We start from the raw sequence: 57,671 nt of genomic DNA, 5'->3' as shown, positions 1-57,671 counted from the left end.
GACCACTTTCACCACCAAAACCACCGCATACCAAAAATGCCACGCGGCATGAATCCCTCTTAAACGCCTTGTTATGTTTAAGACTCAAAGGGTTAAGTTTTGCGATACCAAGAGCTTAACTCGACTTATCTTTGAAAACCAAAGTTAGAAGCTAAAAAGCTGAATTAACTCATAAATTTGATTGTACTTATATTGAGATTTTAGCGAGAGAAACCGAAATCTGGTGCTCAAACGTTGAAACTAACATCGCTTCATTCGACTCACAAACGCACTGAATTTCAATGAGGCAACTCTTTGAATTTTTAGCGTCCACGAATTGGAGTCCAGAAAACAGTGCCCAATGAGGTTAACTTGCCGACAAGACCAAAATTAGAAAGCCGAGAATGCAAAGAAGAGATGCAACCAACTGATTTTACGCGATTAAACATAACGCCGCGTTAAGGGGTGAATGCCGCATAAACGAACCTTCCGCAGACCACTTTCACCACCAAAACCAACCGCATACCAAAAATGCCACGCGGCATGAATCCCTCTTAAACGCCTTGTTATGTTTAAGACACAAAGGGTTAAGTTTTACGAAACCAATAGCTTAACTCGACTTAACTTTGCAAACCAAAACTAGAAGCTAAAAAACTGAATTAACTCATAAATTTGATTGTACTGATATTGAGTTTTAGCGTGAGAAACCGAAAAACTGGTGCTCAAACTTTGAAACTAAGATCGCTTCATTCGACTCAAAAACGCACTGAACTTTAATGAGGCAACTCTCTGAATTTTTAGCGCCCACGAATTGGAGTCCAGAAAACAGCGAACACTGAAGTTAACCTGCCGACAAGACCAAAATTAGAAAGCCGAGAGTACAAAGAAAAGATGCAACCAACTGATTTTACGTGACTAAACATAACGCTGCGTTAAGGGGTGAATGCCGCCTAAACCAGCTTTCCGCAGAACACTTTCACCACCAAAACTCACCGCAAACTAAAAATGCCACGCGGCATGAATCCCGCTTAAACGCCTTGTTATGCTTAAGCTTCAATGGGTTACGTTTGACCAGAACCAAGATTAACTCGACTTTGATTCACAAACAAAAGCCAAAACGTAGAAAACCGAAATGAATCATAGTTTTGATAATCAGGCTCGGATTTTTGGCAAATCTAGTTTGAAGTTTGAAAACCTAGAAATGGATTTCTGATTGAGCCAACCGCCCTAACCTCGCGCTTGCCCGAAAATTGAATGAGGCAATTCTCTGAATTTCCAGCACCAAAGAATAAGAGTCCGAAAAACAGCGCTCAAAAAAGCCGACTTGCCGACAAACACAAAACTGAAAAGCCTAGGGAACAAAGAAAAGCATAAACCACTGATTTTAGGTGATTAAGCATAACGCCGCGTTAAGGGGTGCAGGCACGCACTACAAAAGCTACCGCACAGCGACTTAATCACTGAACCCAACGCAAACTGAAAATGCCACGCGTGCCAAATCCCACTTAAACGCTTTGTTATGCTTAAGCTTCAATGGGTTACGTTTTTCTGGAAACAAGATTAACTCGACTTTGAATCACAAACAAAAACCAAAACGTAGAAAACCGAAATGAATCATAGTTTTGATAATCAGGCTCGGATTTTGGCAAAACTGGCTTGGAGTTTAAAAACCAAAAATGGATTTCTGATTGAGCCAGCCGTACTAACCTCGCGCTTGCCCGAAAATAGAATGAGGCAACACTCAGAATTTTCAGCGCCAAAGAATTGATGTCCGAAAAACAGCGCTCAAAACAGCCAACTTGCCGACAAACACCAAACTGAAAAGCTGAGGGAGCAAAAAACCATAAACCACTGATTTTACGTGATTAAGCATAACGCTGCGTTAAGGGGTGAATGCCGCATAAACCAAGCTGCCGCAGACCACTTTCACCACCAAAACTCACTACAAACCAAAAATGCCACGCGGCATGAATCCCGCTTAAACGCCTTGTTATGTTTAAGACACAAAGGGTTGAGTTTGCGATACCAAGAGCTTAACTCGACTTACCTTTGCAAACCAAAACCAGACGCTAAAAAGCTGAATTAACTCATAAATTTAGTTTTAATGACTTTGGGTTTTAGCGTGAGAAACAGAAAACTTGAGCTCAAACTTAAAACTAAGGCAGCTTCATTCGACTCACAAGCGCACTGAATTTCAATGAGGCAATTCTCTGAATTTTTCGCGCCCACGAATTGGAGTCCAGAAAACAGCGAACACTGAAGTTAACTTGCTGACAAGACCAAAATTAGAAAGCTGAGAAAGCAAAGAAAAGATGCAACCAACTGATTTTACGTGACTAAACATAACGCCGCGTTAAGGGGTGAGTGCCGCATAAACCAAATTTCTGCAGACCATTTTCACCACCAAAACTCACTGCAAACCAAAAATGCCACGCGGCATGAATCCCACTTAAACGCCTTGTTATGCTTAAGATTCAATAGCTTACGATTTACTAAAAACAAGATTAACTCGACTTAGATTTACACGCAAAGCCAAAACGTAGAAAACCGAAATGAATCATGGTTTTGAGAATCAGACTTGGAATTTTGGCAAAATCCAATTTGAAGTTTGAAACCTAGAAATGGATTTCTGATTGAGCCAACCGCCCTAACCTCGCGCTGGCCCAAAAATTGATTGAGGCAACTCTCTGAATTTCTAGCGCCAAAGAATAAGTGTCCGAAAAACAGCGCTAAAAACAGCCAACTTGCCGACAAACACAAAACTAATCAGCTAAGGGAACAAAGAAAAACCATAACCAACTGATTTTACGTGATTAAGCATAACGCTGCGTTAAGGGGTGAGTGCCGCACAAACCAACCTTCCGCATACCACTTTCATCACCAAAACCAACCGCAAACCAAAAATGCCACGCGGCATGAATCCCTCTTAAACGCCTTGTTATGGCTTGGACTTAAGGTGTTCTTTACTTGCCTGATTTAATCATTTCTATGATTTTGTTGGCTTTTTCGAAGTGATCTAGCTGGTGAGTTTGAATCCACCAAGTAGCTGCTTCCATTAACAACATTGGATCGTCGTTTTTATTAGCGAAAAATGCATAAAATGAAACACCAACATTCTCACCCTTTTGTGCGATTTTCTTAGCACAAACATCTAGCACTTTACAGCGTAAGGATTCACGCATTCATTATGCCCTCTTTGATTAAAGTAAAAACAATACTTTACACAACGAATAGAACACAAACAATAAACACTGTTCATCCAACCAGTGTAACTTTTGAAAGAAGCCATAACGCCCGGTTAAGGGGCAGACAACGCCACTACCAAGCTTCCGCATAACATCATAACCACAAAAACCAACGCATAATAAAAATGCCACGCGTTGGCTGTCCCTCTTGAACCGTTTGTTAAGTTTATTTCCAAAGCGCACTCATTTCATCTTTTAGATCAGCTTGCATTTGGATCCGATAGTTAGACAATTTGGATGAAACTGAATTATAAAATACTGGAAATGCTTTCTCTTGATTCAAATAACAGCAATAAAGTTGTTGCTCAAGCTCATCTAGATGTTTTTTAATTTCTGTAAACATCAATGATTCTGGAAGTGGATATCCAAACGATGACTGATAGTTATCTAAGTTGAACGTGTACTCTTTAATCGCTTCATTAAGTTCATGAATGTGATTGCATTCATATTCTTTCTTGTTGTTCAAATATTGTTCACAAGGATTGAAACTATCTAGTAAATCGCCTACGTCATTGCGTTTTTGGTCATATACCCTCAATAGTTTTGTATTAAACGCACTTATTAATACATCGAGTCGCATTCTTAAGGTTTCAATTTGTTCGACCCGCTTGGAGTGCTTTAATTGAGATTTCCATACATTTAATGCCCGATATGCAATTAATGCCATAGCAAAATTGGAAACTGAGGACAATATGTCTGTCCATTTAATATCACCTTCGCTTGGAAGGTTTATCCCAATCAGGAGCCCAAACGAGATTAAAACTATGGCTGAAACATATACGACTGTAAAATCTGATTTTCCGATCAATTATTGAACTCCATTATAAACTTAACGCCCAATTAAGGGGTGAACAACGCTACCACCCACACCTAAAGCATTGTGCCATAAACACTAAATTTGAAGTAGAAGCAAAAATGCCAAGCGTTGTGAATCCCTCTTAAATTGCTTGTTATGTGTTTACTTCAACGCTCGCCATTTTTCTATAGCTTCAAGGGATAGAGTTGAAAACTGTTTAGTCACATCTCGACCTTTAAAAGCTGACTGGCTCCCTTGAGCGATAGGTGCCGAATAATGGATATCGTGAGAAAGCAGGTTTAGATACTCCCTACCTTCGGATTGATATAGGTTTAATTCAGCCTCGTTGAGTTTAATCATATATGTGTAGCCCAAAAAGCTATGATTACAGTTAGCATCTAAGTAGAGCACATCTTCATGTTCAAACAAGAACCACCGCTGCTCTTCAGTATCAATAACTCTCATTGCTTTCTCCTGTACACATAACGCCGCGTTAAGGGGCGCAGGCACGCAATACAAAAGCTACCGCATAGTGCCGTAACCACTAAACCCAACGCAAACTGAAAATGCCACGCGTGCCAAGTCCCTCTTTAACGCTTTGTTATGCTTAAGCTTCAATGGCTTACGTTTTACCCAAGCCAAGATTAACTCGACTTTGGTTCACAAACAAAAACCAAAACGTAGAAAACAGAAATGACTCATAATTTTGAAAATCAGACTTTGAACTTTGGCAGTCAAAACTCAAAAACCTAAGATCAAATTTCCGATTGAGCCAACCGCCCTAACCTCGCGCTTGCCCGAAAATTGACTGAGGCAACTCTTAGAATTTTTAGCGCCAAAGAATAAGTGTCCGGAAAACAGCGCCAAACGAAGTCGACTTGCCGAGCAACACAAAACTCACAAGCCAAGGGAACAAAGAACAATCATAACCCACTGATTTTGCGTGATTAAGCATAACGCCCAATTAAGGGGTGAACAACGCCTTCCCCCATACCTAAAGCATTGTGCCATAAACACTAAAACTGAAGTAGAAGCAAAAGTGCCAAGCGTTGTGAATCCCTCTTAAATTGCTTGTTATAAGCAAAATTCACGTTCACATGCCATCAAAATCCCATTAGTTGAAAAGCTCCATGTTTTGTCTTTACTAACGTGCAATAAGCCTTCCGTATAGAAGTAATAATAGGCAAACAAAACAGGAATATGATGATGCTTATCTGTGAAGCAATTTGGCTCACGTTCCAGTGATTCTACGACTTGTTCTTCTGTAGCCTCAAAGACATATTTCATAATTTCTTCTATTTGCCATAAACGCAATGCGCTATCAGGCGGATTAATAGAGAAATTTGTATTACTAATTTCGCCACTTTCAATCCGTCTACACAGGTCTGGATCAATTGCCTTCAAGCTATCTTGAACTTTATATTGGGCTGTGAGTGTTTCGATAACACCATCATAATCATTTTCACTCTCAACACCGATTATATCTCTAAGAGTCACTACCTTTAGTGACTCATTTACAATATCAAGAGCCAACTTGTATTCTTTTAAATGTGTTTCCGTTGAGTTCTTATTCCCAACTTCGGCTTTCAACGATGATAAGTATGCTATCAATACATTCGCTGAATTTTTATTCAGTGAATAATTAGAACTACCTACGAAGTCAATAAGCCTAAAGCTAAGATCTTTTGAACGCTGTAGGCTAGTATCTGCCTTCTTTTCCTTCCGTTGCTCTTGAAAAAGGAAAACAGCCCAAATAAACACACCAATTGTAGCGCCTTTCGATGCGACATCTACAAATAGAGTAAAGCCACCATTTAAGTCATTAAAGACCACAGAAGCTCCTGAAAAAACGACCAAAATCCCTTGAAAGAGAAGAATTGATAGAAGTGTGATGATAACTGTCTTCATACTGTCCTTTTGCTTATAACGCCGCGTTAAGGGGTGAGTGCCGCATAAACCAAGTTTCCGCACACCACTTTCACCACCAAAACTCACTGCAAACCAAAAATGCCATGCGGCATGAATCCCTCTTAAACGCTTTGTTATGCAAATGTTCTAACGGCAAAACGTATCTATATACAAAGCCTCAACCTTGTCTCTCGCCCACTGTGTGCGACGCAAAAACTTGAGAGAAGATTTGATTGATGGATTGCTGTAAAAACAGTTAATTTGAATTTCTCTGTCTAACCCTTCCCAACCATAGTGCTCTTGTAAGCGAACAAGGATTTTCTCTAACGTTAATCCATGTAAAGGGTTGTTTGGCTGATCTTGGCTCATTGCTTTGGTCCTAATAATACCGCTTAGTTTGGACGCAGTTTACCAGAATGCTTTGGCCAGTTAGCCATTTTATTTACATCCAAAGCCTAAGACATAAGCACTGAGAAATGGGCTGATTTGAATATTTGCATAACGCCGCGTTAAGGGGTGAATGCCGCATAAACCAACTTTCCGCAGACCACTTTCACCACCAAAACTCACTGCAAACCAAAAATGCCATGCGGCATGAATCCCGCTTAAACGCCTTGTTATGCTTAAGCTTCAATGGCTTACGTTTTACTAAAAACAAGATTAACTCGACTTTGATTTACAAACAAAAACCAAAACGTAGGAAACCGAAATGAATCATAGTTTTGATATTCAGGTTCGGAATTTTGGCTAATCCAGTTTGAAGTTTGAAAACCTAGAAATGGATTTCTGATTGAGCCAACCACCCTAACCTCGCGCTTCTCCGAAAATCGATTGAGGCAACACTCAGAGTTTTCAGCACCAAAGAATAAGCGTCCGAAAAACAGCGCTCAAAAAAAGCCAACTTGCCGACAAACACCGAACTGAAAAGCCGAGGGAACAAAGAAAAAACCATAACCAACTGAGGTGAGTAGGCCACCGGAACCACCCCAGCAGCCTCTCGCAGAACCGTACGTGAACCTCTCAGCTCATACGGCTCCCATCAAGTAAAACTTCTTGCTGAACCAAATTTCCAGTGAGGAAACAATCTAGGGCATTGAGCCGATAGCTTATCAAAGAACGCTACGGTTCGACTTTTGTGACATTTTAGCGATTTGAATTTCCTTCTCGCCCAACGTACTAAAGTCTTGTTGAAGTGTCTGAATACCGAGTCTAATTCGCTTCGCCTGAACTTTCCGTAGTAGTTTATCCAACCATTCAGCATTGGACTTAACCATCTGCTTAATTGCTCTAAGCTGTACTGCGTTTCCTGGCGAACTCTTAGCTCTCTGATTTGCCTTCGCATGACTTTCTTTGCTGCCATACTGACCGCAGGCAGGAATCGATTATAGAGTTGACCTGTACGTTTACACTTATTTGTTCTGGCCCTGAAGGTATACCCTAGAAAATCAAATTGTTTATGCTCTATATGCTTACCTGACCCTCGTCTAATATCATCTTTGCAGTAAACAATCTTCGTCTTAATTGGGTGCATCTCCAGTCCGCACTCCTTGAAGCGCTTCGCTAGCTCATCCCTCAACTTCTCCGCTTTCGGCTTTGTCCTTGCATGGACAAGTCCATCATCTGCGTATCGACACCATGGGTTGTCTGGATAATTCTTCTCCAGCCATTTATCAAAAACATAGTGAAGAAATAGGTTGGCAAGCACTGGGCTTACCACGCCACCTTGTGGCGTTCCTAACTCTCTTTCTGTTTGCGTCCCATCTGCTTTCTGTAACGGAGCAACTAACCACCTTTCGATGTACAGTGTTATCCATTGATAATCCCGGCTCTGACTCTCTTCAGCGAGCTGAACATGTTTCTTTACCGCTTTCATCAACAAGTCATGACGAATATTGTCAAAGAGACCTTTGATATCAAACTCTAGTACCCAATCATACTGCCAACATCGTCTTCTAGTGACTTCTATCGCATCATGAGCAGATTTACCCACTCGATAGCCGTAAGAGTCATCTAGGAAGTGATGCTCGAGCATGATTTCAAGCTTGTCTCTTACCACAGTTTGCGCCACTCGGTCGCTGACCGTTGGGATACCCAATACCCTCTCTCCACCAGACTTTTTCGGTATACTTACCGCTGCGACCGGTGTGGGAAAGTAGGACCCCGATGACATTCTGTTCCATATCTTGTAAAGGTTGTTTTTAAGGTCTTTTTCAAAGTCCTCTATCGTTACTCCATCCACTCCGGCTCCGCCTTTGTTGGCTTTTACCTTCTCGAACGCAGTCATTACATCCCATTTGGATATTGCAAAAGGTTTTGGTTGTCCGTGCGACCTCCTCCTGCCTGTCGGCAGTTGAGTCATCGTTCCAACCGACTTGACGCAATCCCTTCGCTCCACGCTCATTACAAGCCCTTCATCACTACTACGAATTGCTCCGCCCCAGTATCACGCATCGGTACTCTCATACTCATGAATTTAGTCATTTATATTTCTTCCTTTACATCGTGATGACTGGTTCCCGTGGTTCCCACAAAGAGCCTAGTGCAAAGTCATGCCCACTTTACGCCGAGCACCGCACACCCAGCATTCGGAATTTACCGGTGTACTCGTCCTGAGATAATAAAACGACCTCAGTTTTGATGCTGGTTCTAATTAACGACGCGTCCACATGGGTTCGGGATTACTCATCTCCTTGCACTCTACCTTGCCAGAATTCTATTCTGACTTTCCTTCAACGCTTCTGACCATTACTCTTAATAACAGCCACTTGAAAGTGGTTTAGAGCCGACTTCCGACAGCAGACTCTGGAGGGCCTACCTCCATCTCTTCATGAGCTTATGCTCATTCTCCTGTTTACCTTCCTTAGATAACAGGATCCTGTGCCCACGGCACACTTTTACTTGATTAAGCATAACGCCCGCTTAAGTGGTGAGCAACGCAATACGATGCTTCTGCAAACCGCCTAAATCACTAAAATGAACGCATGGTAAAAATGCCACGCGTTGCGAATCCGTCTTAAAGCGTTTGTTATGTGCCTCGTCCACACCAAAGCTCGAAAATGTCATTTTCCTCCTCAATTGCTATAGAGCAATTAATGTCATCCACTGACCATTTGTAAATAAGCTGCCCATGAATTTCGGCTACTTTTAAGTCAACATCTTGTGATAATGCTGCCTCTACTTGACCATTCGTATAATTGAAACCTCTCTTTGAGCACTGAATCAACAACTCATTTGTTGGCTTTTGATATACAGCATCACATCCACCAACTTGATTGGGAAGATTTTCGAGAGACGAGACAAGATCTGAAATTGGAATTCCTGACACAGATTCAGAAGAGATAAAGAAGCCCACTGATTCACTCTCGGTTTTAACTCGCCCATCACACCCTGTGACTACGACTGCCACGAACAAAACAGCCCATTTAGTATATCCATTCATGCGAAAATTTATCCTATGAGACACATAACGCCCTGTTAAGGTGTGAGCAACGCAATACCGATGCCGCCGCATACCACCTTAAACACCTAAACCAACGCATAGTATAAATGCCACGCGTTGCGAATCACTCTTAAACAGTTTGTTATAGCGATTTATTCACAACACTTTTTATTCTTTTTTCCAGAGCCACAGTAACACTGATCATTTCTACCAGTATGCTTTTTGGCTAAATTTAAGATCGCTGGATACAGTAAAGATGCTCGCAAATGAAACTGCTGTAAGTCGGACGCAGCTACAAAACCCTTACTATTTAGCCTCAATTGATCTTGCTCAACTTCAATCGCAATGTAGTCTTTTAAAGACTGGTCGTCGATCAGAGCTACAAACTTAGTCGGAAGAAAATTATCATGAATTAAATCTTCCACCGAGCTGTCCGGAGCAAACTTTAATAAGCCAGAACGATATTCATTTGGTGTAACGCAGATCAATGAGTTGTCAGGTAACTTAACAACAGCGTGAGCGGTCATTTTAATTGCTATATTGCCCAGGCAAGAAAAAATCCACCCTAGCTGTACACTACCACCATGTCTTTCAATATAAGAGTTGACGTTGTTTAAGCAGTTTCTAGGCAATGCAGCTACATCAGGGCTTACTCGAACCTTTATCAAGTCTTTCACCCCGAGTTTCTTCAGTAAGACACTACTTAAATCTGGTAAATCAAAATACTGCAAGCTAATACTCCTAGCTACACAAGCGCTATAACGCCCAATTAAGGTGTGAGCCACGCGACCACGACACTAAAATTGAACGCCGTAAACACTAAACTTAACCCAAGCCAAAAATGCCAAGCGTGGGGAATCACTCTTAAATTGTTTGTTATGTGTTGCCTATTGAAGTCTGAGTTTTCTAGCTTTTTCAATAATTTCAATAGGTAAACGATTAGAACTAATAATCATATCCAAAGCATCGTATTCGCGGTGATCATTGAATATACGCCTAGATTGCGATATTCGCGTAATACAACCAGACTCTTGATAGCCCTCAACCGCTATCAAGTGCTCAATCAAGTCTTCTTTTGACCAGCTTCGATCCTGAAACAACTCGTAGTATTTAACAAAACACTCTTTGCCGATTGATCGTAAGCTACGATCCAACTGCTTATCATCCATAGTGCTACCTGCTAACAAATTTCCCTTAACAAGTATGGCAGATAGCCAACAAGACACATAACGCTGCGTTAAGGGGTGAATGCCGCATAAACCAAGTTTCCGCAGACCACTTTCACCACCAAAAAACACCGCATACCAAAAATGCCACGCGGCATGAATCCCACTTAAACGCTTTGTTATGCAATTGGGTTAGGGTATCTTGAACCCTTTAGCACAGACACTTCAGTTTCTGATAATTCAACATATGAGAATTTCAACTTATCTTCATATAGTGGGACTTCAAATATTCCTCCGAACTCACGAACAGCTTCCGGACTAAACATAAACGCAAACGAATTTTTCAGATGCTCAGTCACCTCTTGATAATCAAAAATCAAATAATTCATTTCAATAATAATTTTCTCAGTTTGCTCCAAAAATGAAGATAATTCATAAAAACTCATGATTTGTGAGAATTCTTTGAAATTTGGGTAAAAGAACTCCTCACCCCCATATGGGCTAACGCCACTAATTTTTTTCATTATCTCATTGTGCGCACAGTTTCTCTTTTCAATCATTGACATTAGATTATGATATCGCAATTCCAAATCTGTATACGTAATCACATCCAGCGCTTTATAACGCTTACCTTTCATCTTTTCCTGATTCAGCATAGCTTTTATTAGAAAGTTATATTTACTGTATTTTATCCCTGTATGTAGCGTTGTAACGGTAAGTTCTGGCACCTGGAGTCCGCGAGTAAACCTTGAGTCATTAACCGTAACTTCATTACAAAGATCGCATAATTTTCTTATTGCCAAATAACGAGAGGAAATTATTTCGAGAAATTCGATATAGTCATCTAGTTCTTCTCGACTCTTTTTTTTCTTTTCATTTATATCCATGTTATGAAATGTAGCCATAGCTGCTAGACACATAAGTAGCAAACTAGCCGCTAAACCTTCGATGAGATCGTTTTCAGTAAAAAGCGCAACTATTAGAAGTAGTATCCAAAAAGGGAACCAAAGCCAAAAATTTCCATATAGGAAGTTGGTATTCTTCATAATATCCTCATAAATTGCATAACGCCGCGTTAAGGGGTGAGTGCCGCCTAAACCAACTTTCCGCAGACCACTTTCACCACCAAAATTCACCGCATACCCAAAATGCCACGCGGCATGAATCCCACTTAAACGCCTTGTTATGCTTAAGCTTCAATGGCTTACGTTTTACTAAAAACAAGATTAACTCGACTTTGATTTACAAACAAAAACCAAAACGTAGAAAACCGAAATGAATCATAGTTTTGATAATCAGACTAGGAATTTTGGCAAATCTGGTTTGAAGTTTGAAAACCTATAAATGGATTTCTGATTGAGCCAACCGCCCTAACCTCGCGCTTACCCAAAAATTGATTGAGGCAACTCTCGGAATTTCCAGCGCCAAAGAATGGATGTCCGAAAAACAGCGCTCAAAACAGCCAACTTGCCGACAAACACCAAACTGAAAAGCTGAGGGAGCAAAGAAAAACCATAAACCACTGATTTTACCTGATTAAGCATAACGCTGCGTTAAGGGGTGAGTGCCGCCTAAACCAAGCCTCCGCAGACCACTTTCACCACCAAAATTCACCTCATACCCAAAATGCCACGCGGCATGAATCCCTCTTAAACGCCTTGTTATGTTTAAGACACAAAGGGTTGAGTTTGCGATACCAAGAGCTTAACTCGACTTACCTTTGCAAACCAAAACTAGACGCTAAAAAGCTGAATTAACTCATAAATTTAGTTTTAATGACTTTGAGTTTTAGCGTGAGAAACAGAAAACTTGAGCTCAAACTTAAAACTAAGGCAGCTTCATTCGACTCACAAGCGCACTGAATTTCAATGAGGCAATTCTCTGAATTTTTCGCGCCCACGAATAGGAGTCCAGAAAACAGCGACCACTAAACGTAACTTGCCGACAAGACCAAAATTAGAAAGCTGAGAAAGCAAAGAAAAGATGCAACCGACTGATTTTACGTGACTAAACATAACGCCGCGTTAAGGGGCGCAGGCACGCAATACTAAAGCTACCGCACAGTGCCGTAACCACCGAACCCAACGCAAACCGAAAATGCCACGCGTGCCAAGTCCCTCTTGAACGCTTTGTTATGTGTAATTTAAGGGCAATCTTGTGCTACTTTGGGTAACTCAACTTTATCTAAACCAACTCTAGCACCACAATAAAAGACGTACTCAGAACAATGATGATTAGAGTCCTTTATTGTCAATGAGTTATCTTTAAAGGAGAATTCTAGCTCACAATTAATGTTGTATTCGGCCTCACTGTAGCTATAGACGAGTTTATTGTCGACATAGTTCATTTGCAGTGGCCCACCAACGCCTTCAATCGGAGAAGCAATATGGCAAACATGAAAATTAGCCCCCCAAATCAGACCCTCGACCGAGTAGTTTCCAGCAGACCTTGAAATTTTTACGTAAGTAGACTGAATCTCTGACTCTTCAGATGAAAAACTGGTTATCTCATCAGCAACCAAATAACACCCTTCAATTGATTCAGCATACACATAAGGCACACACAGCAAACCTAAAACAGCTGCGAATTTTTGCATAGTATCCTCATTACACATAACGCCCAATTAAGGGGTGAACAACGCCCCCACCAAACCTAAAGCATTGTGCCATAAACACTAACTTTGAAGTAGAAGCAAAAATGCCGAGCGTTGTGAATCCCACTTAAATTGCTTGTTATGTTTAAAACTTAAAGCGTCTTATAAACTCAATAACAGCACCACTTAAAAGTGCTGCTGAGATATCGTTTGTAAGAACGTAAACCAAAATATCGATAGCAATATTGATTGCTACCCAGATCGTGTTATAGCTTAACTTGAGCTCAGACAATATTGGCAGGTTTTCTGGATTGGCAGAATATAGTTCCTCTCCAGCATCACCTTGCTCCATAATTAAAACTTGATATTGACGAAAATACTTCACTTCTAATAGTTCAAGTATCTGTGGTTTGAGGTACTTATTAATCAAAGTTGCCGGAATGAAATATTCTAGCGCTCCCTTGTAGCCACCCACTACAGTATCATCTCCTTCCCAAGTTATAGATTTTGTCTGATATGATGAAACTGACAAAATAATATCAATAACTTGCTCTCCTAAGTAGGACTCAAGCAGAGTTAGCTTTAACCACGTTAAAATACCAACATCTAAGCCTGAATTCCTAAAAAACACTTTTGAAAAGATTGAGTCTCTCACCAATTACCTCATTAAACATAACGCCCGCTTAAGGGGCAGCCAACGCAACTGCCAACTTGCCGCATAACTTCGTAATCAAAAAAACCAACGCATTGTAAAAATGCCACGCGTTGGCTGTCCCTCTTGAAGCGTTTGTTAGCCGACACTCTCAACGTGAAACCTCGATGCTTCGAATTGATGTTACTATACGCAGCTCAATACCAACAAAAACCAGTGAGAAATTATTGATGTCAAATCAAAAACCACTGCTAGATCAAGTCATGCTAGCTTTCCAAGTTATACCTCGACTAAAAGAAGGGAATAACTTTGAAGTCGTCGATAAAGCTATTGAGGTTGTCAAAGCCTCTGGTGTCCCATTTCAAGTGAGTGCGATGGAAACCACTTTAAAAGGCGAACTAAACCAACTGCTAGAGATTGTAAAAGCTGCGCAACAAGCTTGCTACGATGCGGGTGCTGTCGAGGTGATTACCAACATCAAGATTCACAGTAAAACTGAAGCTGCTACAGACACATTCTGTACTTACGACAGAGGTGTAACTAAAGCTAACCACATGTTCGTAAATAACTAATTCTTATGCCGTCACCTGAACATTCAGCGTGACGGCTAACGCCCTGTTAAGGGGTGAACAACGCAATACCGAAGCCACCGCATACCGCCTTAAACACTAAAACCAACGCATAGTTAAAATGCCACGCGTTGTGAATCCCTCTTGAACAGTTTGTTAGTTGGCAAACCCAAAACATTGATTTTACGTTATTTTAAACTTTTAAAACAACAAACTTTATGTGCATTGATGCACTTTAGTCAGGCGTAGTCTCAAAGCGGCTACTCAATGAAACCACTTGGAATTTTCAACGCCGCAGAAAACGAACTCACAACACCCAAAAGCGCTTTTGGAAAACCAATCTCACAATGCGGACTTTCAACAAAGTCGCTGAAACCACGTAGAATTGACCACACTAAAGAAAACGTCCTTTCAGCAAGTAAATCAGCTTTTAAAACGACAAATTCAAAGAGCAAAGTTTCAGCAAGAAAGTACAACTCAGTTACCCAAAAAGTCTCAGAGCCAAAGAACAAGTCAACTAGTGCAACGATGCCAATTTTGGATTTTTACCGAGCTGATTAACACTGAGTTCGAACGCCGATACGACAATTTTAACTTTAAGCTTTTACCGCTAGATCTTGCGATATAGCTGCGTTTTCCCTCTTGCCAACTAACGCTGCGTTAAGGGGTGAATGCCGCCTAAACCAACCTTCCGCAGACCACTTTCACCACCAAAACTCGCCGCATACCAAAAATGCCACGCGGCATGAATCCCTCTTTAACGCTTTGTTAGGTTAATCGTTTTTCTGCTAATTGTCCGCGCTCGCCAATCTCACCCACATCAGTCCAACCATGCTTATGATAGAAACTAACTGCTTGTAAATTAGCAGGTGTATAGCGCAAGTGAGCATACGCACATCGCTCGTTTTTGAACTGAGCGAATATAAAGTCTTCTAGCTCACTACCTAAACCTTTATTGCGATATTCTGGTAACAAATACAGTAAGTTAATGTAGCCGAACTTCACTCCTTGTTCATCCAGCAAGCCATTTCGGAATTCTATTTGACCTATAACCTCATTGTTTTTGAAAACATGATAAAAGCCAGAATTGTCAAATGTGTTTAGCTTTGTAAACCACGCTTTAGTCTCGCCGACATTAAAGTTAGTGTCATCTCCAAAACTTACGAAATGTGCATCACGACGAAATTGAACACACAAATCGAGAGTACCCTCCGTTTCAATATTTACGGGGACAAATTCCATTTATTACTCCCTACGTTGAATAGATTAACCTAACGCTGCGTTAAGGGGTGAGTGCCGCCTAAACCAACTTTCCGCAGACCACTTTCACCACCAAAATTCACCGCATACCAAAAATGCCACGCGGCATGAATCCCACTTAAACGCCTTGTTATGTTTAAGGCTCAAAGGGTTAAGTTTGCGATACCAATAGCTTAACTCGACTTACCTTTGCAAACCAAAACCAGACGCTAAAAAGCTGAATTAACTCATAATTTTGAATGTTCTGACTTTGAGTTTTAACGTGGAAAACCGAAAAGCCGGGCTTTAACTTTGAAATCAAAATCACTTCACTCACCTCGCCTACACTCTGCATTTCAATGAGGCAACTCTCTGAATTTTTAGCGCCCACGAATTGGAGTCCAGAAAACAGCGACCACTGAAGTTAACCTGCCGACAAGACCAAAATTAGAAATACGAAGGAACAAAGAAAAGATGCAACCAACTGATTTTACGTGACTAAACATAACGCTCTCTATACATCTACTTGTAGGTATAATCGCCCACGCTACCGCATCCTCGAAGATGAAGATAATTCGCATGCTATCACATAACCATATGAAACAAATATCAATTTTGGATGGAAATACATGTTAACGATCCCAATTAAGTATCAATGTGTAGCCTAATTTTTTTATCCTGCTAAAAATGAATAACTGTATATAAAAACAGGCACTCATCAGGATGAAAAATCAGTTTCTCTTAAGTGTTCAAGATCATATGAGAACACGTCATTATGCGAGTAAAACCATACAAGCGTATATAAGCTGGATTAAGCAATACATTATTTTCCACAAAATGGCTCATCCTTCGACTCTGAATGAGACACACGTTGAAGAGTTTTTAAGTTATCTCGCGTTGGAACAAAAAGTGGCAGCAAAAACCCAGGCGCTAGCTTTGAATTCGATAATGTTTTTATATCGAGAATACTTTAGAACCCCATTAAGTAACGAGATAAAATTTCAAAAATCACTTCTAGATAGGAAGCTGCCAGTAGTCCTGACTAAGTCAGAACTCCGTTCCTTAATTCAGCACATTGACCCACGTTACAAACTGCACATCATGCTACTTTACGGATCAGGTTTGCGTGTCATGGAATGTGTACGGCTCAGGGTTCAAGACATAGATTACCACTATGGGGCACTGCGGATATGGCAAGGAAAAGGAGGTAAGAACCGGACAGTAACATTGGCAAAAGAGCTGTTCCCCATGCTTAAACAACAAGAAGAGTTAGCACTTCGCTACTATCAGAAGGACATCAACACACCTGGCTATTCTGGTGTTTGGCTGACACATTCGTTACAAAGGAAATATCGCGGTGCTGAAATGGATTTTAACTGGCACTATCTTTTCCCTTCAGAAAAGTTATCCATTGATCCCGAGTCAAACCTATTGCGCAGGCACCATATAAACGAACAGTCCTTGCAAAGAGCGGTTAAAAGAGCGGCTAAGGATGCGGGTATAGAAAAGACTGTCACGTGTCATACCCTTCGGCATAGCTTCGCTACCCACTTATTAGAATCAGGGGCTGATATAAGAACAGTACAAGAGCAATTAGGCCATTCTGACGTCAAAACGACACAGATATACACACACGTACTAGAGAGAGGTGCTGGCGGCGTGCTAAGCCCATTATCGAACCTTTAACTTTGAGGCATAAAAAAGGAGAGCCGAAGCTCTCCTTTCTCTTAACCTAAACTCTAATTAAAGAGCTGCTTTCGCTTTTTCAACTAGAACTGCAAATGCAGCTTTGTCGAATACAGCGATGTCCGCAAGGATCTTACGATCGATCTCGATAGATGCTTTCTTAAGACCGTTGATGAAACGGCTGTAAGATAGACCATTTTGACGAGATGCCGCGTTGATACGTGCAATCCACAGTTGACGGAATTGACGTTTCTTAGCGCGACGGTCACGGTAAGCGTATTGACCAGCTTTAGTAACTGCTTGGAAAGCTACGCGGTAAACACGTGAACGTGCACCGTAGTAACCTTTAGCTTGTTTTAAAACTTTCTTATGACGTGCACGAGCTTGTACACCACGTTTTACGCGAGGCATTATGTCTCTCCTAAACTAAACGATTATGAAACTAAAAAGAATTAAGCGTATGGAAGCATACGAGCAACTGCTGCTACTTCACATCTTGGAAGTAGAGAGTTTGGACGTAGCTGACGCTTGTTCTTAGTAGTACGCTTAGTCAGGATGTGACGTTTAGTAGCGTGCTTGTACTTAATACCACCAGCAGTTTTCTTGAAACGCTTAGCAGCACCTTTGTTGTTTTTCATCTTAGGCATGATGAATAACTCCGCATTGTAGTAGTTTAATAACAACGTAATTAGGGCGAATAAAACCCAGCCGCCTCTCAACGGCTGGGTTTTATTACTTGTAAGCCGTTAATTACTTCTTTTTAGGGGCAAGCACCATGATCATCTGACGACCTTCAATCTTCGTTGGGAAAGATTCAACAATGGCATGTTCCACTGTATCCACTTTCAAACGTTCAAGAACGTCTACACCGATCTCTTGGTGAGCCATCTCTCGGCCACGGAAGCGAATTGTTACCTTCACTTTGTTGCCTTCTTCAAGGAAACGGATCAGGTTGCGTAGTTTTACCTGATAGTCTCCGATATCAGTTCCAGGTCGGAATTTTAGTTCCTTGATCTGAATCTGTTTTTGCTTTTTCTTCTGCTCTTTCGTAGCTTTGCTCTTCTCGAAGAGGAACTTGCCATAGTCCATCACACGACAGACTGGTGGCTCGGCGTTAGGGCTGATCTCTACGAGATCCATACCAGCTTCTTCTGCTGCAGCAAGTGCTTCTTGGATCGAAACGACACCTACAGATTCACCGTCAGCGCCTGTTAAACGAACTTCACGAACGCCACGAATTTCACCGTTTAAACGGTGCTGGTTTTGTTTGACCGGAACTTGGCCACGTCTTCCGCCTTTAATAGTTTATTCCTCCAGATTGAGCTTACGGCTAGCGATTTGATCTTGGATGTAAGAAACAAAGTCATCCACTTTAAATTTACCCAAATCGTTACCTTTACGTGTACGTACTGCAATTTCGCCGGCTTCCATCTCTTGGTCACCGCAAACCAACATAAACGGCACACGTTTCAAAGTATGTTCGCGGATTTTAAAGCCAATCTTCTCATTTCTCAAGTCCGCTTTTGCTCTAATTCCACATTTTTGTAGTTTCTGGGCGATTTCCTGAACATAATCAGCCTGTTTGTCAGTGATGTTCATGATAACAGCCTGCTCAGGTGCCAACCAAGTTGGGAAGAAACCAGCATATTCTTCGATTAGAATACCGATGAAACGCTCAAGAGAGCCCAAAATTGCACGGTGAATCATCACTGGCACTAAACGCTCATTATTTTCACCCACATAAGTCGCACCTAAGCGATTTGGTAGGTTGAAGTCGAGCTGAACGGTACCACACTGCCACGCACGACCTAGGCAGTCGAATAGTGTAAATTCAATCTTAGGACCGTAGAATGCGCCCTCGCCCTCTTGGATCTCGTATGCGATGTCCATAGATTCTAGGGCCTGCTTTAGCGCTTCCTCAGATTGATCCCAAATTTCATCGCTACCGACACGCTGTTCAGGACGCGTAGACAGTTTCACCGCGATGTTATCAAAACCAAATGTTTGGTACGTGTCGTAAACCATCTTGATACAGTTGGTCACTTCATCTTGGATTTGGCTTTCTGTACAGAAGATGTGTGCATCATCCTGAGTAAAGCCGCGTACACGCATGATACCGTGTAGCGCACCCGATGGCTCGTTACGGTGACAAGAGCCAAACTCCGCCATACGTAGCGGTAGATCGCGGTACGATTTTAGACCTTGGTTAAAGATCTGCACGTGACCAGGACAGTTCATTGGCTTGATAGCGTATTCACGGTTCTCTGAAGAAGTAGTAAACATCGCATCTGCGTATTTATCCCAGTGGCCAGAGCGTTCCCAAAGTACACGGTCCATCATTAACGGGCCTTTTACTTCTTGATAGCTATATTCTGTGAGCTTCTCACGAATAAACACTTCAAGATCACGGAATACAGACCAACCATTGTGATGCCAGAACACCATGCCCGGTGCTTCTTGCTGCATATGGAACAAATCGAGCTGTTTACCGATCTTACGATGGTCACGTTTTGCTGCTTCTTCTAGACGAGTTAGATGATCTTTCAGCGCTTTCTTATCGTGGAAAGCCGTACCGTAGATACGTTGAAGCATCTTGTTGTCGCTATTACCACGCCAGTACGCGCCAGCCACGTTCAACAAAGTAAAGTGCTGACAGAAGCTCATGTTAGGCACGTGTGGGCCACGACACATGTCGATGTATTCTTCATGATGGTAAAGACCAGGGCGATCGTCACGTGATACGTTTTCATCCAAGATTTCCATCTTGTATGTTTCACCACGAGCTTCAAACGCGTCACGCGCTTCCTGCCAGCTTACTTTTTTCTTGATAACCTGATATTTGGTTTTCGCCAGAGCTTTCATGCGCGCTTCAATCTTTTCTAGATCTTCTTGCGTCAATGACTCTTCCAAATCGATATCGTAGTAGAAACCATTGTCAATGGTTGGGCCGATAGCCATTTTGGCATTTGGATAGAGTTGCTTTAGTGCGTGACCAAGTAGGTGAGCACAAGAGTGGCGAACAATTTCTAGACCATCAACTTCATCTTTCGTAGTGATGATCTCTAAACTTGCATCTTCTTCGATGAGATCGCATGCATCAACACGTTGGCCATTCACACGGCCAGCAATGGTTGCTTTCGCAAGACCAGGGCCGATAGATAGCGCGACATCCATCGTTGATACTGGGTTATCAAATTGACGTTGACTGCCGTCAGGAAGAGTAATAATAGGCATTTTGATTCCTTTACAGTGGTGTTGCACACCAAGCAACACGTGTTCAGTAATTACGCTTTGAAAATCAATATATTAATAATCAAACATAAATAAATTTAGATTCTGCTACAGGCTTTAGTACAAATACGGATGCACCTGCGCCTGAAGCGAAACATTGTAAACGATTAGACCTAAATCACAATGATTAAAAAATTTTTCTTGTCAGCAACTACACGATTTGTAAGCAGAATTGTTTTTTCTTCCCAAGGAGAAAGCCGACTTGCCTCTTGCACAACTCAATTCGCGCAGTAATCTAACAAAAAGCAATGAGGTTATTTCAGTAAGATCATATAGATATGGATAAGACTATTCTTTCTTTATCATTGAGCGGAGCTATATTACTTACCATTAGCGGTGATATCTACGCCGATGACTTATATGGACCAACGCGGAGTTACGCACAATCGCCGATGCAGTCAAACGCGTTAAGCAATGTTTTGAGAAACGCACGTTCATTGCCTGATGACTCGATAGAAGCTTACACCTCTCTCACTGCAGCAAGCGTTTGGGCGGAAACCAATGATTACATGTTGGATTACTATCACAATCAATTGGAAGTCGGCGCGAGATGGCAAGTTAACAAACAGTGGCAATGGGAGCTGAACTATCGCTGGACGTTTGCTGCGGACAACCATTTAGATAACCTTACGATTGCATTCCATGATTTTTTTGGTATCGGGCAGAATGGCAGAGACACGGTCGATAAACACCGTTTTTATGTCTCCATGCCAGAATACGGTGTTCATGAAGAAGGATTTGAAGGGGAAACGCTCAGCAGTGCCATATCCACTTATGTGCAATATCAACTCTATCAAGATCAACATCACGCCTTATCTGTGGGAGGGAGCCTCTATTACAACGATGTAAACAGTGGGCCTTTCGAAGGCAGTAGTTTTGAACAAGGTTTACAACTCAATTACGGTTACCAAAAGGAGCAACACGCAATTTATGCAATGTTTGGTATGACTCATCGCAACAAAGAAGTCTCAATTGCAGATATCCCCTACCGTAAAGACACGCTCGCTTTTGCGACCGGGTACCGTTATGCCTTTACTCGTCAGCATCACATTCTCGCGGAATACCATATCTATCAGGGAGCGACTGAAGGGCCTGATGATTTTTCAGACCCGTCAAATGAGTTTGTGCTGGGCTATCGTTATGTGATGGACAGTTCAGCGCTCGAAGTTTTGATGATAGAAAACGCCAGAAATATGGACAACAGTACCGATATCGCGTTTACATTTGGATATCGCTATCTCTTCAAATCGCGCGCTGATTAAGTACATATCACGAACGGTTAGGCACTTAATACTGGCGCGATAGCTTGCGCGACTTGCGAGTCCGTTGCGTTTAATGACAGAGAGAATGAACGGTACTGATCCCCAGCTAAACTGAGCGAACGATCAATTTCCGCTAAGCAATGCACCACACCACCCTCCAGAATAAAAGATAACTCAATCTCTTTACTGCCTAGGAAACCATTGCTACGAAATTCGAGCTCTTGATAACAACCAGAGCGCGACGCAAAATTTTGCCCGCGAAGAAAACCTTTCTCGACATCCGCTTTCACCATGTTAAAACCAGCGCTAGTGATTGCGGCAATCACTTTTTGTACCACTGGCAAAGGTTTAACATCAATAAAGTCTCGGTCTCGCGGGTCTATCGCAAACTCAATGTCTAATGACGTTTCCAGCCAAACATGGCATTGGTTTTTCAATGCGTTCACTGCGGTGACTGGCGTTTCATCGTGAAGTTTTAACTCAAACGCCACGCTTTTTTGCTCGCCCGCTTGAATGATAAATGGCTCTACGGCTTGAATTTTGTCGATGGTGAAGGTTTGATAGCTCACGCCATTATCTGATTCAACTTTGACCTCCGTGTTGAGCTTGACTGTAATTGCGTCGATTTTCTGCTCAACATCACCGCCTTGAATATGCACCTGACCTTTTAGAGTTTGCCCTTGCTGCACGCTCATTTCATCAAGAATTGTATCGACCTTCGCCGCCCCAATACCCAAAGACGCTTTTAACTTCTTAAACATACCTTTCCTTTCTATCTTTGTACTATTTCAGTCGTTTTTGTTATCTGATTCTGTTTACACAACCCTACTTAAACCTGCAAGAAAATTAACTCACCTCGCTCGTAACAATGTGTTTCACCACAAAATGTGGCGATGAAGTTGCATTTTCAACGTTAATTACGCACTATTTGTATAGTCAATTAGAGGAAAGATTATGCCATCACCGCTGTATATTCAGATCAAACAGTTTATTGAAAGAAAAATCGACAGTGGCGAGTGGCACATCGGCTTTAAGATCGCGACTGAACTAGAGCTAACCGAGCAATTTGGCGTTAGCCGTATGACCGTCAACAAAGCCATTCGCGATTTGGTCAATGAGGGGAAATTGCAAAGGCGACCCCGTTTAGGCACGTTTGTCTGTGATAAACCAGAAAAGGCGGAATCTCCACTGCTCGATGTGCGTAACATTGCTGAAGAAGTGGTCAATCGCGGCAAGACGCATCACAGCAAAGTCATTCAACAGTTGGTCCTCAAAGCGGATGATACGATTGCAACCAAACTCGGTGTAATGCTGGGCACCAAAGTGTTTTACAGCGAAATTATTCACTATGAGGATAAGGAGCCTATCCAGCTCGAGTTGCGCTGGGTTAATAGCCTCTATGCACCCCGCTATTTGCAACAAGATTTCACCCAAATGACCCCCAATCACTATCTTTCCGAGAACTGCCCTTTGAGTGCGATGGAACATACGGTTGAAGCCATCATGCCCGATACCCGTATTCGCCAAGAGCTCAACATGAAAGTCAATGAACCTTGTCTGCTGCTCAATCGTCGTACTTGGAGTGAAGACAAACTCGTCAGCACGGCGCTGCTGTATCACCCGGGTAATCGCTACAAGCTGAGCTCTAAGATTTTGTTGTAATTTAGAGTATCACACTTCGATTTGATCACATTTCAGCAACATTCACCTTGTCACAACGGTTATTTTCTCCTATTTATTTGTATATACATTTAATCAATACAAATCATTGGAACCTTAATCATGGATCTGTTGCTGACCAACGCACGCCTTGTCACTTTGCAATCAGGGGAAATGGGTTATCAACCCAGCACGCCGATGTCGATTGGCATTAAGGCGGGGAAGATCCATTATCTCGGTAATGACACGGCACTGGCTGCTACTAAGCAAATGGATCTAAAAGGTAAGCTGGTGACTCCCGGTCTTATCGACTGCCACACACATCTTGTTTACGCGGGTAATCGGTCCAACGAATTTGAAATGCGATTGCAGGGAGTTCCCTATCAAGAAATCGCTCGCCAAGGCGGGGGCATTCTTTCTACCGTTTACGCGACACGTCAAGCCAGCGAAGCGCAGTTACTCGAACAAACGCTACCGCGTCTTGATGGCTTGCTTGCCAGTGGCGTCACGTCGGTTGAAGTCAAATCGGGCTATGGATTAACACTGGTTGATGAAATCAAAATGCTGCGAGTGGTAAAGTCCTTATCACAGCATCGATTGGTGAAGGTCACACCAACACTGTTAGCCGCCCATGCCATCCCACCTGAATTTACTGGCCGTGCGAACGACTACATCGAGTTTATTTGCCAAGAGATCATCCCACTGGTGGCAGAAGAACAGTTAGCCACCAGCGTCGATGTATTTTGCGAGTCAATTGGGTTTGATTTGGCACAAACAGAAAGAGTCTATGCCTGTGCTGTCGAGCACGGCCTGCGCGTTAAAGGGCACACAGAGCAACTGTCAAATTTGGGCGGAACCGCTTTAACTGCTCGTTATCAGGGGCTTTCTGCTGACCATATTGAATTTCTTGATCGAGCCGGCGTCGAAGCACTTGCCCGTTCATCAACCGTCGCAACCCTATTGCCCGGCGCGTTCTATTTTCTGCGTGAAACCCAATTGCCGCCGATTGAACTGTTGCGTCAGTTTGGTGTGCCCATGGCCGTGGCCAGCGATGTTAACCCCGGCACCTCACCATTTTGTGATTTAACCTTAATGATGAACATGGCTTGCACCCTCTTTCGCTTAACGCCAGAAGAGGCTTTACGTGGCGTCACTCAGCATGCGGCGCAAGCACTAGGCTATGCGGACAGCCGAGGGCAAATCAAAACAGGTTACGACGCGGATCTCGCCATCTGGCAGATCGAGCATCCCGCCGATCTCAGTTATCAAGTCGGAACTCAGCGTCTCTTTGCAAGAGTCGTTGATGGTCAATTCGAGCAGCACAAGGAGTGTTGTGATGAGTAAACATTTTTTTCTTCATAATGAATTTCATTGGCAAGGTCGTCACGATGCAGAAGATGGCGCCGCGGGTTTGCGCGTTCATCATGTGGTGCAGCCGATCGATTATACCCATATCGGTGAAAAACCTTATGGCGTCGCCTTGCTTGGCTTTGCCTGCGATGCGGGCGTGGCGCGTAATAAAGGCCGTATTGGCGCAAAGAAATCACCGGATTTGATCCGTCGAGCTTTAGCCAACTTAGCGTGGCATTCGCCACAACCGCTCTACGATTTGGGCACCGTTGTGTGCGATGACGACCTGCTGGAATCAAGCCAGCAGCACTGCGCCAAAATCATTGCAGATGTCCTTCCGAGTGCTCCTGTCATTACCCTAGGTGGTGGCCACGAAGTGGCATGGGCCTCCTTTTCGGGTTTGGCACGTTATTTTGAACAGCATCATCCAGAAAAAGCCCCAAAAATTGGCATCATCAATTTCGACGCGCATTTCGACTTACGCGCCTTTTCAAGTTCACAAGCCGATGTCAAGCCAAGCTCCGGCACGCCTTTCAATCAAATACAGCACTATTGCCAGCAACAAGGCTGGGATTTCCATTACGCTTGCCTTGGTGTGAGTAAAGCGAGCAATACGCGCGCCTTGTTTGAGCGCGCCGAGCAACTCAACGTGTGGTTTGTTGAAGACAAAGATCTCGGCTCGGTGAATCACGACTATCACCTTACTCAGTTACAGCATTTTATCGACGACTGCGACTATCTCTATCTGACGATTGATTTGGACGTTTTCCCAGCAGCCACCGCGCCAGGCGTAAGCGCTCCGGCGGCAAGAGGGGTCAGTTACGACAACTTAGCGCCCTTTCTTGATCGTATCCTCGCGCACCGTGACAAATTAATGTTGGCCGATATTGCCGAATACAATCCGACTTATGACGTCGACAGCCAAACCGCGCGGCTAGCGGCCAGATTGTGTTGGGACATTGCCAACGCCATGAACGACAAAGTTGAACATCAATAAACAGAACAACAATCAGGTGAGCCAATGAGTTCACCGCTACGTGAAATTAAAGGAGTCTTACAATGACACAGAGCCAAGGACAAGATCCTCGCCTAGACACCAGCCGAACCATTCGCGCCCCTCATGGCACCACGCTAAGAGCCAAGTCATGGTTGACCGAAGCGCCATTGCGCATGCTGATGAATAATTTGGATCCTGATGTGGCTGAGCATCCGCACGCTTTAGTGGTGTATGGCGGTATTGGGCGTGCTGCACGCAATTGGGCATGCTTCGACAAGATTGTTGAAGTGCTTGAGCGTCTTGAGGACGACCAAACGTTGTTGGTTCAATCAGGTAAACCTGTGGGTGTCTTCCCTACGCATAAAAATGCACCACGTGTGCTGATCGCCAACTCTAACCTGGTTCCTCATTGGGCGAATTGGGAACACTTCAACGAACTCGATAAACAAGGCTTAATGATGTACGGCCAAATGACCGCGGGCAGTTGGATCTACATCGGCTCCCAAGGCATCGTACAAGGTACTTACGAAACCTTCGTCTCTGTCGCGAAAAAACACTTCGCTGGCAATGCGAAAGGTCGTTGGGTACTTACTGGTGGACTTGGCGGCATGGGCGGTGCGCAGCCGCTTGCCGCTACGATGGCTGGCTTCTCGATGATTGCCGTTGAATGTGACGAATCACGTATCGATTATCGCTTACGTACGGGTTATGTCGATAAAAAAGCAACCTCCCTTGATGAAGCGTTGGCCATCATCAAAGAATCTGACACCCCTATCTCTGTTGGCTTACTGGGTAATGCCGCCGATGTGTTCGCAGAATTGGTGGATCGCAACATCACGCCCGATGTCGTCACCGATCAAACCTCGGCACATGACCCATTGAATGGCTACTTACCGCAAGGCTGGAGCATGGCCTACGCAGCAGAAATGCGTCAGCAAGATGAAAGCGCTGTCGTCAAAGCCGCCAAACAGTCCATGGCGGTTCAAGTCAAAGCCATGCTTGAACTGCAAACTCGTGGAGCGGCCACGCTCGATTACGGCAACAACATTCGTCAAATGGCGCTAGAAGAAGGGGTCGAGAATGCATTTGACTTCCCGGGCTTCGTGCCAGCGTATATTCGACCTTTATTCTGTGAAGGCATCGGCCCTTTCCGCTGGGCGGCACTGTCGGGCGATCCTGAAGATATCTACAAAACAGACCAAAAAGTGAAAGAGCTGATTCCTGACAATCCTCATCTGCACAATTGGTTAGACATGGCCCGCGAGCGTATTCAATTCCAAGGTTTACCCGCACGTATTTGCTGGGTGGGTCTGAAAGATCGCGAACGCCTAGGCCAGGCATTTAATGAAATGGTGAAAAATGGCGAATTAAAAGCGCCGATCGTGATTGGTCGTGATCATCTAGATTCGGGTTCCGTCGCCAGCCCAAACCGTGAAACGGAAGGCATGATGGACGGTTCAGATGCTGTTTCTGACTGGCCACTGCTCAATGCGCTGCTCAATACCGCCGGTGGTGCGACTTGGGTATCACTCCATCATGGTGGTGGTGTAGGCATGGGCTTCTCGCAACACTCTGGAATGGTAATTTGCTGTGACGGAACAGAAGATGCGTCAGCGCGTATTGCCCGAGTGCTGCATAACGATCCTGCAACGGGAGTGATGCGCCACGCCGATGCGGGTTACGACATCGCCAAACAGTGCGCAGCGCAGCAAGGTCTTGACCTGCCGATGCTGAACGAAGAATTGAGCAAGTTGAAGTAAGGAATATGGATATGTTAAATCTCACGCTAAAGCCCGGTTGTCTTAGCTTAAATCAACTGCGTCAAGTCAGTCGTTCGCCAATTAACCTATCTCTTGATGCGTCCGCGATTCCAGCCATTGAAGAGAGCACTCAAGTGGTTGAACGAGTCATCGCCGAGGATCGCACCGTTTACGGCATTAATACTGGGTTTGGTTTGTTGGCCAACACACGCATCGCTCCAGAAGATCTTGAAACACTGCAACGCAGTATCGTTCTTTCTCACGCAGCGGGTATCGGCGAATTCATGGCAGATGAAACGGTGCGTTTGATGATGGTGCTCAAAATCAATAGCCTATCCCGTGGTTATTCCGGTATTCGTCTAAACGTCATTCAAATGCTGATCGATTTGGTCAACGCGCAAGTTTATCCTTGTGTACCACAGAAAGGCTCTGTTGGGGCATCGGGTGACTTGGCCCCTCTGGCTCATATGAGCACAGTGTTACTGGGTGAAGGGCAAGCACGTCACAATGGCAAAATTATCTCAGGCCTAGAAGCACTCAAAATAGCCGGCCTTGAACCGATCACCCTTGCGCCAAAAGAAGGTTTGGCACTTCTGAATGGCACGCAGGCATCGACGGCTTTCGCGTTGGAAGGTTTGTTTATCGCAGAAGATCTCTTCGCATCCGCCACCGTCTGCGGCGCAATGTCAGTCGAAGCTGCACTAGGGAGTCGCCGTCCTTTTGACCCGCGTATTCACCGTGTGCGCGGACACCGTAGCCAAATGGATTCGGCGATGGCCTATCGTCATCTACTGGACACCAGTAGTGAGATTGGCCAGTCACACAGCAACTGTGAAAAAGTGCAAGACCCTTATTCGTTGCGTTGCCAGCCACAAGTGATGGGCGCATGTCTGCAGCAGATCCGTAACTCAGCTGAGATCTTGTTGGTTGAGTCCAACTCAGTGTCCGACAATCCCCTCGTATTTGCTGAAGATGACGACATCATTTCTGGAGGCAACTTCCACGCAGAACCTGTTGCTATGGCAGCAGACAACCTTGCCCTTGCGATTGCAGAAATCGGCAGCCTCTCGGAGCGCCGCATGGCATTGCTGATTGATAGCGCACTCTCTAAGCTGCCACCATTTTTGGTCGATAACGGCGGAGTCAACTCTGGTTTTATGATTGCGCAAGTGACCTCGGCGGCGTTGGCAAGTGAAAACAAAACCCTTGCACATCCAGCGTCCGTGGACAGCTTACCCACGTCAGCCAACCAAGAAGATCATGTGTCCATGGCTACCTTTGCCGCCCGTCGTTTACGTGAAATGGGTGAAAACACACGTGGCATTTTAGCCGTCGAGTATCTCTCAGCGGCGCAAGGACTGGATTTCCGTGCACCGCATAAATCCTCGCCTCGCATAGAACAAGCAAAGCAGATGCTACGAGAGAAAGTCAGTTTCTACGATAAAGACCGTTACTTTGCACCGGATATTGAAAAGGCCAACTCCCTGCTGAAGCTGGCCGTACACAATGTGCTGATGCCAGAAGCGGTGTTACCGAGCGTTCTCTAATCACGGATAAGCAAACCAAGGGTAACAACAAGAGGGCATAATGTGCCCTCTTGTCTCATATTTCCAGATGTAAACCTTTCACTTTGCACACAAATCTGTGAGCAAATATTGAACTTTCACACTGGATGGACCATTGAATCTATTCTCATAGCGTATAATCAGCCACAGTTTTGGCTATATCATACGACATATGTTTCTAACACCTTATTTTTCAAGCAATAACCATCAATTTCAGTTCACTCGCGAGCAAGCAAGTCACTTTGCGAAAAAGGTCGCGGGAGACTATAACCCAATCCATGATGAAGACAGCAAGCGCTTCTGCGTGCCTGGCGATCTTTTGTTTGCCGTACTGCTCAGCAAAGAAGGCGTCAGCCAAAAAATGCGTTTCGATTTTTCTGGCATGGTCAACGATGGTGTGGCTCTTCACATTGAAAATAAGTGTACTAAAGAGAGTGCCGTTGTGGATGCTGTAGGTAAAGAGTACCTGCACATGAGTCGCGAAGGTGATGTGAATCGCGATGCGGCTTTCATTGAGCACGTGGTGACCAACTATGTTCAATTCTCAGGCATGAACTTTCCACACATCATGGTGCCTCTAATGGAAGAGCAGCAGATGATGATCAATTGCCAGCGTCCACTGGTGATTTACGAAAGTATGGAAGTTGAATTTGAGCGTCTGGATCTTTCTCATCCAGAGGTGGCATTTACCGGCGCTACCTTTGATGTTGATGGCAAACGTGGTGTCGTCACTCTTAACTTCGCATTTAAAGAAGATGGCGAAGTGGTTGGACGTGGCATTAAACGCATGGTCGCCAGCGGCCTAAAACCTTATGACCAAGATGCCGTTGATGACTTGGTTAACCGCTTTAACGAACGTAAAGAAGCTTTTTTGCAGCAGTTTGCGCAAGCGGCATAAGTGACTTAGCCAAGTAAACAAGACTAAGAACAAAACGCAAAAGGGAGCTTACTTTAAAGCTCCCTTTCTCTTTGATATGAGATGGTCAAAACGTACACTTCAAACCATTATTACTATTTGTTAGTGTTTTCGTCTTACGAAACCCAACAGAGCAAATAACGATAACCAACCTAGGCTACCACCACTGCTTGAACCAGAACTTGAACTTTCTGCCGATGGTAAGATAAGTGATGAACTGTAGCGAATGGCATTTAAGAAACCGCGATCTGCTCCTTCACTTCCTAGCCCATCTTTCACATAAACCAGTTCAACGGCGTTCTTCTCACGTGGCAACACGAATGAAACTGTCCCTTCTTGCTCACCACTTACTGATAGCTCTAGCCGCCCATTCACAAAGACTTTCAGTTCGTCAAATTCTTCTTCCGAAGAGACAGACATGTCCAAGGCCACTTGTCCTTTTGCTATCCCTGATATCGCAATACCTGAGGATTGATCCTTTTCTAAAGTACCGGACATAATCCCTTTCGCAGAAAAATCCCACTCGATACCTTGACTAAATACGGACAGTTGTTGGTTAGGAATTTGTCCCATGATCCAATCTGATATGAACGGGTCGGCCAATGGGTATGATTGATAATGCACCGTCGATTTAACTTGGCCGATACCTTGGTTGCTATCCATTGTCACATCATAAGAAAAATCACCAGAGCCAAGAAGACTGTAGCTTGTAGTAACTTGGCACTCGGCTCCGATTGCAAGAGGCTGTTCGCAAGTATTATGAACGATTTGAGCACTTGACGTCGTGGCGAAGTTGGATAGCAACAACTCGCTTTCGGTATTATTTCGGTAAGTTAACGTCGCACTCTGAATACCTGGTGAGACGATGCCCTCATAAACATGCTGATCGTAACTCAGGCCTTTTGTTTTATTGGCAATCCAATCAGCGTAATAACTGACATTGGCATACACGCCGTACTTGCCTTTCTCTGCGCAACCATCACCCCAACTGACAATACCCAACTGTTTGTATTGGCCATTATCACTGACAACAATCGGGCCACCACTGTCACCTTGACAGGAGTCTTTTCCTCCCTGCACCACACCCGCGCAGAATGCGTTTTCCGTGATTTTATCGTAGCCCAGCGCTGGTACGTTTTTGCAGACTTGCTGATCAATCAGTTCTACGTTGACCTGTTGTAACTGAGTCGCACCACGAAAGTTATCTGTTGGGTCTTGATCTCCCCACCCCATCACGGTCAAGTTGCTCCCAGCAGCCAATGATTTCCTAAAACTGGCTTCTACTAAGGGAACGGAACCACCTCCAAACTCTTCACTCAACTCTAAGATGGCAATGTCATTTCCCATAGCAGCGTCAACATACGCCTCATGAACATACACTTTGCGCACTGAAAGACGTTGTTCACTCGTCGCTGCAGACAGATTCTGCTGGCCGATGATCACTTCAATATCTTCACCCAAGGTTGCATCCAAACAATGCGCTGCCGTCAGGACATACCTAGAGCCAATGAAACTGGCGCCACAAAATTGGCCTTTGCCTCCGTTGTAACCCTTACTCACAAGAGCTGCCATAAATGGCCACTTTTCGGCAGGTGCCGTAGATCCCCCAATAATTCGATTAGAGCGTTCCACAGAACTTTCTGAGCTATTCAATGGCTCGAGAGCTAAAGCCTGGCTATTCGCGAAAGCCAATGTAGATATGATAGCGATAGAAAGTATTTTCCGACGATACATGATATTTCCTTACAACATGACGTTAATGATTATTGTTCTTAAAAATCAACAAATCATATATCAAACGCACCATTCATAAAGAGCAAACACCATCAAGATGGAATTCATTTCACAGATCAATATCACGCTTCTCAACATTCACAATCACTACATTAGAAACCCCTTTCTTTTGTATCAAATCCAGCGTCTAACTTTTTGTTTGTAAACTAAATAACGCTCACCGAACAATCCTTCTAAGGCTCTTTCTTCGGGATAAATTTGAAAGCGGTTCATATAGGCAACAAATAAAGGGCAACCAACAAAGGCCAACATATTCTCTAACCAAATCGCATAAGCGAGTAGCAGTAGCAATAAAGCGAGGTACATGGGGTTGCGGGTATAAGCAAAAATGCCATTAGATACTACCGTCGAGGCACTTTCTGGTTTGACTGGATTCACCGTCGTTTGTGCTTGACGAAACGCGAATACACCAGCCATACCAATCGCGCCAGATAAGCCAAACAACACGCCAGCGAACCATAATCGACCACTAAGTGAAAATGACCATGAGATGAAAAACTCACTCGCCAAATACATAAACAATATGAGGATAAGAAATACGGCGACTGGGGGGATTTTTAACTCGAGTTTGTCCATTCTCAACTCCGGAGACCTTGACGGTCGCAGGTCTTTTTACAAAAAAGCCCAGCATAACGCTGGGCTAACGATCATCCATTCTGACGACAAATGGAAAGCAGTGCTTGCACTGGATGAAGAGGTTGAACGCCTTCAAACCGCTTCACCTGAGAGCGACATGAGTAGCCGGTGATCAAGCAACGCTCTTTTGGTAATGCCTCCAAACTTGGCTGCCAGCTCAAGGCGTAAATATCTTTCGACATTTGTAGCTTGTCACTTTCGTGGCCAAACGTGCCAGCCATACCACAGCAGCCAACTGGAACGGTATTAAGCTGAGCGCCAAAATGGGTAAAAATAGTGCCCCATTCTTTTTCCGCGTTCGGTAACTTAGTCTTTTCTGTACAATGCGCCAGCAAATACCAAGGTGGCTCTGCACTGCCCTTTGTCACATCAAACTCTGCTAGACGAGGCAGTAACCACTCGTGCGCAGTGAGCACTTGAAAATCACCCCGTTTATCACCCAAGATCTCTTGATATTCATCGCGATAACAAAGCACCAATGCAGGATCGACACCGACCATAGGAATCGCTAAATCGGCCACCAGCTCTAAGAACTTTGCCGTATCACTCGCTGTCGCCACAAAACGCTTTAAAAAGCCTTTGATGTGTTGCGCTTTACCGTTGGGTTTGAACGGCAGCAATATCGGCGTCTTACCTAAGCTCGTGACTAACGCAGCGAAATCTTCAACAACCTGTGCATCGTAGTAGCTGGTAAATGGATCTTGAACAATCAAGACGTGATCGCGTTTTTCATCACTTGAAAGCGCATTTAACTGTTGTAAATCAAACTCTTTAAGTGTTGCCAGTCGCTGTTTCAAGGTCGGGACCGACAGCAAAGGTGTGTCCACGTACCCTACCGTTTTCTCCGTTAAGCTTTGCATCCACGATTGGCGAATCACACCATTAATCAAGCGTGGCGCTTTAGACATGATCGGCAACAAGGTTTCGATGTTCGCAACCAGATAATCCTTCGCTGGGCGTTGATAACGGCTGTGGTAGATGTTGAGAAAACGCGAACGGAAGCTCGGCACATCGACTTTAATCGGGCATTGGCTGGCACACGCTTTGCACGCCAAACAACCATTCATAGCCTCATACACTTCATGAGAGAAATCGTACTCATGACGCTGATTAATTCGATTACGGACTCGATCAAGCATGTTCTTAATGGTCGAAGAACCCTGTAGGGTTTGAGCTTCCAAATCCAAAATATCAATGCCCTGCTCAGTCAACTGGCGCAGCCATTCACGAACCAAACCTGCACGACCTTTTGGTGAATGGCGTCTGTCTGCCGTCACTTTCATCGAAGGACACATTGGCGAACTTGTGTCGTAGTTAAAACACAAACCATTGCCATTACATTCCATCGCCTGTTTGAAGCTATCACGGACTTTGACATCGATTTGTCGGTCAAAGTACCCACGTTTCGTGTCCGAGACTTTGACGAGTTCGGCATCGCTACCCAGTGGTGTACAGATCTTACCCGGATTCATTTTATTGTAAGGATCGAACGCCGCTTTAATGCGTCTTAGCTCGGTAAACAACTCCTGGCCAAAAAAGTCAGGGCCGTATTCAGAGCGAAAACCCTTACCATGCTCACCCCACATCAAACCGCCATATTTCGCCACCAGTTTGACAACCTCATCGGACACCTCATGCATGAGCAACTCTTGTGTCGGGTCGCAAAGATCAAGTGCTGGGCGTACATGCAAAACCCCAGCATCTACATGGCCAAACATGCCGTACTCGAGATTTTTACTGTCCAGCAGTTGACGAAACTCAGCGATAAAATCGGCCAAATTTTCTGGTGGCACGCAGGTATCTTCCGCAAACGCGACCGGTTTGGCTCGTCCTTTCGCTGCGCCAAGCAATCCAACCGCTTTCTTACGCATGTTGTAGATACGTCCCAAGCTAGCCACGTCGTTACACACTTGATAGCCAATAATGCCGGCTTCACCCTGTTCTAGCATGCTATCGAGCTTGCTGGTCAGCGCGGCCACCTGCTCTGCGACTTCCAGCTCATTTTCACCTGCGTATTCCACCATGTTTAAACCGAGCATTTCCTGCCCTGGTACATCGGTAATCAAATCACTCACGCTGTGCCAAACAATGTCTTGCTTGGCAAGATTCAGGACTTTGGAATCAACGGTTTCAACAGACAGCGCTTTTGCCTCAACCATAAAGGGAGCATTACGTAGCGCGGCGTCGAAACTGTTGTATTTTACATTTACCAGCGTTCGCGCTTTAGGAATCGGCGTGAGGTTGAGTTTGGCTTCAGTGATGAACGCCAGTGAACCCTCGGCACCACAGAGTACGCGAGTGAAGTTAAACTCGCCGGTTTGTTCTTCAATCGCATTTTTTAAATCATAACCGGTTAGAAAGCGGTTCAATGGCGGGAACTTGTCTACAATCTGCTGACGTTTTTCACGACATACCGATTCCGTGACTTGTAAAGCCGTGTGGGCAAATTGTCCTTCTTCGGGTAATCCTCTCGATAGATCCGATTCGAGCATTGAGCCATCGGCAAAAACGGCTTGCAGAGACAAAACATGATCGGACGTTTTACCGTATTTCAATGAACCTTGCCCAGAGGCATCGGTATTAATCATCCCACCCAGCGTTGCGCGATTGCTGGTCGACAAATCTGGAGAGAAGAAAAATCCATATGGCCTCACAGCATCATTCAGTTGATCTTTCACTACGCCTGCTTGAACACGCACCCAGCCTTCTTGCTCGTTGATCTCCAAAACTTTGTTCATATGGCGAGAGAGATCAACCACAATCCCTTTAGTTAAAGATTGGCCATTGGTGCCCGTACCGCCGCCTCTTGGAGAAAAGGTGATACGCTCAAACAACGGGTTTAGGCTAAGCTTGCAGATGAGTGCGACATCTTGTGTGCTTTTTGGAAGAATTACAGCTTGAGGTAACTGTTGATACACGCTGTTATCAGTCGCAACGGCAAGGCGACTTGCGTAATGAGATTCAATGTCACCGTTGAAACCAGCTTGCTCAAGCTCTTTGAGAAAACTAAGAACAACGGGATCGACATCCGATTGAGAATTAAGTCTTGGTAACATTTGCTTCCTGCCCCTACAACACTGATCCTATCAGCCACGGGTTTATGATTAGAGTTAGAAATTAATCTTTGAATTTCGTCACTTTACAACATTTAAAAAGGTGATCAAAACAGAATCTGAATGCAAAAATGAAAGTTGTACTTTCTTTTCCGGTGATACCCACCTAAAGTCATTGAAAGACCATATGTAAAGAACTTAAACAGAGCATTGATAATGAAAAAAAACAGAGTCGTTACGACCGAAGATATCTTGTTAAAACTGTGTCAGTCCGTATCTGGAGTGCTCACTTCTGCCACCTCTTCTCAAATTCACTATTCTGCAATGGTGCAGAAAATCAACAAAACCAGTCTAAAGCCTGATTTCGGCTGTTTTGTTCTTTTTGATGGTGGTTTTACTGGCCTTGTCGTCATCAACTTTACCGCAAAAGCAGCATTAGAGATTTACACTAATTACATGCGTAATATGGGCATGCCAGAAGAAGAACTGGCCGTGTTGCACACCTCCGATGAAGTGGGTGATGTACTGGGTGAGTTGATGAACCAATTAGTCGGCGATTTCACCAATAAAATTCGCAAAGAACTGCAAACCAACATCACCCAAAATCAGCCCAAAATGCTGTCTCTGAACAAACAGGTTATTCTTTCGGTGGATACCAACCTAGACCGCCCACAAGCGCGTCGCGTGACCTTCTCTACGGCAAATAACAACATCTTCTACTTAGAGCTTGCGATGGATAAAACTGAATTTATTCAGCTTGAAGATTTCGAAGTCGCTGAAGATGAGAATCCGGATGATATTTTAGAAGCGGCGCAAGCAAACATGCGCGGCAAGAAAGCAGAGAGCAACTCATCAGAAGAGGAGTTAGACATTACCTCAGATTTGCTTGATGAACTGGGTATCTAAGCCTTTTCGCAATATCTAGCCAGCAAAAGCCGTGTCCACTGTGACACGGCTTTTTTGTCACCGCGCCTCTCGCAAGGATTCAAATTTTGTCGAAAAAAAGGTATGATGTCCGACTTTGCTGATTGAGTTAGGTTTTTGCCATTGTCTATGGATAAACAAAAAGCGCTGAAGAAAATTGCCAAATGCCTAGAGCTAGGCAACTCCGCCAATGTCAACGAAGCGGCCAACGCGATTAAGATGGCGCATCGCTTGATGCTCAAGTATGGCCTCGACAAAGACGATATCGAGTTCATTAAGATGGGAAAAACTCAATCAACCCATCTTCTGCCTGCGAGTATCAGTTCCGTCTTACTGCGTGTTATTCGTGGTATCAATACCAAATTTGGTGTAGAAGCAGTGTTGCTTAACCATAAGGGACTCAAACGCTTAGAGTTCATTGGTGAAGCTGACCGTGCTATTTTCGCCGCTTTCGCCTTTGACATTATTTACCGTGAAATGAACGAAAGCACGGGCCAATTCCGCAATAGTTTTGCAGGCTCTGGCACCTCTTCACTTGAGGTGACACGACGAGTCAACTCGTTTGTCTCTGGCTGGGTAGAAGGCGCATTGGAAAAACTGCCCGTGATCACGCCTGATGAAGAATCAGCTAACAAAATCAATAACTACATCGATAAAGAGTTCCAAAACATCGATCGTGAAACCTTTAAGCAGCAACTGCGTGAGGCGATGAAAAATCTCACCGCCGATTACGAAGTGGGCCTAAAAAAAGGGCGCAAAGTGTCTGTAAACCGCCCAGTTGGCGGTGCGCAAGCGATGAAACAAATCGAAAAAAGATAACCTTACACTGACATTTCTCTCATTGACTTGCTGAATAATCCGCACGGAGGCAGCAGTTAGCCTCTGAATGTACATGGAGAGATGACTTTGAAAAAAGTTTCTATTGCTTTAGCAATTCTTCTGACTCTAAGCGGATGTCAGGCAACTCAACGTCAGAATGCAACCACTGGCGAATCTGAAACCAACTCAGCCACCAAAGGCGCACTGATTGGTGCGATTGCAGGCGCAGTAGCCGGCGCGGCAACTGGCGATAAAAAAGATCGTGGTAAACGTGCCCTGATCGGCGCAGCAGGTGGAGCCGCTATTGGTGGTGGTGTTGGGTATTACTTTGACCAACAAGAGAAAGCCTTGCGTGAAGCACTGCTTAATTCTGGCGTTCAGGTCGAACGTGTTGGCGAAAATCAATTGCTGTTACGTCTTGAAAATGGCATCGGTTTTAGCTCAAGCTCTTATGCTCTGGATAGCAGCATTCACAATACCCTTAAAGGTGTGGCTCAAATCTTAGTTGAGTACCCAGATACCAGCTTAGTGATTGATGGCTTTACTGACAGCACAGGCAATGATGCCTCTAACCAAATTCTCTCCGAGCGTCGTGCTGAATCCGTCCGTAGCTTCCTGATTTCTCAAAACGTTGCTGCAGGCCGAGCCGTCGCACGAGGCAACGGTGAACGTTACCCTCTTTGCACCAACAGCACCGCAGAAGGCCGAGCGTGTAACCGCCGTGTCGAGATACAAATCCTGCCACTCAAGTAATAACGCAATTTTGGCTTAGCTGCTGATTTCACATTAGGTTCAGTCTATAATTTGGACTGAACCTAACCTCTAGAGATCCCATTTTGCGCAAACCCATTTTGCTTGTTACTTCGCTCATGTTCCTGATGCTTTCTTTTGGCTCTCATGCGGAAAGTACACAGGAGTTAACAGCAAAAGCCAATCAGCAAGATCCCAAGGCACAATATCAGCTCGCGGTTCAACTCGAACAGCACCAAGATGACACGGCTTCTGTCGATGCTTTCTATTGGTACCAACAATCGGCTGAGTTAGGGTACGAGCCTGCCCAGTTTAAACTCGCACAAGCTTTAGAAAGCGGCATAGGGACGCAAGGCAATATTAAAAGCGCCGCAAATTGGTACCTCCACTCGGCACTTCAAGGTAATCAACTTGCCCTTCTGCGTTTGGGCAATCTCTATGAACAGCACGGCAATGAATTTAGCAATCTTGAACTTGCTCAGCAGTGGTTTGGTATCGCGGCAAAAACCAATCCGCAAGCCGATCGTGAATACAATCGCATACTTGAACTTAAATTCAACCAGTTGCGTGCTAAGCAAGTCTCTGCGATATCGCAGCTCGATAACGCTTTGGCGGAACCCATTGACGAGCATTCGCTCACATCAAACCAAACCAATTTCTCGCAAAAAAGCAGTACTTCTGTAGTCAGTGATTGGATCCCTATTGCTCTCTTGCTCACTGTTATTCTTGCAGGCGTTTCTTTGGCGCGCACAATACGAAAACGTCGACTCACTCAGCAAATAGACCGCGACTTAACACTAGAAAAGGAACTGAAAAGTCAGCAGTTCAGTAACAAGCAGTTAAAACGCCAGTTAGAAAAAGTCTTTAACGAGTACAAAAAACTGCAGAATCAACAAAAAAATCATAAGGTAGCGCTGGCTTGCGCGATGTTTGGTTACCTGCCAAGTAACATTCCTGACGAAAAGTCGATCAAAATTCGCTTCCGCCAGCTTTCGAAACTCTACCACCCGGATGCCAGAGGTAGTGAAGAGGAAATGAAGCGTCTAAACGGAGCATTAAAAGTACTATTACAGAATGTTACAAATAAGTAACACAACAATTGTTGATATATCAATCAAAACACGAAACACCCATATAATCTACTCTCGCAATCGATCACGCTCTCAAATTTTATTTACAGACATTTAACACCCATAGAAAAGTTATGGCATAATAGCGCCGCAAAATAACACCTAACCAAGACTCTAGGTGGGGAGAACGAGATGTTTACAATTGAAGGCACCTGCGATTGGTGCAAAAAGCCAAGAATGCTGACTAGACATGACTATCTTGATGGCAAATGCCATCACGCATGTCAAGAATGCAATGACATTGCGAAAATTGATGTGCGCTTGTTTAACATTGGTGAACAACAGATGCGTGATCGTCAAATGTTAAGTTCATAGTGTCAGCTAGCCGCACTTTATCGTAAATAAAAAATCAATAAGCTTGGATAACCACTCTAGGAATGAATCAAGCATCAATGGATGATTTCGATACCCTCTCTTTGCAGAGGGTATTTTTTATCGTCAGTGCCAGCTTCCCCTTCGCTTCTTCTACCCATTTTTCTCCTCAAACAGACAGACCTTCGCATAACCAGAAATATTCAACTATCTTTCTGAAGCATTGTGCAATCGAATACATTTGTGACATCACTCTAATAATGCAACATAAACCACCGTTACATTACTTATAGTGACAAAGATCACTGAAGAGTTTTCGTTCTTGCATAGAATAACCTTCCATGCAATTACAAGGATTCACCATGAAGAGTCGCTTTGAGAACGCGCTGGCAAGCGCACCAGAATCACTTTCACGCCATCTAGCGCCTATCATTTTGGCTGCTGACTTTGATGCTTCCCTTTCAACAGTTCAGTTTGATGAGTTACTCAAGCAAACAGGGATGACCGATAACCAACTGCGCGTTGCGCTGCTTCCCTTTGCTGCCGCCTACTCTTACGCGCCCATCTCTGAGTTTTATGTTGGCGCGATCGTTCGTGGCCTATCTGGTACTCTTTATTTTGGCGCTAATATGGAGTTTGATGGAGTCCAACTTGGACAAACAGTTCATGCTGAACAATCGGCGATCAGCCATGCATGGATGAAAGGCGAGCAAGGTCTTTCAGACATCACCATTAATTTCAGCCCTTGTGGCCACTGCCGTCAATTCATGAATGAATTATCCAGTGCCAAAGAGCTTAAGATTCAATTGCCAGAGCGCGAAGAAAAGAAACTACACGACTATCTGCCAGATTCATTTGGCCCTTCAGATTTGGGCATCGAATCCGCATTAATGAGCCAAGTCCATCATGGTTTCACCACTGAAGATGATGATGCCTTAATGCAACGTGCGGTTGAAGCGATGAACCGCAGTCATGCACCTTATACACACAACTTGAGTGGCGTGGCATTGCAAACGGAAAGTGGACGCGTTTATCTGGGTGCATACGCCGAAAACGCCGCTTTCAACCCAAGCCTTCCACCACTGCAAGTGGCTTTGATTCAACTGCTGCTGGCGGGTGAGACATTTGCAAGTATTCAGGCTGCAGCTCTGGTTGAAAACCATAAAGGTAAAATTAGCCACTTAGCATGCACTCAGTCAACACTGGAAGCCTTAAACCCCGACATTCCAGTGAGTTATCTCAGCCTATAGTGATATCTCGTCAGCCCTACTTTACGTAGGGCTTTCTTTAAAACCGCAAAGCAAACGTTTGCTTTGTGGGTTAAATTGAGTATGATCGGCGGCAATTTTATTCTCTCTGATTACTTTTAAAGGAAGCACTATGTTCGGTACCGCGACTCGCGAAAGCGCCACACGCGTATTACTTTTAGGCTCTGGTGAACTCGGTAAAGAGGTGGCAATCGAATGCCAACGTCTTGGTCTGGAAGTGATTGCCTGTGATCGTTACCCTGATGCACCCGCGATGCAAGTAGCACACCGCAGTTATGTTTTCGACATGTTAGATGCAAGCGAGCTAGAGAAAGTTATCGCTGCAGAACAACCTGCGTTTGTGGTTCCGGAGATCGAGGCCATCGCAACAGACAAGTTGGTAGAACTTGAGGAACAAGGCTTAAACGTGGTTCCTAGTGCAAAAGCAACCAAACTTACGATGAACCGTGAAGGGATTCGTCGTTTAGCTGCAGAAGAGCTTGGCCTCACTACCTCACCCTATCGCTTTGCAGATAACTATCAGCAATTTGTCGAAGCCGTTGAAGCGGTGTCGATTCCTTGCGTTGTAAAACCCGTGATGAGTTCTTCTGGCAAAGGACAAAGCGTGATTAAATCTCCAGCCGACATTGAGAAAGCATGGCAATACGCTCAAGAAGGCGGTCGCACAGGCGCTGGACGAGTGATTGTTGAAGGCTTTATCGACTTCGATTATGAGATCACTCTTCTTACCGTCCGCGCGGTTGATGGCGTGCATTTCTGTGCACCAATTGGCCATCGACAAGAAGATGGAGATTATCGTGAATCGTGGCAACCACAAAAAATGTCTGAAAATGCTATCAAAGCCGCAGAATACACCGCAGAGCAGGTCGTCAATGCATTAGGCGGCTACGGTCTTTTCGGTGTAGAACTTTTCGTCAAAGGTGACAAGGTGATCTTCAACGAAGTCTCCCCTCGCCCGCACGATACTGGGCTAGTAACGCTCATCTCTCAAGAAATGTCTGAATTTGCTCTCCACGTTCGCGCATTTACTGGCATGCCAGTCAACAAGATTACCCAATACGGCCCTTGCGCGTCAGCGGTGATTTTAGGCAATGGTCAGTCAGAGAACATTCGCTTTGACGGGATGTCTGACGCTCTTGAACAACCGCAAACCCAGTTGCGTCTTTTTGGCAAACCCGATATTAATGGTCGTCGTCGTTTAGGCGTGGTGTTGACACGTCGTTCTAGCACTGAAAAAGCAGTGGATGCGGCAATAGAAAGTGCCAAGAAAATCAAAGTGATTTACTGAATATCGTTTTTCGATTAAGCAAATTAAAAAGGGTAGCTCACGCTACCCTTTGTTATTTATTGCTTTCAATAACGTAGACTTCTTCGCTAAAGCGACTTAAGCCTTGTTTTGCAATTTTGGGATGATGTTCATCCGCAATGTCTTGATGCAAACGTGTCACACGCATGCCCGCAAATAAGTGTTCTATCTCTTTTTGAGTCACCGAAAACGGAGGGCCGGACATCTCTTGCTGAGGGTAATCTAAACTCACCAGTAAAATACGCCCGCCAGGATTTAATAGACCACGAATGCGTTGTACATACTCCACTCGCATCTCTTCTGGCAACGCGATCAGTGCAGCACGGTCGTATATCAAATCTGCTTTACTGAGCGGAGCGGTGAAAAAATCCCCCGCGTAAATAGCCAACTCATCAAACTGATAGAGCTCATGTTGGCCGGAAATCGGAATCACCGTCGGAGTGTAGAAGTGCTCTGCAAAAAATGACCGCACAGCAATCAAACTAAGTTCAGCGCCTTCAACGTGATCATGTTTTGTGGCTAACCACGCAAGATCTTCTGTTTTGCCACAAAGTGGAACCAAAACCGTTTCTTCTCGCTTCGGGGCCAATACAGACCAAAAACGGGTCAACAATGGGTTAACGTCTTCCAAATGGAAGCCAATCTGATTGCTGGCCCATTTGTTGTGCCAAAATTCTGCATCTCTCATCGTGATTTGTATCTTTCTTTTGAACTGACCTGCGCCATAGCCTAACCAATAATTAACATTGAAAACAGTGAAAAGTGGTTTTCGTTCATATTTCGTTAATCCCAGAAATGTAGAGTGTATGACTGAAATCGGAGGATTATGCAGTGTGTGACACTGCGCACATAAGAGAAACATATACACTTATCTTGATTGTTTCCTGACAGTGCGCCCCCATAACTTAAGTAACTTGACTGTGTTTTAGACCTTTTAACTCCCCCGTTTACTAAAACAACGCAAGTTAAGGAGAGTGAATGAGCTTATTTCTTCGTACTACCGCATTGATGCTTTTGGTACTAAGCCGTGCACCTGCGTTTGCAGCCATTCCCACCGCGCCATCGAACCAAGAAAAACAGCGCGAAACCAGCCAAAATGAAGTGTGCTCAAAACTGTTTAAACACAGCTTGAGCGGTTTATACGGCATTCAATCCACTGATACGCGACCACTTCAACCCTACACTGATTTCGACGTGCTTTATAGCAAAGCACATCAAGCGCAATTTGAGCTCGAGACCATCGTAAAGAGCACGGCGCTGTTGACGGATACTCAGCCCTATTTTGCTGGTGTGAAGTCACAACAACGTGCAAAACAAAAAATTGCCTTGGAACTTAATCATCAACCAGAGCGTATTACTGACCTCGCTAGGGCAACCATTGTGGCCGATGACGTGGCTAGCCTTGTTAGTGCCTACGAGGCTTTAGAGCGAGAAACACGCATCGTAAAGGTGAAAAACCGCTTTAAGAGCCCAGGTGAGTCTGGATATCGCGACCTCAACCTGTTGGTGCAACTACCAAAGACTAACTTAGTTGCAGAAGTCCAATTGCACCTAAAAGCCATTGCAGATGTGAAAAGTGGCCCTGAACACGATTTATATCAGCAAATTCAAATGATGGAGAGACAAGCGGCAAGTGAAACGCGTTCACTGAATGATGTCGAGTTGGCGACCATTAAACGACTAAGAAGCCACTCGAAAGATCTTTACCAACAAGCGTGGCAACCTTATTTAACCACACACTTGGAAGCGGCTTAAGCGCTTAAGCAAATAAGCGAGTGAGATACCGCAGATAAACGAAGACCACGCAATGCGTGGTCTTTCAGTGTTCAGATTCAATTACTTTTTAAGATTTTCTACGCGAGCTTTTAGCTTCTGGCCCGGTCTGAAAGTGACAACGCGTCGTGCAGTAATTGGAATGTCTTCACCGGTTTTTGGATTACGACCAGGTCTTTCGTTCTTATCACGTAAGTCAAAGTTACCAAAACCTGATAGCTTTACCTGCTCGCCATTTTCTAGTGCCTTGCGAATTTCTTCAAAAAACACTTCAACCGTGTCCTTGGCGTCCCGTTTACTAAATCCTAGTGTTTCAAACAGGTTCTCTGCCAAATCGGCTTTTGTGAGCGCCATAAAACTTTCCTCAAAGCTAAGTTATACCTTGCTACACAGTGGGTAGCGCCAAAGCAATTTGCCCTACCAATCAACAACATATCGGGCTTACAACGGAAAGTGTATGCCAAGCTTCTGATTTACGCCAACTTTTTATTTGATCTAAATCGCGCATTGAAATCAAAAAAACAGCGCTAGAGTGTCAATTTTTGAAGCAATTCAACAAAAAATGTAATAAAGCAAACACTTATAAAGACTAAACAACTAAACTTAAGTCAAATTACGAAATTTTTATCTATTTGATATTTTCGTTAGCTATCGCATGTTTTTTCACCACTCTGACAAAACCTTCCTTTTTATCAGTAAGTTGCAACCGCAATAACATGCACATAAATAGGATAACACCCTAGCAATTTGTTTCAAAAATAGCAGTATTTCATTCGTGCAGTTGCACTTGATTCACATCATCGATACAGATAACGCCAAGCGCCGTTAAGTGACTGAGCACCTGTGCGTTGTTTTCTGGAAACACTGCGCGAGTTGACGCCAAATTTAGAATCACCTTAAAACCTGCGGCAACAAGCTGTTCAATGGATTTCTTCACGCAAAAGTCCAGTGCCAACCCACCGACAAGCACAGTATCTATTCCATGGGTACGAAGGAACTCAATTCCCCCTGTCGATAGCGTATCGGCTTGGTCATGATAAAATGCCCCGTATGGGTGAGCATCGGGATCGATACCTTTATTCATTTGGAAATCGTACTCTCGAATAGCCGGTAACCCCGGTAACAATTCGACACCCTGCGTACCGACAATACAATGCGGATTCCATTTAATATCCACTTCCGGAAGACCAACCGGCTCTAACATGTTTGCAGGCGTTTCAGCTTCCCACGCAGCTCCCGGAGGATGCATATCGCGCGACACTAACTTTAACTTTGTTTTTGTGTGATTCTGCTTTAACGCTTCAACAATTTCTAACGCACCGGAGACAGGAAGCTCATTCGGGCATAACTCACTAAACCCTTGTTGCGGATCCACATCTAACGACGCGGTGCGATTTTTAAAGATATCTACCATGTTTAACTCCCTTTAACGCAAGCAAGTTTGAAAATAGGTTACGTGCTTATGCGCTAAGCTATAAACTTGAGCGGGCTTGCCTCCTTTCCCCTTATTGGTCGAGGCAATTTTATTCGCGCTAACGATCACACCAGTATCGATCAAGCGTCGCTTGATCGTCATGCGGTTCACATCCACACCAAACTTGGCGTAGGCATGAATGATGTCAGAAACGAGAAACTCTTTTTCGAGTGCAAACAAAACCACCGAAGTGTATTCGATCGCGGCACGTAATTTGGTCCATGCGAGGCGAATTAAATCAGCATGGTCAAAGGCCAGCGCCACTTTACCTTGCAGTACCGACTCAAGCGCGAACCAAGCCAATTGCTGATCGCACAAACCACAGTTTTGAATTTGTTCGATATTGGTTTGATTAAGTAATGCATAGTGAGCGATGGTCACGCTCCAACCATGGGGATCGCGCTTTGGATTACCATCCACCATCGGCTCACTGATGTAGTGAGGATAGGTATGAATTTTTTGTCGGCAGATACGACGTCGCGCAGAGTCAAAATCAGCGTCGGCGGGTTGTCCTCCCTCTTGGGATAAATCGTGTTCAAACACAAATCCTCCCGGAATAGACCACATGCCATGCTGCGGTCGCTCAGGATTGGTGCGCTTAATCAGCAGAACTTCCAACCCTTTCTCACCTAGCTTCAAGCAAATCATGTCAATCGTAACAATCATACGCTAACTCTTAAATATCAAACTGGCACTACAATACTGAGACGCTCCTATAGGGTCAATAGGAAAGTACACTTTTGTTCCTAACTTTGTTTTATACCTAGTCAATCGATTCCCGTTGTACTTTACCCACCCAAGAAGATAATCAAATTAGCTGACACTAGCCTCGCCGAGCAATGAGACGTTAGTAACAAAAATTGACAAACTATACTCTCTCATTTAGAGTTCAGCACATTAATGAACAAAATGTTCTTAACCTAAATAGGGTGAAAACAGATACATGTGCGCGCCACTTTTTCAACCAGCCATTATTCAAAGTGTTCTTGATTTAGATGTCTATAAAATCAATATGATGCAAGCCGCGTATCGATTTTATCCTCAAACGCAAGTGCGCTACGAACTGATCGTTCGCTCGGATGACAACTTGTCTGATTTAGTGGAAGAGGTTCGTGAGGAAATCGACCACCTCGCAGAACTTCGCTTTGATGCTGCCCAACTGGCTTACTTGGCAGAGAAAGCACCCTATTTAACGGCTGAGTTTCTCTCCTATTTAGAAACCTTCCGCTTCCACCCTCAGCAACAAGTCTCTGTTGGTATTTTCCGCACCGCACAGGGCGATTGCCAACTCAGAGTCACCATAAACGGTATTTGGCACGAAACCATTCTCTATGAAACCTTAGTGATGAGTATTATCTCAGAGCTGCGCAATCGTCGTTATTGGGCACAAATACCCCAGTCTCAACTGCGCAAGGTATTAGAGGACAAACTGGACTTTTTAGATTCGGAACTTAAACGCCGTAATATTACTCATTTCCGCTTCTCTGAGATGGGGACACGACGCCGATTTAGCTTTGCTGCGCAAAAAATGATGCTTGACGTATTACGTGCACGAGTACCAGAGCTGCTCTTAGGCACCAGTAATTATCACCTTGCTCAAGAGTTCAATTTAACGCCAATTGGCACGGTCGCACATGAATGGACCATGGCGCATCAAGCGCTTGTTGCTGTTCAACACTCTCAACGTGTCGCATTAGACAAATGGCTTGAAGCGTTTGATGGCAGCCTTGGTATCGCTTTAACCGACACCATCGGTATTGATGCGTTTCTTCGCGATTTTGACCGAGACAAAGCCACTGCCTATGCAGGCGTCAGACACGATTCCGGCAATCCATTTGTTTGGGGAGATAAAATCATCGCCCACTACGAAAGTCTCGGCATCGACCCAACCACTAAATCCTTGATTTTTACCGATGGACTGGATTTTGCGCGTGCGCTTGATATTTGCGAGTATTTCGCCGGACGCGCACAGATAAGTTTTGGCATTGGCACTTTCCTCGCCAATGATATGGGCAATTGGACCAATGACAAAGGCACCCGTTACCAACCGATATCAATGGTGGTCAAGATGGCAGAATGTAATGGCTCCCCGGTGGCAAAAATCAGCGACGAGCCAGAGAAAGCTATGTGTGAAGACATCTTCTTCTTGATGAACCTCAAGCAACGCTTTGGCTTAGAAGTGGATCTCGATAAAGCGATCGAGACGCTAAAGCAGATGAAACGTCAGCAGAAAAAGCGCATTCAAAGCGTCGCTTAAAACAAGTTTGCCCCGTCCTCTCATTGCACCTTTCGTAGCGATTGACGACAGACATAAAAAAACCTGCCAGTTGGCAGGTTTTTTGTCTTCTATGTTTAAGATTAGTCGCGCAGTGACGCGCCAAACTTCTCAGACACATGTGTAACGATGGCATCTACCGCGCCTGCGATATCTGCATCTTCCAACGTGCGCTCGTTAGACTGTAGAGTCAAAGCGATTGCAAGGCTCTTCTTGCCTTCCTCAACGCCTTTGCCTACGTAAACGTCAAACAGTTTTGCCGCTTTAAGGAACTCACCGCCCACTTCTAGACACGCATTGACGATGTCACCAGAAGCAACCGCTTCATCGACAACAACCGCGATATCACGACGGTTTGCAGGGAACTTAGACAATGCCACCGCTTCAGGGATCACTTTGCGATTGATTGCAGACCATTCGATCTCAAACACAATAGTGCGACCATTAAGACCGAACTTGCGCTCTAGTTCTGGGTGAACGGTACCAATTACACCAATTTCTTTACCATCAACAACGATCGCCGCTGACTGACCTGGGTGAAGTGCTGGATGTTTTGCTGCAACGAAGCTGTATGCTTTGTCGTTTGCAGAAAGCTCAAGAATCGCTTCCACATCACCTTTAAGATCGAAGAAATCAACCGTGTTGGTATCGATGTTCCAATGTTCTTCACTGCGAGTACCCGCGATAACACCGGCCAGCATTGGCTCTTGGCGCATGCCGTTTTCAGCCGTGTCACATGGGATGAAACGCAGGCCGTATTCGAATAGACGAACACGTGGTTGCTGACGCTTCTGGTTGTGAACCACTGTGTTTAGCAAACCTTGAATCAAGCCAAGACGCATTGCTGACATTTCTGCAGAAATTGGGTTTGGCAGGATCAGCGCATCAACACCTGGAACAACCAATTTCTGTTGTTCAGGCTCAACAAAGCTGTAAGTGATCGCTTCGTGGTAACCACGGTCAACAAGCAAGTCGCGAACACGTTTAAGAGGAATGTTCGCCTCTTGGTGATCGTGCATTTTCAGTGCGGCGGTTGGGTTTTGGTTTGGAATGTTGTCGTAACCGTAAATACGGCCAACTTCTTCCACCAAATCCTGCTCAATCGCGATGTCGAAACGCCATGTTGGCGCCACGGCAACCCAACCTTCTGCGGTCGTTTCTACCGTCATACCCAGACGCTCTAGGATCTCAACCACGTCGCTGTCTGCAATGTGATGGCCTAGAAGGTTGTCCAGTTTCGTGCGACGCAGTGCCACTTTGTTTGGCTTAGGCAGTTCTGCTTCAGACTCTACAGCAACAACAGGTGCTACTTCACCGCCACAGATTTCAACAAGAAGCTGAGTTGCACGCTCCATTGCGTTCACTTGCAGTGCGTAATCCACACCACGTTCGAAACGCATTGAAGAATCCGTATGCAGACCGTAGCTACGAGCGCGGCCACGGATGTGGTCAGGTGCAAAGAAAGCACACTCAAGTAGCACATCTTTGGTTTCAGAGGTTACACCGGACTCTTCACCGCCAAAGATACCTGCGATTGCCAGTGCTTTGTTGTGGTCTGCAACCACCAATGTATCGGCATTCAACTCTGCTTCGCTGCCATCAAGAAGGGTGATTTTCTCGCCCTGCTCAGCCAAACGAACTACGATACCACCGTCGATCTTCGCTAGATCAAACGCGTGCATTGGCTGGCCTTGTTCTAGAAGAACAAAGTTTGTGATATCAACCACTGGATCGATTGAACGAATGCCACAGCGACGCAGTTTTTCTTGCATCCATAGCGGTGTTTTCGCTTGAACGTTAACGTTTTTCACCACACGACCAAGGTAACGTGGACACGCCGCTGGTGCTTTAACGTCAATCGCAACGGTGTCATCAATAGAAGGCGCAACAGGAGCAACAGAAGGCTCTGTGACGTCAGCACGGTTGAGTACACCCACTTCACGCGCCATACCGCGGATGCTGAAACAGTCAGCACGGTTAGACGTCAAATCAACATCTACGGTCACGTCATTCAGTGCTAGGAAATCACGGAAGTCCATACCGATTGGGGCATCGCTAGCCAGTTCCATGATGCCATCCGATTCCACATCGATGCCTAGCTCTGTGAATGAGCAAAGCATGCCGTGCGAAGGCTGACCACGTAGTTTCGCTTTCTTAATTTTGAAATCACCTGGTAGCACAGCACCCACGGTTGCCACAGCCACTTTCAGGCCTTGACGACAGTTCGCTGCACCACAAACGATGTCCAAAAGCGCTTCTTCACCAACGTCGACTTTGGTGACACGCAGTTTGTCTGCATCTGGATGTTGACCACATTCCACAACGTGACCAACTTTAACACCGTTAAAAGTGCCTGCTACAGGAAGAACATCGTCTACCTCTAGACCGGCCATCGTGATTTGGTGAGTAAGCTCGTCAGTAGTAACCGCAGGGTTTACCCACTCACGAAGCCAAGATTCGCTGAATTTCATTGTGCTTAAACCTCTGGATTACTTGAACTGTTTTAGGAAACGAAGATCGTTCTCGAAGAACGCTCGTAGGTCGTTCACGCCATAACGAAGCATGGTTAGACGCTCAACACCCATACCGAATGCGAAACCAGAGTATTTTTCAGGATCGATGCCAACGCTACGAAGTACATTCGGGTGAACCATACCGCAGCCTAGTACTTCTAACCATTTACCGTTTTTACCCATTACATCGACTTCTGCTGAAGGCTCAGTGAATGGGAAGTAAGACGGACGGAAACGAACTTCCACTTCCTCTTCGAAGAAGTTACATAGGAAATCGTGCAAGATGCCTTTTAGCTGTGCAAAGTTCACGTTTTCATCCACCAGCATGCCTTCCACTTGGTGGAACATTGGCGTGTGGGTTTGGTCGTAATCGTTACGGTATACACGGCCTGGTGCGATGAAGCGGAATGGTGGTTTACCATTTTCCATCGTACGGATCTGTACGCCAGACGTATGAGTACGCAACATCAAATCTGGATTGAAGAAGAAGGTATCGTGGTCTGTACGTGCAGGGTGATCCGCAGCGATGTTTAGCGCGTCGAAGTTGTGGAATGCATCTTCGATTTCTGGGCCAGACTCAACGTTAAAGCCTAGTTCACCAAAAAACTGTTCAATACGCTCAACTGTACGCGTAACTGGGTGAAGACCACCATTTTCGATACGACGACCAGGTAGGGTCACATCGATGGTTTCTGAAGCCAGTTTTGCTTCCAATTCCGCTCTTTGCAGTGCGTCTTTACGAGCAGCTAAAGCGTGTTGAACAACCTCTTTGGCCTTGTTGATCTCTTGACCAGCTTCGCGGCGCTCTTCTGGTGGAAGTTTACCTAGGCTTTGTAGTTGAGCCGTTAGCTCACCTTTCTTACCTAGATACTGAACTCGCACTTCATCGAGTGCGACAAGCGACTGTGCGGCATCAATCGCAGCATTCGCGTTAGCAATGATCTCTTGTAGATGTTGCATCGTTTCCTCATCTACCTTCTGGTAGTGTCCATAAGGGAGTAATTGGTACTTTTTTGATAGCTGTACATAGTAGCTAAACCCGCCTCTAATGCCAAATTGAATTATTAAAAGAAGAGGTTATTGAGTAAAAAGACGCCAAATATTAAAAGAGGACAAAATCCCGGAGATCCGATTCATGGCATTTGGCTGAAAAAGAGGCAAAGTGAACGAAAAGATAAGCGTAAGTTCGTGTCTGAAACGTTCGCATCGAAACTATTAACACCTAAACCATTCGCGCCTGAACCAAAATGACCCAGACGCAAGTTGAGCGTACGACGAACTAAGCGTTGAGTTGAGTCGCGTTAACGCAATTTTTACCATTGTGCTTAGAGCGATACACAGAATCATCCGCGACTTGAATTAACTCTGTGTAGGTGCTCATCGCGGGCGTTCTTTCTGCCACTCCAACACTGATGCTACCGCGCCACGGTTCCAAGCCTGTTGGGATAAGCAGATTGTTCACTTGTTGACGCACAAGCTCAGCGACGTGTAAACCACCTGCGAGATCGGTATTTGGGCAAATCACCAAAAACTCATCTCCACCCAAACGACAAACAATATCGTCGCTGCGGAAACTGTGTTTCAGCGTGTGCGATAACTCTTTCAACACCACATCCCCGGCTTCATGGCCGCAACTGTCATTGACCTGCTTGAAATAGTCGGCATCAATCATGATGCACACCAACGGTGCGTCAGCGAGAGACGCATCATTCCACAGCTCTTTAAGCGTTTGAATGGCACAGCGGCGATTGGGTAACTGGGTCAAAGCATCGGTATAAGAAAGCACTTCCAGTTGTTTATTGGCTTCAACCAGTTGCCGTGTGCGCTCCTCCACTTTCTCCTCAAGGTGCTGATTGAGCGACAACAACTCTCGGTTACGCTCCGAGACTTGATTAAATAACGCGTTCAACGCGTCAAGTAGTGGTTGGGTCGAAGAATCACTTTTTCGCTCTTCTTGTTCATAGGCTTGTTGCGGAGTAAGCCCTGATTTTATCGCTTCCACTTGTCTTGCCATATTTTGGTCAATACCCAAAATATGATAGGCCAACCAATGAATCAGAAAATGCAGTAATTGCTCTGCCGATTTTTTGTTTTCTTCCGAGATAAAGCTCTGTATACCCATGATGTCAGACATGAAAGCACGATGAATTTTGATATGGTATTGCAAATGCTCGTGATAGACGCCCGCGTTACGCATCAAGTTCTCTTCTTCTTTGAAGTGAAACTCAGCGTAGCGAGACAGCTCAAACAACGCCATTTGAATGTCTTGTATTGATATCGTATTTTCTGAAATCAACTCACCGTAACGGTTGATAAACCCCACCAAATACTGATGTTGCTCATCAACATCTGCGATGCCGGTTTCAAAGTTTTTATCCCATTTGAATGAGTTCAATTGACAGCCCTTTAAAATGTGTCCGTTCTAACCGAACACTCTAAATACACTCATTTTTGAGGGATTTTATAGTGAATACAGCGAAAGAGCTTTATAGAAATGTTGAAAAAATGAGGTAGATCTAACTTGAACTGATATCACAAAACTCAAATCAATAGACCACCTCAATGGATAAGAAGAATCTAATTAATAAAATCAGATAGTTATCTTTAGAAATAATAATCTAGGCCAAGTTCAATAAAGTCATCTTTACGACCAAAGTATAGCAGGTCATTCGCGGTTTCATTTTCAAACAGCCATGCATCGATACGCCACTTGAGCTGATTGTTAATTCGGCTGCTCGCTTCGAGCTTGGCGTTGTAAACATCACTATTATCAAGATCTTGAGTCATCCCCATTAAGAGTTCGGTGCCATCTTCATCATTGAAGGCAAAACGCAACCCGGCAAAAACATCATTTTGTCCTATCGTCTGAGCATTGTTTCCTCGGCTGTCATACAAGTATTCCGCAATAAAGCCGATATCAACGGCGGAGTCCAACACGCCTACCCATGTGTATTCAAAACCCGTCACAACACCGGTGTGGTGATCGTCACTGTCTCGGTAAATGTTCTCAAGCTTCCACAGCCAATCGCCGACAATACCTTGGATATCAATGCCAACTTGAGACATTTGTGCGTAGAACGGTTTTATCTCCCCCCCGCTCAAGCGATAGTAGGGATCACGATTGGTGCCTTTAAAATAGCTGACTCCGATATCCCAATCTCCAAACATTTTGCTATATCGAAAGGCAAAATCGATGTGTTTCTCTGCTTGCGAAGATTGATATAACGCATCTTGAGAAATGGGCGGATTAGGCCTTAGTCTTCCCTCTTCGCCCGAAAACGTTCGCTCACGAAAATACGGCAGCACAAACCAATCTGTTGTTCCCCACTCTTTTACAACCGTCACATGCACCATCGGCTGTCCTAATTTGGCTTCGCCATCCACCGATTCAACCGCATCGGTCTGGTTAATCACATCCACTAAATGCGCCGATTCCGTTACCCCCCAAAACACTTTGCCGACGCCCGCTCTGAGCTCATAATCTCCCCAATAATTGAGGTAGAGTGCTTCGCGTATATCGCCATGAGAGCGCTCTTCATCCACCGCATCCCAACGATAAAATGGGATAAAAGTAAAACGGCCATTACCCTCACTTTGCTGCCAATAAAATTCAGGCTCGAATACCAAGGAACTTTGGCCTCTGTCTTGGCCTTGTAGCCCTGATGAAAAGAACTGCCTATGTTCAAGACTTGCACTGCCCGATAGCTCAATGCCGAAACACGGTAACGCAGCGGTGACAAGCAGCGTTGAGGCCAGCAACTGGCCTCCCTTAACGATGGTTTTCTTCATGTATCAATCCCACTACTTGATGCGTTTCAGCACGTTTTGCTCGAAATCGCTTTCCGTTAAGCCCGTTCGAAACGCCATTGCATTGGTCGTCAGTTCGGTACTTTTGCCCGTTTGATGATTCACCATCGTCATTTTATGAGCTCGCCAGTATTGATTGAGGTATTGCTGGTACTCATTAAATACGAGGGTTTTGAGTAACGCATTTTTGCGATCATAAAACTCCATCTTCAAAGGACGATAATGTTGCTGATCCAGCCAGACCACTTGGCGGGTATAGCCCGAGTTTTCATCCGTTGGCACTTGTTCGATAACAAATGCGTTCTCGCCATCTATCGATTCATCACCCAAATAGGCAAAACGGTATTTTTCCAGCTCGAACGAACTGAGATCTTCATAGGCAAACTCACTGCCCATAAAAGGGCCGGATTTATTACGTGACGAAATGCGTTTCACCCGTTTAAGCGCAGGCAAATAGAGCCACTGATCGTCCGCATCGCTGATGTGCGAATGGTTGAGAAACGCGGTACCTTGAACGTCTCTTGGCTCATCGAAGATGGTAAGCCCTTTGTCACCATCGGCTTCCACCTCCAGTGACTTCAAACGCATCAAACGAAGGCTACTTTCGCCTTGTGCATTTTTGAGGAGCATTTCCATGGTCGCGACCGAATCCCCCCAACCAAGGTCACGCTGCTTGCGCTCCTTGGCAATTTCTAATCCTTTGGCTTGATCATTCGCCATCGCTGGCGTGACGCCCAGTGCAGCAGACAGTGCCGTAAACAAAGCAGCCACCGCCGCCATCGTATTGAGTTTTTGTATGCTGAGTCTTTTCATCTTGATGTCCTTATTACGCTTGATTCGGTTGAATGGGTGTTGTGTTCGGCTCTTGAGAGTTTTTCAATTGGGCGTATTCCGCTGTATCAAATCGCATCAGTAACGATGGCAATAGAACGAAGTCGATCACCAAAGCGACGAAGATAACGATGGCGCTTAACTGCCCCATGTCTGAGTTGAGGCGGAATTGCGACATGGCCAACACCGAAAACCCGGCCACTAACACAACGGTGGTGATCCACAAAGCGCGCCCGACGGTATGGAAGGCATATCGCACCGCCTGCTCTGCGTTTTGCCCTTCTTTGCGGGCGTGCTGATACTTGGCAAGGAAGTGGACAGCATCATCGACGACGATGCCAAGCGTTAGTGTCACCACAACCGAGAGACCTAAGTTGATTTCACCGGAGATCAGCGCCCAAAGACCAAAACCAATCACCGCAGGAGCAATGTTCGGAACCAAGCTGATTACCCCTAGTCGCCATGAGCGCAGAGCAAAAATCATCAGTGCTGAGATTAGGATTAAGGTAATCGGCAAGGTAGACAGCATGCTGGCCATGTTCGTTTCACCGATATGAGCAAACATCAGCGATGGGCTTGAGGCGACCACTTGATATCGCGGCGCATTGCTGGCAAACCATTGGTAGATGCGCTCTTCCAACGCCACCAACTCGACGCTGCCTAAGTTTTTCACGGTCAATTGCAGTTTGACGGAAGACTTGTCGACATTGACTTGGTTATTCAGATCTAGACCAAACGGCAGTGACATCTCATAGAGAAGCAAGTACTGAGCGGCCAGCTCACGCTCTGCTGGCAATGCATAATAGGCACTATCATCACCGTGCATGTTTTTGTTTAGGCGCTTATAGATGTCAGACAACGATGCCACATGGTCCGTTTCAGGCTGCTCGCGTAGCCAACTGGTGAACTCACCCAAAACCTCTAAGAATTCTGGACTGGCAATCCCTTGGGATTGATGTGTTTTAATCGCGATGCTCATCGTGGTCATGCCACCAATTCTTTGCTCCATAAAATCGGCTGCTTGTCGAAATTCGCTACTGGTATCGAAATACTTGACCGATTCATCGTTGACTTTGTTGTAAGGAATCAAAGCGGCACTGCCTGCAATCACCACGATGGAAAGTGGCAGTAAAACGTTACGTCGGTGCACCACAAGATCCGCTAACTTATCCATAATATCCGACGATTTCGCCGCTTGTTTGGCACTAAAACGCACTGGCAACAGGTTAAGCAAGGCGGGCAGTAAACTCACGGACAACACACACGCAATCATCACCCCTAACGCAGACAAATTACCAAAATCTCGTAGTACGGGAGAATCAGACATGTTCATCATCAAGAAGCCGATCGCGGTGGTCACTGAAGTAATGATGATAGGCACAAAATTGAGCGTCACGCTGCGGTGAATCGCTGGTGATTTCGGCATGCCTTGGCGCATAAAATGGCGCATGCTGGCAATGACATGAACACAGTCTGCCACGGCCAATGTCATGATCAGTGTCGGCACATTTACTGAGGCCACATGCAAAAACATTCCAGCCCAGCCGACGATGCCCAACGTCGCAACAATAGCGCCAATAATCACCACTAACGTCGCCAAAACACTGAGAAACGAACGCAGCATGAGGGTGAGAAAAAGCAAAATCACCAAAAGCATTGTTGGCACTAACGTCGCACTGTCGTTTTGCGCCGCCATCGCAAACGAATGGTTCATCGCGATGATACCCGCCTTGTAGATGGTGACATCAGGATACTCTGCACGATAATGACTGAGCATTTGTTCGACGTATGCGACCACCTCGTTCACTTCAGCGGTCTCATCCACCCCTGGCATTTGCATGGTGATATTAATAACCGCAACATCGCCTTTCTCGGAGACCAAAGCGTTAACCAGTAGTGGCTCTGACATCGCGACCGCACGAACCTTGGCGATGCGTTCCGCTGTGAGTGGGTACGATTGATAAAGAAGATCTTCCACCAGCAGATCATCGTCTACCGCTTCGGTATGTTGGTAGTTAGCAAGCGAATCGACACGGCTTGAATAAGGCACTTGCCACGCTTGCTCTGTCATTTCTTGGATTTGAGTCAGTGTGCGCTGGTCAAACACATCGCCACTTTTAGGTGCTAAGACTAACGCGATGTTGTCCGTTTTCGCGAAGGTGGTTTGAATCTCATCAAAGGCCTGTAATTGAGCATTACTGCCGTCAAAAAAGATATTGTAATCCCCACGAAAATAGAGATTTTTTGCCCCCATCGCTGTCGCGACAATGGCCATCAGGCTGATGATAAGGGTCCAAAAACTGAACCGCGTTGAGAACGCGAGCAGTGAAGTGCGTTCATTGGTTGACTGCTGAAGATGGTTCATCACACTCTCCATTTGTGACGTTTCGTCAATAATCTCTCTTTAAAAACCAGCAAATGCTGGTTAAGAGAGGAAGAATTTTGGAATCAACAAAGAACAACCCATTTTTGTTTTTCCAAGTTCATTTTTTGACGATTCGTCACTAAGTGTGATTTAAAAACCAATCCTAAGATTGGCTTTGTTCCTTTATCGACCAACAGATTCGAGATAAGCGATTTCTTCAGCAAACAGTTCTTGCTCTACCCGTCGCCAGGTTTTGCGATAATCCCATTCGCTCGAAAGCGGCTTCCATCCGAGTCCATCAAGTAGCAAGTTCGCGTTATGTAGCACTGTAAATGGATCTTGAAGGCGACTGATACAGTGACTATTTGATGCGTTTTGCGTCAAGGCATTCGAACCAAATGCAATTGACCAGTTAGCAAATACAATGGCATCAGAACCCACGGCGGGTGAAAGTTTCACATCGCCGACTTCGGCCGCGTAGCTCACAAGAGCATCCGCACCTGAAATCACTTTTTCTTCAAGCTCATTTAACTCATTCACCCTCGCAGGCGACGCTTTCTCAAGCACCC

The 57,671-nt window shown here is 44.8% G+C and carries 51 protein-coding genes (1 of these 51 cut by a window edge); 19 read left to right on the top strand and 32 right to left on the bottom strand.

What is annotated here, in order from left to right:
* Positions 1-2,942: 2,942 nt before the first annotated feature.
* The 12 genes from AOT11_RS13545 to AOT11_RS13465 form a co-directional block, all read right to left on the bottom strand.
* On the bottom strand, positions 2,943-3,161 hold the full coding sequence (locus AOT11_RS13545) for a DUF6500 family protein (RefSeq protein ID WP_017420731.1): 219 nt from the start codon (positions 3,159-3,161) through the stop codon (positions 2,943-2,945).
* Between the two features lie 229 nt (positions 3,162-3,390).
* Positions 3,391-4,032, bottom strand: coding sequence for a hypothetical protein (locus AOT11_RS13535; protein ID WP_017420732.1), 642 nt, complete (start codon positions 4,030-4,032; stop codon positions 3,391-3,393).
* Positions 4,033-4,182: 150 nt separating this feature from the next.
* Positions 4,183-4,485 carry a hypothetical protein gene (locus AOT11_RS13530; protein ID WP_026050382.1) on the bottom strand — a complete coding sequence of 101 codons (303 nt, stop codon included), beginning with the start codon at positions 4,483-4,485 and terminating at the stop codon, positions 4,183-4,185.
* A 609-nt stretch (positions 4,486-5,094) separates the two neighbouring features.
* Complete coding sequence (locus AOT11_RS23350; protein ID WP_026050383.1) at positions 5,095-5,928, bottom strand: hypothetical protein; 834 nt, start codon at positions 5,926-5,928, stop codon at positions 5,095-5,097.
* A 147-nt stretch (positions 5,929-6,075) separates the two neighbouring features.
* The gene (locus AOT11_RS13520; protein ID WP_017420735.1) at positions 6,076-6,297 is read right to left on the bottom strand and encodes a VF530 family protein; all 222 of its coding nucleotides are present in this window, start codon (positions 6,295-6,297) and stop codon (positions 6,076-6,078) included.
* A 670-nt stretch (positions 6,298-6,967) separates the two neighbouring features.
* Entirely contained in the window at positions 6,968-8,212 is a 1,245-nt protein-coding gene (gene ltrA, locus AOT11_RS13505) for a group II intron reverse transcriptase/maturase (protein ID WP_237342674.1), read from the bottom strand.
* A 741-nt stretch (positions 8,213-8,953) separates the two neighbouring features.
* Positions 8,954-9,367 carry a hypothetical protein gene (locus tag AOT11_RS13495; RefSeq protein ID WP_017420634.1) on the bottom strand — a complete coding sequence of 138 codons (414 nt, stop codon included), beginning with the start codon at positions 9,365-9,367 and terminating at the stop codon, positions 8,954-8,956.
* A gap of 152 nt (positions 9,368-9,519) precedes the next feature.
* Positions 9,520-10,098, bottom strand: a complete 579-nt coding sequence (locus tag AOT11_RS13490; RefSeq protein WP_026050376.1) for a YecA/YgfB family protein — start codon at positions 10,096-10,098, stop codon at positions 9,520-9,522.
* A 156-nt stretch (positions 10,099-10,254) separates the two neighbouring features.
* Positions 10,255-10,536, bottom strand: a complete 282-nt coding sequence (locus tag AOT11_RS23530; protein WP_026050377.1) for a hypothetical protein — start codon at positions 10,534-10,536, stop codon at positions 10,255-10,257.
* A gap of 176 nt (positions 10,537-10,712) precedes the next feature.
* A complete protein-coding gene (locus AOT11_RS24245) occupies positions 10,713-11,669 on the bottom strand; it encodes a hypothetical protein (protein WP_017420633.1) in 957 nt (318 codons plus the stop codon).
* A gap of 1,007 nt (positions 11,670-12,676) precedes the next feature.
* Positions 12,677-13,129: a hypothetical protein gene (locus AOT11_RS13470; protein ID WP_026050566.1), complete on the bottom strand. Its 453-nt coding sequence runs from the start codon at positions 13,127-13,129 to the stop codon at positions 12,677-12,679.
* Positions 13,130-13,271: 142 nt separating this feature from the next.
* Positions 13,272-13,781, bottom strand: coding sequence for a hypothetical protein (locus tag AOT11_RS13465; RefSeq protein WP_017420665.1), 510 nt, complete (start codon positions 13,779-13,781; stop codon positions 13,272-13,274).
* A 260-nt stretch (positions 13,782-14,041) separates the two neighbouring features.
* Here AOT11_RS13465 and AOT11_RS13460 point away from each other — a divergent pair, with 260 nt between their 5' ends.
* Entirely contained in the window at positions 14,042-14,350 is a 309-nt protein-coding gene (locus AOT11_RS13460; RefSeq protein WP_197467482.1) for a thiamine-binding protein, read from the top strand.
* 264 nt (positions 14,351-14,614) lie between these two features.
* Complete coding sequence (locus tag AOT11_RS23525) at positions 14,615-14,908, top strand: hypothetical protein (protein WP_153993834.1); 294 nt, start codon at positions 14,615-14,617, stop codon at positions 14,906-14,908.
* 207 nt (positions 14,909-15,115) lie between these two features.
* Here the strand turns inward: AOT11_RS23525 and AOT11_RS13440 are convergent, their stop codons facing one another.
* Positions 15,116-15,589, bottom strand: coding sequence for a GNAT family N-acetyltransferase (locus tag AOT11_RS13440; RefSeq protein WP_017420663.1), 474 nt, complete (start codon positions 15,587-15,589; stop codon positions 15,116-15,118).
* Positions 15,590-16,309: 720 nt separating this feature from the next.
* Between AOT11_RS13440 and AOT11_RS13420 the strand changes: the two genes are divergently transcribed.
* The gene (locus AOT11_RS13420; RefSeq protein WP_017421054.1) at positions 16,310-17,272 is read left to right on the top strand and encodes an integron integrase; all 963 of its coding nucleotides are present in this window, start codon (positions 16,310-16,312) and stop codon (positions 17,270-17,272) included.
* A gap of 57 nt (positions 17,273-17,329) precedes the next feature.
* Here the strand turns inward: AOT11_RS13420 and rplT are convergent, their stop codons facing one another.
* From rplT to thrS, 4 genes are all read right to left on the bottom strand, one after another.
* Positions 17,330-17,683: a 50S ribosomal protein L20 gene (gene rplT / locus AOT11_RS13415; RefSeq protein ID WP_004727974.1), complete on the bottom strand. Its 354-nt coding sequence runs from the start codon at positions 17,681-17,683 to the stop codon at positions 17,330-17,332.
* A 41-nt stretch (positions 17,684-17,724) separates the two neighbouring features.
* Complete coding sequence (gene rpmI / locus AOT11_RS13410) at positions 17,725-17,919, bottom strand: 50S ribosomal protein L35 (RefSeq protein WP_011080265.1); 195 nt, start codon at positions 17,917-17,919, stop codon at positions 17,725-17,727.
* Between the two features lie 103 nt (positions 17,920-18,022).
* Complete coding sequence (gene infC / locus AOT11_RS13405) at positions 18,023-18,574, bottom strand: translation initiation factor IF-3 (protein ID WP_072599488.1); 552 nt, start codon at positions 18,572-18,574, stop codon at positions 18,023-18,025.
* A gap of 3 nt (positions 18,575-18,577) precedes the next feature.
* A complete protein-coding gene (gene thrS, locus AOT11_RS13400; protein ID WP_026050562.1) occupies positions 18,578-20,506 on the bottom strand; it encodes a threonine--tRNA ligase in 1,929 nt (642 codons plus the stop codon).
* A 335-nt stretch (positions 20,507-20,841) separates the two neighbouring features.
* On the opposite strand from thrS, the gene AOT11_RS13395 reads away from it, so the two are divergent.
* A complete protein-coding gene (locus AOT11_RS13395) occupies positions 20,842-21,825 on the top strand; it encodes a DUF3187 family protein (RefSeq protein WP_017421057.1) in 984 nt (327 codons plus the stop codon).
* A gap of 17 nt (positions 21,826-21,842) precedes the next feature.
* On the opposite strand, the gene AOT11_RS13390 is transcribed toward AOT11_RS13395, so the two are convergent.
* Positions 21,843-22,586, bottom strand: coding sequence for a sporulation protein (locus AOT11_RS13390; RefSeq protein WP_017421058.1), 744 nt, complete (start codon positions 22,584-22,586; stop codon positions 21,843-21,845).
* Positions 22,587-22,779: 193 nt separating this feature from the next.
* Here AOT11_RS13390 and hutC point away from each other — a divergent pair, with 193 nt between their 5' ends.
* From hutC to AOT11_RS13360, 6 genes are all read left to right on the top strand, one after another.
* Positions 22,780-23,487, top strand: a complete 708-nt coding sequence (hutC, locus tag AOT11_RS13385) for a histidine utilization repressor (protein ID WP_017421059.1) — start codon at positions 22,780-22,782, stop codon at positions 23,485-23,487.
* Between the two features lie 120 nt (positions 23,488-23,607).
* Positions 23,608-24,828: an imidazolonepropionase gene (gene hutI / locus AOT11_RS13380; protein ID WP_017421060.1), complete on the top strand. Its 1,221-nt coding sequence runs from the start codon at positions 23,608-23,610 to the stop codon at positions 24,826-24,828.
* Complete coding sequence (gene hutG / locus AOT11_RS13375) at positions 24,821-25,831, top strand: formimidoylglutamase (RefSeq protein WP_017421061.1); 1,011 nt, start codon at positions 24,821-24,823, stop codon at positions 25,829-25,831. The genes hutI and hutG overlap by 8 nt, the downstream gene beginning before the upstream one ends.
* A 62-nt stretch (positions 25,832-25,893) precedes the next feature.
* Positions 25,894-27,591 (top strand): urocanate hydratase, encoded by a 1,698-nt coding sequence (gene hutU, locus AOT11_RS13370; protein ID WP_017421062.1) that lies wholly within the window; start codon positions 25,894-25,896, stop codon positions 27,589-27,591.
* A gap of 5 nt (positions 27,592-27,596) precedes the next feature.
* Positions 27,597-29,138: a histidine ammonia-lyase gene (hutH, locus tag AOT11_RS13365; protein WP_017421063.1), complete on the top strand. Its 1,542-nt coding sequence runs from the start codon at positions 27,597-27,599 to the stop codon at positions 29,136-29,138.
* 190 nt (positions 29,139-29,328) lie between these two features.
* The gene (locus AOT11_RS13360) at positions 29,329-30,054 is read left to right on the top strand and encodes a DUF3581 domain-containing protein (RefSeq protein WP_017421064.1); all 726 of its coding nucleotides are present in this window, start codon (positions 29,329-29,331) and stop codon (positions 30,052-30,054) included.
* A gap of 120 nt (positions 30,055-30,174) precedes the next feature.
* Here the strand turns inward: AOT11_RS13360 and AOT11_RS13355 are convergent, their stop codons facing one another.
* From AOT11_RS13355 to ydiJ, 3 genes are all read right to left on the bottom strand, one after another.
* Positions 30,175-31,806 carry a S1 family peptidase gene (locus tag AOT11_RS13355; RefSeq protein ID WP_017421065.1) on the bottom strand — a complete coding sequence of 544 codons (1,632 nt, stop codon included), beginning with the start codon at positions 31,804-31,806 and terminating at the stop codon, positions 30,175-30,177.
* Between the two features lie 174 nt (positions 31,807-31,980).
* Positions 31,981-32,442, bottom strand: a complete 462-nt coding sequence (locus AOT11_RS13350; protein ID WP_017421066.1) for a methyltransferase family protein — start codon at positions 32,440-32,442, stop codon at positions 31,981-31,983.
* Between the two features lie 71 nt (positions 32,443-32,513).
* Positions 32,514-35,558 (bottom strand): D-2-hydroxyglutarate dehydrogenase YdiJ, encoded by a 3,045-nt coding sequence (gene ydiJ, locus AOT11_RS13345; protein ID WP_017421067.1) that lies wholly within the window; start codon positions 35,556-35,558, stop codon positions 32,514-32,516.
* Positions 35,559-35,771: 213 nt separating this feature from the next.
* Here ydiJ and AOT11_RS13340 point away from each other — a divergent pair, with 213 nt between their 5' ends.
* The 7 genes from AOT11_RS13340 to purT all read left to right on the top strand — a co-directional run bounded on the left by AOT11_RS13340 (position 35,772) and on the right by purT (position 42,046).
* Positions 35,772-36,461, top strand: a complete 690-nt coding sequence (locus AOT11_RS13340) for a DUF3334 family protein (RefSeq protein WP_011080251.1) — start codon at positions 35,772-35,774, stop codon at positions 36,459-36,461.
* A 147-nt stretch (positions 36,462-36,608) separates the two neighbouring features.
* Positions 36,609-37,298 (top strand): DUF2786 domain-containing protein, encoded by a 690-nt coding sequence (locus AOT11_RS13335; protein WP_011080250.1) that lies wholly within the window; start codon positions 36,609-36,611, stop codon positions 37,296-37,298.
* Between the two features lie 87 nt (positions 37,299-37,385).
* Positions 37,386-38,051: a YiaD family glycine zipper/OmpA-like lipoprotein gene (locus AOT11_RS13330; RefSeq protein ID WP_026050560.1), complete on the top strand. Its 666-nt coding sequence runs from the start codon at positions 37,386-37,388 to the stop codon at positions 38,049-38,051.
* Positions 38,052-38,134: 83 nt separating this feature from the next.
* The gene (locus AOT11_RS13325) at positions 38,135-39,139 is read left to right on the top strand and encodes a J domain-containing protein (RefSeq protein WP_017421068.1); all 1,005 of its coding nucleotides are present in this window, start codon (positions 38,135-38,137) and stop codon (positions 39,137-39,139) included.
* A 171-nt stretch (positions 39,140-39,310) separates the two neighbouring features.
* Positions 39,311-39,493 (top strand): hypothetical protein, encoded by a 183-nt coding sequence (locus AOT11_RS13320; RefSeq protein WP_017421069.1) that lies wholly within the window; start codon positions 39,311-39,313, stop codon positions 39,491-39,493.
* Positions 39,494-39,852: 359 nt separating this feature from the next.
* A complete protein-coding gene (cdd, locus tag AOT11_RS13315) occupies positions 39,853-40,740 on the top strand; it encodes a cytidine deaminase (protein ID WP_017421070.1) in 888 nt (295 codons plus the stop codon).
* A 130-nt stretch (positions 40,741-40,870) separates the two neighbouring features.
* Positions 40,871-42,046: a formate-dependent phosphoribosylglycinamide formyltransferase gene (gene purT, locus AOT11_RS13310; protein WP_017421071.1), complete on the top strand. Its 1,176-nt coding sequence runs from the start codon at positions 40,871-40,873 to the stop codon at positions 42,044-42,046.
* 52 nt (positions 42,047-42,098) lie between these two features.
* Here purT and AOT11_RS13305 read toward each other — a convergent pair whose 3' ends face one another.
* A complete protein-coding gene (locus AOT11_RS13305; protein WP_017421072.1) occupies positions 42,099-42,752 on the bottom strand; it encodes a thiopurine S-methyltransferase in 654 nt (217 codons plus the stop codon).
* Between the two features lie 290 nt (positions 42,753-43,042).
* On the opposite strand from AOT11_RS13305, the gene AOT11_RS13300 reads away from it, so the two are divergent.
* On the top strand, positions 43,043-43,819 hold the full coding sequence (locus AOT11_RS13300) for a nucleotidyltransferase family protein (RefSeq protein WP_017421073.1): 777 nt from the start codon (positions 43,043-43,045) through the stop codon (positions 43,817-43,819).
* Positions 43,820-43,900: 81 nt separating this feature from the next.
* Here the strand turns inward: AOT11_RS13300 and ihfA are convergent, their stop codons facing one another.
* From ihfA to AOT11_RS13285, 3 genes are all read right to left on the bottom strand, one after another.
* A complete protein-coding gene (gene ihfA, locus AOT11_RS13295) occupies positions 43,901-44,191 on the bottom strand; it encodes an integration host factor subunit alpha (protein WP_017421074.1) in 291 nt (96 codons plus the stop codon).
* Between the two features lie 415 nt (positions 44,192-44,606).
* Positions 44,607-45,251 carry a cysteine hydrolase family protein gene (locus AOT11_RS13290; RefSeq protein ID WP_017421075.1) on the bottom strand — a complete coding sequence of 215 codons (645 nt, stop codon included), beginning with the start codon at positions 45,249-45,251 and terminating at the stop codon, positions 44,607-44,609.
* Between the two features lie 12 nt (positions 45,252-45,263).
* Positions 45,264-45,977, bottom strand: a complete 714-nt coding sequence (locus tag AOT11_RS13285) for an NUDIX hydrolase (protein WP_026050558.1) — start codon at positions 45,975-45,977, stop codon at positions 45,264-45,266.
* Positions 45,978-46,254: 277 nt separating this feature from the next.
* Between AOT11_RS13285 and pncB the strand changes: the two genes are divergently transcribed.
* Positions 46,255-47,568 (top strand): nicotinate phosphoribosyltransferase, encoded by a 1,314-nt coding sequence (pncB, locus tag AOT11_RS13280; protein WP_017421076.1) that lies wholly within the window; start codon positions 46,255-46,257, stop codon positions 47,566-47,568.
* Positions 47,569-47,669: 101 nt separating this feature from the next.
* Here pncB and pheT read toward each other — a convergent pair whose 3' ends face one another.
* The 7 genes from pheT to AOT11_RS13245 form a co-directional block, all read right to left on the bottom strand.
* On the bottom strand, positions 47,670-50,057 hold the full coding sequence (gene pheT, locus AOT11_RS13275; RefSeq protein WP_017421077.1) for a phenylalanine--tRNA ligase subunit beta: 2,388 nt from the start codon (positions 50,055-50,057) through the stop codon (positions 47,670-47,672).
* An 18-nt stretch (positions 50,058-50,075) separates the two neighbouring features.
* On the bottom strand, positions 50,076-51,059 hold the full coding sequence (gene pheS / locus AOT11_RS13270; RefSeq protein ID WP_013571570.1) for a phenylalanine--tRNA ligase subunit alpha: 984 nt from the start codon (positions 51,057-51,059) through the stop codon (positions 50,076-50,078).
* A gap of 319 nt (positions 51,060-51,378) precedes the next feature.
* Complete coding sequence (locus tag AOT11_RS13265; RefSeq protein ID WP_017421078.1) at positions 51,379-52,494, bottom strand: GGDEF domain-containing protein; 1,116 nt, start codon at positions 52,492-52,494, stop codon at positions 51,379-51,381.
* Positions 52,495-52,703: 209 nt separating this feature from the next.
* The gene (locus AOT11_RS13260) at positions 52,704-53,888 is read right to left on the bottom strand and encodes a hypothetical protein (protein ID WP_017421079.1); all 1,185 of its coding nucleotides are present in this window, start codon (positions 53,886-53,888) and stop codon (positions 52,704-52,706) included.
* A gap of 12 nt (positions 53,889-53,900) precedes the next feature.
* Entirely contained in the window at positions 53,901-54,719 is an 819-nt protein-coding gene (locus tag AOT11_RS13255) for an outer membrane lipoprotein-sorting protein (RefSeq protein ID WP_017421080.1), read from the bottom strand.
* Positions 54,720-54,732: 13 nt separating this feature from the next.
* The gene (locus tag AOT11_RS13250) at positions 54,733-57,102 is read right to left on the bottom strand and encodes an efflux RND transporter permease subunit (protein WP_049797995.1); all 2,370 of its coding nucleotides are present in this window, start codon (positions 57,100-57,102) and stop codon (positions 54,733-54,735) included.
* A gap of 183 nt (positions 57,103-57,285) precedes the next feature.
* On the bottom strand, positions 57,286-57,671 hold the 3' end of the coding sequence (locus tag AOT11_RS13245) for a TetR/AcrR family transcriptional regulator (RefSeq protein ID WP_026050557.1). 403 nt of this gene lie beyond the right edge of the window; 386 of the gene's 789 nt are visible here — the last part of the coding sequence; its start codon lies beyond the right edge, outside the window — the gene reads right to left on this strand; it ends in the stop codon at positions 57,286-57,288.

The organism is Vibrio vulnificus NBRC 15645 = ATCC 27562 (assembly GCF_002224265.1).
Lineage (GTDB): Bacteria > Pseudomonadota > Gammaproteobacteria > Enterobacterales > Vibrionaceae > Vibrio > Vibrio vulnificus.
The sequence above is the reverse complement of the archived record's forward strand: the minus strand, read 5'-3'. Positions and strand labels throughout refer to the sequence as shown.

What these genes read in the sequence shown, in the direction of transcription:
- AOT11_RS13360 (WP_017421064.1), top strand. Translation starts at nt 29,329, where the DNA reads ATGTTTCTAACACCTTATTTTTCAAGCAATAACCATCAATTTCAGTTC.
- AOT11_RS13460 (WP_197467482.1), top strand. Translation starts at nt 14,042, where the DNA reads ATGCTAGCTTTCCAAGTTATACCTCGACTAAAAGAAGGGAATAACTTT.
- rpmI (WP_011080265.1), bottom strand. Translation starts at nt 17,919, where the DNA reads ATGCCTAAGATGAAAAACAACAAAGGTGCTGCTAAGCGTTTCAAGAAA.
- AOT11_RS13355 (WP_017421065.1), bottom strand. Translation starts at nt 31,806, where the DNA reads ATGTATCGTCGGAAAATACTTTCTATCGCTATCATATCTACATTGGCT.
- AOT11_RS13290 (WP_017421075.1), bottom strand. Translation starts at nt 45,251, where the DNA reads ATGGTAGATATCTTTAAAAATCGCACCGCGTCGTTAGATGTGGATCCG.
- ydiJ (WP_017421067.1), bottom strand. Translation starts at nt 35,558, where the DNA reads ATGTTACCAAGACTTAATTCTCAATCGGATGTCGATCCCGTTGTTCTT.
- AOT11_RS13520 (WP_017420735.1), bottom strand. Translation starts at nt 6,297, where the DNA reads ATGAGCCAAGATCAGCCAAACAACCCTTTACATGGATTAACGTTAGAG.
- AOT11_RS13285 (WP_026050558.1), bottom strand. Translation starts at nt 45,977, where the DNA reads ATGATTGTTACGATTGACATGATTTGCTTGAAGCTAGGTGAGAAAGGG.
- thrS (WP_026050562.1), bottom strand. Translation starts at nt 20,506, where the DNA reads ATGCCTATTATTACTCTTCCTGACGGCAGTCAACGTCAATTTGATAAC.
- AOT11_RS13250 (WP_049797995.1), bottom strand. Translation starts at nt 57,102, where the DNA reads ATGAACCATCTTCAGCAGTCAACCAATGAACGCACTTCACTGCTCGCG.
- pheT (WP_017421077.1), bottom strand. Translation starts at nt 50,057, where the DNA reads ATGAAATTCAGCGAATCTTGGCTTCGTGAGTGGGTAAACCCTGCGGTT.
- hutI (WP_017421060.1), top strand. Translation starts at nt 23,608, where the DNA reads ATGGATCTGTTGCTGACCAACGCACGCCTTGTCACTTTGCAATCAGGG.
- AOT11_RS13420 (WP_017421054.1), top strand. Translation starts at nt 16,310, where the DNA reads ATGAAAAATCAGTTTCTCTTAAGTGTTCAAGATCATATGAGAACACGT.
- AOT11_RS13495 (WP_017420634.1), bottom strand. Translation starts at nt 9,367, where the DNA reads ATGAATGGATATACTAAATGGGCTGTTTTGTTCGTGGCAGTCGTAGTC.
- AOT11_RS13340 (WP_011080251.1), top strand. Translation starts at nt 35,772, where the DNA reads ATGAAAAAAAACAGAGTCGTTACGACCGAAGATATCTTGTTAAAACTG.
- AOT11_RS13305 (WP_017421072.1), bottom strand. Translation starts at nt 42,752, where the DNA reads ATGAGAGATGCAGAATTTTGGCACAACAAATGGGCCAGCAATCAGATT.
- ihfA (WP_017421074.1), bottom strand. Translation starts at nt 44,191, where the DNA reads ATGGCGCTCACAAAAGCCGATTTGGCAGAGAACCTGTTTGAAACACTA.
- pncB (WP_017421076.1), top strand. Translation starts at nt 46,255, where the DNA reads ATGTGCGCGCCACTTTTTCAACCAGCCATTATTCAAAGTGTTCTTGAT.
- cdd (WP_017421070.1), top strand. Translation starts at nt 39,853, where the DNA reads ATGAAGAGTCGCTTTGAGAACGCGCTGGCAAGCGCACCAGAATCACTT.
- AOT11_RS13320 (WP_017421069.1), top strand. Translation starts at nt 39,311, where the DNA reads ATGTTTACAATTGAAGGCACCTGCGATTGGTGCAAAAAGCCAAGAATG.
- hutU (WP_017421062.1), top strand. Translation starts at nt 25,894, where the DNA reads ATGACACAGAGCCAAGGACAAGATCCTCGCCTAGACACCAGCCGAACC.
- AOT11_RS13390 (WP_017421058.1), bottom strand. Translation starts at nt 22,586, where the DNA reads ATGTTTAAGAAGTTAAAAGCGTCTTTGGGTATTGGGGCGGCGAAGGTC.
- AOT11_RS13335 (WP_011080250.1), top strand. Translation starts at nt 36,609, where the DNA reads ATGGATAAACAAAAAGCGCTGAAGAAAATTGCCAAATGCCTAGAGCTA.
- AOT11_RS13350 (WP_017421066.1), bottom strand. Translation starts at nt 32,442, where the DNA reads ATGGACAAACTCGAGTTAAAAATCCCCCCAGTCGCCGTATTTCTTATC.
- AOT11_RS13545 (WP_017420731.1), bottom strand. Translation starts at nt 3,161, where the DNA reads ATGCGTGAATCCTTACGCTGTAAAGTGCTAGATGTTTGTGCTAAGAAA.
- AOT11_RS13470 (WP_026050566.1), bottom strand. Translation starts at nt 13,129, where the DNA reads ATGCAAAAATTCGCAGCTGTTTTAGGTTTGCTGTGTGTGCCTTATGTG.
- AOT11_RS13255 (WP_017421080.1), bottom strand. Translation starts at nt 54,719, where the DNA reads ATGAAAAGACTCAGCATACAAAAACTCAATACGATGGCGGCGGTGGCT.
- AOT11_RS23530 (WP_026050377.1), bottom strand. Translation starts at nt 10,536, where the DNA reads ATGGATGATAAGCAGTTGGATCGTAGCTTACGATCAATCGGCAAAGAG.
- hutG (WP_017421061.1), top strand. Translation starts at nt 24,821, where the DNA reads ATGAGTAAACATTTTTTTCTTCATAATGAATTTCATTGGCAAGGTCGT.
- hutH (WP_017421063.1), top strand. Translation starts at nt 27,597, where the DNA reads ATGGATATGTTAAATCTCACGCTAAAGCCCGGTTGTCTTAGCTTAAAT.
- pheS (WP_013571570.1), bottom strand. Translation starts at nt 51,059, where the DNA reads ATGCAACATCTACAAGAGATCATTGCTAACGCGAATGCTGCGATTGAT.
- hutC (WP_017421059.1), top strand. Translation starts at nt 22,780, where the DNA reads ATGCCATCACCGCTGTATATTCAGATCAAACAGTTTATTGAAAGAAAA.
- AOT11_RS13300 (WP_017421073.1), top strand. Translation starts at nt 43,043, where the DNA reads ATGAGCTTATTTCTTCGTACTACCGCATTGATGCTTTTGGTACTAAGC.
- AOT11_RS13395 (WP_017421057.1), top strand. Translation starts at nt 20,842, where the DNA reads ATGGATAAGACTATTCTTTCTTTATCATTGAGCGGAGCTATATTACTT.
- AOT11_RS13440 (WP_017420663.1), bottom strand. Translation starts at nt 15,589, where the DNA reads ATGGAATTTGTCCCCGTAAATATTGAAACGGAGGGTACTCTCGATTTG.
- AOT11_RS13260 (WP_017421079.1), bottom strand. Translation starts at nt 53,888, where the DNA reads ATGAAGAAAACCATCGTTAAGGGAGGCCAGTTGCTGGCCTCAACGCTG.
- purT (WP_017421071.1), top strand. Translation starts at nt 40,871, where the DNA reads ATGTTCGGTACCGCGACTCGCGAAAGCGCCACACGCGTATTACTTTTA.
- AOT11_RS23525 (WP_153993834.1), top strand. Translation starts at nt 14,615, where the DNA reads ATGAAACCACTTGGAATTTTCAACGCCGCAGAAAACGAACTCACAACA.
- rplT (WP_004727974.1), bottom strand. Translation starts at nt 17,683, where the DNA reads ATGCCTCGCGTAAAACGTGGTGTACAAGCTCGTGCACGTCATAAGAAA.
- AOT11_RS23350 (WP_026050383.1), bottom strand. Translation starts at nt 5,928, where the DNA reads ATGAAGACAGTTATCATCACACTTCTATCAATTCTTCTCTTTCAAGGG.
- ltrA (WP_237342674.1), bottom strand. Translation starts at nt 8,212, where the DNA reads ATGACTGCGTTCGAGAAGGTAAAAGCCAACAAAGGCGGAGCCGGAGTG.
- AOT11_RS13530 (WP_026050382.1), bottom strand. Translation starts at nt 4,485, where the DNA reads ATGAGAGTTATTGATACTGAAGAGCAGCGGTGGTTCTTGTTTGAACAT.